This window comes from Citrobacter sp. JGM124, from assembly GCF_018257795.1.
In the GTDB taxonomy this organism is placed as follows: domain Bacteria; phylum Pseudomonadota; class Gammaproteobacteria; order Enterobacterales; family Enterobacteriaceae; genus JGM124.
Genome location: NZ_JAERJD010000012.1, coordinates 1 through 57671 on the forward strand (window position 1 = coordinate 1; position 57671 = coordinate 57671).

The window sequence follows — 57671 nt, forward strand, 5'->3', positions numbered from 1 at the left end:
GCGAGAACAGGGAACTGCCAGGCATCAAATTAAGCAAAAACCCCAGTCTGACGGCCGGGGTTTTTTGCGTTTATGGCCTCTGAGAAAGTTTATCAGGGGTTTGATGTTGCAGGAACAAGGTGGCAGGCGAGGAAGGAGAGGGGCATACAATGAGCATGAGACTGAACAGTCCGGATGGCATCAGAGCTAATGTAGTAACCCCATCTGCAGGCATCAGACAAGCAAGGGCCCTGATCGAGATACCGGTTTTTTTGTATTCTGGCTTTGGCAAAATATGCCAAGTTTATTTGTATTTCCAAAAATATTAAATTGAATGAATAAAAATATTTATTGATATATAAGGTATCAATTTTTAGCTATTCATATTGGTTACTCATGTAAAATAACAGTGAAAATCACTTAATGAATGCATGAATTAGTCGCTATTTTGTTATCTGTTTTATTTTCATTTTTATTTAATCCTTGTTTCTGAATGCATTAATTTCCTTTCTGTAGTTTATATAATACGGTTTTCCGAAGCGCCCTTGATCGCTAAAAAATGTTAATTGAAATTAACTCCCACTTGTGATTGGTATGCTATATGCAATAGGTATTGCAATAAAATATTCATCCATACTTATTTTGAATGTTTTAAAGAGCAGAATATCTACCCTGAAATTTAAAAGATAATCATTAAAATAGAGGATAAGTATGCTACCAGGCAATTCAGATATACCACATCATCAAAGCTATCTACGGAGCTCATATCAAATAGATGACGTAGTAATACCTCATAGCACACCCGACACGGTTCCCCTGCATACAATAATAAATACAGTTATTAACAGTCCAGAAAAAAAAGTTGATAACACTACGTTCTTTTCTTCAGATTCAAAAGAAGATATTTCAAACAAGAGCAGCTTGCTGAAAAAGCTATTGCTTGGCGCTACTATCCTGGCAGGTACTGGTTTGTTGGCTACTGGGGGGCTCTTCTGTTATATGGCAGGGCGCTCAAGCAATACTGCTCTATTAAATAGCGCTCATCTTTCAGATTCTGTCATGTTCACAAACATAGATAAGGGACTTCTTTCCGGCATTGCCAGTCATCCAACTCATTATGCTGAACCTGTTGTTGATACTGGTGTATCACGTTCTCCTTACTCTTATTATGAGGAACGCGAAAAACTACGGAATCGCTCCATGCCACAGACCTCTGTAACGACGCTCGGGCCTGTATCTGATAACCCGTCTGAGAATAGTAGAGCGACCCACTTGCACGATACCATGCGGGATATTTACTATAATACTCTCCCTGTCGATATGTACCGACCTCTTGGCAGGCAGCTTCATATTTCACTGAGTAATTATTGCAAATCAAAAATATATCCTTTAGTCCATAAAGCTAGCCAGGCCTCTACGGAAGATAAATGTAATTATTTATCTAAAGTGGTAGAGGGGATTTTTTATTATAAAAATATTGATCTTGTACTCAGAGATGTTAATTCACACAAAGATATATTATCCCCCACTGAACATGCCGATGAAATAATAATCAGGAGAATGTTGACGACAGGGTATTTGGCTGCGGAATATATCATTGATAATAAGGACGTAAACGGCTTTTATAATGATGCCATGTCTGATCATAAAATTTACTCTTCAGAAGATCTTGTTAACAGAGAAGAGAATATTATGAACTATTTATCAGCTCACAAGAATAAATGTTAAAGATAAATATCATTTAGCACTCATAGTGCCCGTTTTGATAAACGGGTTCTATTTTATTAACAAACAGAGTGTTTATTGACAGGATTAATAATTAACATGTATCAATGTTGGAATGAATTTCATCATGCAGGGTATACGAAATCATTACACAGTGACTATTTACGCGGGAGAGAGTGAACTAATTCAGCCATTATAGAGATATTAGGAGTGATAAAAGCAGTCAATGACCTGATGTCAGATATACCATCTTAATGGTTATTTATGCCTTTGTGTAAAATATATTTTTTCTGATTTTCATACTAAAGAATGTTAATTGAAATTAATCTACAAGTATCACCATTATCATTTGTTTAGTGAAGTCGTAAGCAAAGAGTTTCTCCATTTTCAGCAGGAATAACGCTGATGGTCTTGGCGCTACATAATATTTTAAAGAACAATCTCCATAATAAAGGATAAATATGCAGTCGAGTATTTCAGACCCCATATCTCAGAATAGTTATTTACATATTACGGATCAAGCTGATGGTATAACAAAAAAATATAATGATCCGGAAACGGTACCATTGCAAGCCAGAATAAATACGGTTACCAATAGTTCGGAAGAAAAAATTGATAACGCCATTTTTTTTCCCCCAGATAAAGAAGAGAGCCATCCTGAAAAAAGTAACTTACTGAAGCGATTGGTAATTGGGGCTGCTATTTTGACGGGTGGTAGTCTATTGGCAGCAGGTGGAATTATCAGGTATATGGCTGGGCGGTCTGATCATACTAACAGTTTGGATAAAGCCGTTTCCTCCAATTCAGCACTGCTATCTGACATTGAACAGAGAATGAATGCAGGATCGAATCAGAACTCTGATATATCGCTTTCTGCAGAAATTTTGCCTGGCTCTTCTCTTTCCCCTTATTCTTACTATGAAAGCATTTATGCCCATCCTGATATTCGGGGCAAGGTATTGCCATCAGTCACTTTAACAACACCTGAATCAGCTATTGTGATACCTGAACGTGGTCTTTCTGTCCGGGAAGGAAAGAAATCGCTGACGCCGGTGTCGACAATTGATACCAGTAATGCGGAGAAATCAGAAGCAGTATACCGGCATGAAAGCATGAGAGATATTTACTACAATACTCTTCCCGTCGATATATATCGACCGCTGGGCAAGCAGCTTCGTACAGAGCTTGCTGCTTATTGCAACTCAGATATCCAGACTTTTGTTCACAAAGCACATACTTCCTCCCCGGAGCAGAAATGCAAACTCCTGGCGAAGGTAGTTGAAGAGATTGACTATTATAAAGAGATGGAGAACTTACTCAGGGGCATTAACGCAGCTAAAGAGACGTTGTTACCCAATGAACATGCGGAAGAAATCATTGTAAGAAGAAAACTGACAACGGCATATCTGGCGGCAGAATATATCATTGACGGGAAAAGTGCGGGTATGTTCTACAATGATGCCATGCTGGATAACAATATTTACTCTTTCAGGGACCTTACCGAGCGAGAAGATAAGATTATGAAGTATTTTCCTAACCATCATGATGAATGCTGAAAAAGTTAGCAGGCTAGCGTAATGAAGAGCTCGCTTTGATAGCGGGCTTTTTTTATTTTGCGTTCAATGGGATTTCTACAGAGGTCACTTATGCCGGTGAGTATGTTTTTATTGGATTTTATTGGTTGGTTGTTTTTTTGATATTGTTATTTAATTATATGAAACAGTTTGATTATGATATTTAAATTGTTATTGATAATATCTAAAAATGTTTAGCTATTTATTATTCGCTCCTATAGGTTCCTATTCTTAACAATAAAGATGATATTAATTTTTCAATGAGTGTTTTTTTGATGAAAAAAACATTGCTTTATATATTCGTTTTGATTACATAATAAGCCCGCTGATTCGATATTTTTATTTTTTATAAGTGCTTTTCATTCTCTGGCTATAGTTACTGTTTATTTTTTGATGATATATTTTATATCGACTCGGCATTGGTGTCAGACTGATGTTAATTGCTTAATTATATTTGCTATTTCTATTTGATAGGTTCCATTGCTTTGGCTCGTTTCTTTATTTATTTGTCTTGCGCCTGTGTAGTTTTGGATAAATGTGATGGAAGTCATAAGTTAAATAATGGAAGAGCACAGTGCGGAGGGAAAATATATTTTCCCTCTATAAAGATATCTCAATAAATTAGAAGGGGTTTATGATGGTCATAAAAAGAAATGAAATTCTGAAAAGAATTAATAATAAGCTTAAGAGAACGACTCAACCGATTCAACCTTATCATGGTTATGTTATCAGTCCTTTATCCCGTGCCGGTTTTCTCATATCAAAAGGCTTGCTGGGTTCTCCTTGGCCCGCGAATGAGATGGAAGGGGGGAAAAACTTCCCTAACTATACCGGTGGTCAGTTTGCCAGGCAGGGAAATGAAGAGGCTTTTTATACGGATACTGACAGTTCGACACCACCAGAAGATGGCCTGATCCTGAGTGGCGGACGGGATACTTCGGGCCGTATCATTGTCAATTATACTGATCAGGAATTAGAACGGTTGACGGGTACCAAAGGGGGGTGGCCTAAGCTCCCGGTGAACAGTGGCAGTACATTTTATGTGACCTGGAATTATCAGGCTGCTCATAAAACAAGGGGTTACCGTTGGTATATTACACGGCCGGGATGGGATACTACGGAGCGTCCGACCCGGGCATCTTTTGATCTGGTGCCGATACACAGTGATTTCAATCCGGATGCTCCTTACTGGAGTTATAGCTCCGAAGCCATGGCACCATGGAATAACTTGAGTGTGACGCTGCCTTCACGTGTTGGCCACCATATTCTGTTGTGTGTCTGGATAGTCGCCGATACAGGTATGGGGTTCTATCAGGCCTTTGATCTGGATTTTGACGATGATGGCCAGTCAAATGGGGGGACTGAAGGTGAGGATGGGGGCAATGGTGAAGGTGAAAATGAACCGAATATACCGGAAGAAGATTACCCTACTTGGTCGCCAAATAGTGTCCAGTATTATGTTGGTGATTATGTGATATATAAAGACGCGCTCTATGTTTGTACACAGGCGAATGTCTCTAACAGTGGCTGGGCCCCGGGTACTGCCACTACCCTGTGGCGACTTGTTAGTTAAAGTAAGACTAATGGATGAATAAATAATCGCGGCAGGCATTCAGAGTAATGCCTGCCGCATATCCCCCCCCGTTCTGAGGTGGGTAGCTGGCAGGGGGGTACTGGTCCCCGCTCTCTGCTTCTGTCTGAATGAAACATTTTCACCTGTCGGGCAAATACTCGACATCATCCTGTAAACTCGGTATCGTCAGGCATCTGGATGTCTAAACGTTTAAACGTATGCTTTGAGGATATAAGGTTATGCCAATTCGGGTACAGGACGAGCTTCCGGCCGTCAATTTCCTGCGTGAAGAAAATGTCTTTGTGATGACATCATCACGTGCGAGTAACCAGGAAATCCGTCCACTGAAGGTACTGATACTGAACCTGATGCCGAAAAAAATTGAGACGGAAAATCAGTTTCTGCGTCTGCTCTCAAACTCCCCCCTGCAGGTTGATATCCAGTTATTACGTATTGACGCTCGTGAGTCACGTAATACGCCAGCGGAACACCTTAATAATTTTTACTGTGATTTTGAAGACATCAAAGATGACAATTTTGATGGGCTTATCGTGACAGGAGCCCCACTCGGGTTGGTGGAGTTTAGTGATGTGGCTTACTGGCCGCAAATCCAGAAAGTACTCCTGTGGGCTAAAGAGCACGTGACCTCGACACTCTTTGTCTGTTGGGCTGTACAAGCGGCACTGAATATCCTCTATGGTATTCCGAAACAGACCCGTAATGAGAAACTATCCGGGGTTTACCAGCACCGTATCACACACCCTCACGCCCTATTGACCCGTGGATTTGATGATTCTTTCCTGGCGCCTCATTCGCGCTATGCTGATTTCCCGGCTGATTTGATTCGACAGTCGACGGATCTTGAAATTTTTGCCGAGTCTGAAGGGGGGGATGCTTACCTCTTTGCCAGCAAAGATAAACGTATTGTTTTTGTCACAGGGCATCCGGAATATGATGCCCTGACCCTGTCAGGTGAGTATTTTCGTGATCTGGATGCTGGGCTGGAGCCTGCAATGCCCCATAACTATTTCCCGGATGATAATCCGGATAATCCGCCACGAGGGACGTGGCGAAGCCACGGTAACCTATTGTTTACAAACTGGTTAAACTATTATGTTTATCAGATTACACCTTTTGACTTACGTCGCATGAATCCGACGCTTGAGTAGGTTAGTGACTCGTTGGTCAATTGATGCTTCATGGCTTTTAGCATGGTGTAATATATGCCAGTATAATGAGTAAGCTTTTTAATCCCCCCGATAATAACTCCAGGGTGCTGATACTGTTACTGCCTTGTAAGTACCCTGATCAGTTAACACCAGGAGTTCTGAGTGAGTAATAAAGTAGAAGAGCTGAAACGCCAGCTAAATGAACGCATTCTGGTGCTGGATGGTGGTATGGGTACCATGATCCAGAGCTATCGTTTTGAAGAGAGCGACTTTCGGGGGGAACGCTTTGCTCAGTGGCCCTGCGACCTGAAAGGGAACAACGATCTCCTGGTTCTCAGTAAACCAGAAGCGATAGCCGCTATTCACTCTGCTTATTTTGCTGCAGGGGCTGATATTGTCGAAACCAATACCTTTAACTCGACAACGATTGCCATGGCAGACTATCAAATGGCATCTCTGTCGGCTGAAATTAACTATCAGGCAGCGAAACTGGCACGTGCCTGTGCTGATGAGTGGACTGCCCGTACCCCAGAAAAACCACGCTATGTTGCGGGGGTGCTTGGCCCAACCAACCGGACAGCCTCTATTTCGCCTGATGTTAATGATCCTGCTTATCGTAATATCACCTTTGATCAGCTGGTTGTCGCTTATCGTGAATCGACGCGGGCATTGGTTGAAGGCGGTGCTGACTTAATCATGATCGAAACGATTTTCGATACCTTAAATGCCAAAGCAGCTATTTTTGCCGTCAAAGCTGAATTTGATGCCTTGGATATTGAGTTGCCAATCATGATTTCAGGCACCATTACCGATGCATCTGGCCGTACCCTTTCCGGGCAAACTACCGAAGCATTTTATAACTCTCTGCGACATGCCGATGCTCTGACATTTGGTCTTAACTGTGCACTTGGCCCTGATGAACTTCGCCAGTATGTGGCTGAATTATCACGTATCTCTGAAACCTATGTTACTGCACATCCCAATGCAGGGCTGCCAAATGCCTTTGGTGAGTATGATCTCGATGCGGATACGATGGCTGAACAGGTTGGGGAATGGGCCAGGTCGGGATTTTTGAATATTATCGGTGGTTGCTGTGGCACCACACCTGAACATATCGCGGCCATGAGTCGCGCAGTTGCCGGTGTGGCACCCCGTCAGCTGCCTGATTTACCGGTTGCCTGTCGCCTGGCAGGACTGGAACCATTAAATATTGGTGCCGATAGTTTATTTGTAAACGTCGGAGAGAGAACCAACGTTACTGGATCCGCCAAGTTTAAGCGCCTGATCAAAGAAGAAAAGTATAACGAAGCATTGGAAGTCGCTCTACAGCAGGTCGAAAATGGGGCCCAAATCATCGATATCAATATGGATGAGGGGATGCTTGATGCAGAAGCCGCGATGGTTCGCTTCCTGAATTTGATAGCAGGCGAGCCAGATATTGCCCGCGTGCCTATCATGATAGATTCCTCAAAGTGGGACGTTATTGAGAAAGGGCTGAAGTGTATCCAGGGTAAAGGGATTGTGAACTCCATCTCCATGAAAGAGGGGATTGAGGCTTTTATTCATCATGCTAAATGCGTGCGTCGTTACGGCGCTGCCATGGTGGTTATGGCATTTGATGAAGCAGGCCAGGCAGATACCCGGGAACGTAAAATTGAGATTTGCCGGCGTGCTTACAAAATTCTTACCGAAGACGTCGGTTTCCCACCCGAAGATATTATCTTCGATCCCAATATTTTTGCGGTGGCAACCGGAATTGAAGAGCACAACAACTATGCTCAAGATTTTATTGGTGCTTGTGAAGACATTAAGCGTGAGCTCCCACATGCCATGATCTCAGGGGGCGTATCGAACGTTTCCTTCTCATTCCGTGGTAATGATCCGGTACGCGAAGCTATCCATGCAGTATTTCTCTATTATGCGATTCGCAATGGCATGGATATGGGGATCGTCAATGCCGGGCAACTGGCCATTTATGATGATTTACCTGCAGAACTACGTGATGCCGTGGAGGACGTGATTCTCAATCGTCGGGACGATGGCACTGAACGTTTGCTGGAACTGGCGGAGCGTTATCGCGGTAGTAAAAATGACGACCATGTGAATGCACAACAAGCGGAATGGCGTAGCTGGGACGTACAAAAAAGACTGGAGTATGCCCTGGTTAAAGGGATTACCGAATTTATAGAATCGGATACTGAAGAAGCCCGTCAACAAGCAAGCCGTCCAATAGAAGTGATTGAAGGGCCACTTATGGCCGGCATGAATGTGGTTGGTGATTTGTTCGGGGAAGGGAAAATGTTTTTGCCACAGGTGGTGAAGTCAGCCCGAGTGATGAAGCAAGCTGTTGCCTATCTTGAACCTTTTATTGAGGCCAGCAAAGAGAAAGGTAGCACCAACGGTAAGATGGTTATTGCCACGGTTAAGGGGGATGTCCACGACATAGGCAAGAACATTGTTGGTGTCGTCCTGCAATGTAATAACTATGAAATCATCGATCTTGGGGTTATGGTTCCTGCGGAAAAAATTCTCAAGACGGCACGTGAAGTGAATGCTGATCTGATTGGTTTATCGGGTCTGATAACGCCCTCACTGGATGAAATGGTCAATGTGGCAAAAGAGATGGAGCGTCAGGGCTTTACCATCCCGCTATTAATTGGTGGAGCAACCACTTCCAAAGCCCATACGGCAGTAAAAATTGAGCAGAACTACAGTGGCCCGACTGTCTATGTGCAGAACGCATCACGAACGGTAGGGGTCGTGTCTGCACTGCTTTCTGCGGCCCAGCATGATGACTTTGTTGCTCGCACGCGTAAGGAGTACGACACTGTACGTATTCAGCATGCGCGCAAAAAGCCGCGTACACCTCCGGTCACTTTATCCCAGGCTCGGGAGAATGCTTTGGCCTTTGACTGGTCTGGTTATACTCCACCCGTACCACAGCAGCTCGGGGTACAGGAAGTGAGTGCGGATATTGCGACGTTACGTAAATATATCGACTGGATGCCTTTCTTTATGACCTGGTCCCTGGCCGGGAAATACCCGCGTATTCTGGAAGATGAGGTCGTGGGTGAGGAGGCTAAACGCCTGTTCCAGGATGCCTGTCAGATGCTTGACATGTTACAGCAGTCGAAAACGCTAGTACCACGGGGTGTTATAGGAATTTTTCCTGCTAACCGAGTCATCGATGATGTTGAAATTTACCAGGATGAAGCTCGGGAAGCATTGCTCACTGTCGGGCACCATCTACGTCAGCAGACAGAAAAGCGTGATTTTGCTAACTATTGCCTGGCGGATTTTGTTGCCTCAAAAGAGAGCGGTAAAGCTGATTATATCGGTGCCTTTGCCGTCACCGGTGGCCTGGAAGAGGATGCCCTGGCAGAGGCTTACGACGCCCGGCATGATGATTATAATAAGATTATGATAAAAGCTATCGCGGATCGCCTGGCTGAAGCTTTTGCTGAATACCTTCATGAGCAAGTGCGTAAGGTTTACTGGGGTTATGCCGCCGATGAAAATCTGACAAATGAAGAACTGATTCGGGAAAATTATCAGGGTATTCGCCCGGCTCCGGGGTATCCTGCCTGTCCGGATCATACCGAAAAAGCCGCTATCTGGCAGTTGCTGGATGTGGAAAAACGGATTGGTATGCAGCTTACGGAGTCCTACGCAATGTGGCCTGGGGCATCAGTCGCGGGATGGTACTTCAGCCACCCTGAAAGCAAGTACTTCGCGGTTGCACAGATTCAGCGTGACCAGGTGGAAGAGTATGCCCGGCGTAAAGTAATGAGTGTTAGTGATATTGAGCGTTGGCTTGCACCTAACCTGGGTTACGATGCGGATTAGCCCGACCATTCACTGAGTCCTGCTTCGTGCTATAAGCAGAAACCATCAGGGGGGCTGTTGTCTTTCCTCCTGATGGTTAAATCCCACCGGAAGGCTACCACGACTTTTTGGTATCGGCTCCTCATTGTTCGGGATACCGTTCTATCGCCCTGTCTCTTTCCTGGACTAAACCCTCTATACTGGATATCGCTAATCCTCCCCCCGATAACGTTAAGACATTTAAGGAGAACGGACGTCTGTGTTGACTTTGTTACACTTGCTATCTGCGGTTGCATTACTGGTATGGGGAACGCATATCGTTCGTACCGGTATTATGCGCGTGTATGGTGCCAATTTACGTAGCGTTTTAAGCCGCAGTGTGGAGAAAAAGCCCGTCGCTTTTTGCGCTGGAATTGGTGTGACGGCCCTGGTGCAAAGCAGCAACGCAACCACCATGCTGGTGACTTCTTTTGTGGCTCAGGACTTGGTGGCGCTCACCCCGGCATTAGTGATTGTTCTTGGTGCCGATGTCGGTACGGCATTAATGGCTCGTATCCTGACCTTTGATCTCTCATGGTTATCACCCCTGCTGATTTTTGTCGGTGTCACTCTATTTCTCAGTCGCAAGCAGAGCCGTGCCGGACAATTAGGCCGGGTTGGTATTGGCCTGGGGTTAGTATTACTGGCGCTGGAACTAATCGTTGCCGCCGTTACCCCTATAACGCAGGCATCAGGGATCAAAGTTATTTTTGCTTCCCTGACCGGTGATGTGATGCTGGATGCTCTTATTGGGGCCGTGTTTGCTATCATTAGCTATTCAAGCCTCGCTGCGGTTCTGTTGACCGCAACCCTGACCGCAACCGGTATCATTTCCTTTGATGTGGCACTCTGCCTGGTCATTGGAGCCAACCTTGGTTCGGGCCTGTTGGCCATGATCAACAACAGCGCATCAAATGCGGCGGCACGCCGGGTGGCATTGGGGAGTTTTCTATTCAAGCTGGTGGGCGGGATAATCGTACTGCCTTTTATCCATATTCTGGCGGTGTACATGCAGCGTTTGCCGCTTTCACCCGCAGACTTAGTTATCTATTTCCACGTGTTTTATAACCTGATTCGTTGCCTGGCTATGGTTCCCTTTGCCGACCTGATGGCGCGTTTCTGTCGCCGAGTGATAAGCGAAACGACAGAGACGGACACGCGAATGAGGCTGAAACACCTTGACCCTGCGGATCTTGACATTCCCGCTTTAGGGCTGGTGAATGCAGCCAGGGAAACCCTGAGAATGGGAGACACGCTAGAACAAATGCTGGGGAGCTGGTGCAAGATTGTTCATGGGGGGCCCCATGAAGAAAAAACGCTGCGAAAGCTGGCTGATGATGCGGATACACTTTATACCGGTATTAAGCTTTATCTGGCTCGCATGCCAAAAGACGCTTTAGCAGAAGAAGAGTCTCGACGCTGGGCTGAGATAATCGAGGTATCCCTGAATCTTGAACAAGCAGCAGATATCATTGAACGAATGGGAAGCCAGGTGGCAGATAAATCTCTGGCTGCCCGTCGAGCATTTTCTGCCGAGGGGTTGAAAGAACTCGATAGTCTGTATCAGCAACTGGTGAGTAATCTCCAGTTGAGTATGTCGGTTTTCTTCTCCAGCGACATTAACAGTGCCCGACGGTTACGACGTAATAAACACCGTTTCCGTATTATGAATCGTCGTTATTCGCATGCCCATGTGGACAGGCTACATCAGCAAAATGTGCAAAGTATTGAGACCAGTTCACTGCATTTGGGCCTGCTTGGAGATATGAATCGACTGAACTCATTGTTCTGCGCGATTGCCTACAGTGTCATGAATCAGCCAGATGAGGATGATGAACGGGAGAATAACTGAGGGGTAATCAATCTGAAGATACTTATCTTACCGCGAGATTTTCCTGAGCTATCTACTGTTTTCTCCAAAAAGCGCAGATTATTGCACAATGTTAAATAAACCCTGTTCGCAAGGCTCTGTGGGTAGGGTATAGTCCTGGTTTTTACGGAGGAGCCATGCTGACTAATTCATCTATTCGTCTTAACAAATACATCAGTGAGAGTGGGATTTGCTCACGCCGTGATGCGGATCGTTATATTGAACAAGGTCTGGTTTTTATTAATGGTAAACGGGCCAAAATAGGCGATCAGGTACTCACTGGTGACAGTGTTAAAGTGAATGGTCAGTTAATAGAACCACGTCAGGAGGATGACTTGGTTCTGATCGCCCTGAATAAACCCGTGGGTATAGTGAGCACCACCGAAGAGGGTGAACGGGACAATATTGTTGATTTTGTTAATCACAGTAAACGCGTGTTTCCAATCGGACGCCTGGATAAAGATTCCCAGGGGCTGATCTTCCTCACTAACCACGGTGACCTGGTCAATAAAATTTTGCGAGCGGGTAATGACCATGAAAAAGAGTATCTGGTCACCGTGAATAAATTGATAACTGATGAGTTTATTCTGGGAATGGGGCGGGGAGTGCCTATTCTTGGAACGGTCACGAAAAAATGTAAGGTTAAGAAAGAATCACCATTTGTGTTTCGTATTACCCTAGTTCAAGGACTAAATCGCCAGATTCGCCGTATGTGTGAATATTTTGGCTATGAAGTGACGCGCCTTGAACGTACACGTATTATGAATGTCAGCCTTTCCGGGCTGCCACAAGGTGAGTGGCGTGATTTGAACGATGATGAGCTTATTGAACTCTTTAAGCTGATTGAAAACTCAAGCTCGGAAACCAAAGAGACGAAAGCCAATAAATCCGCAAAAACGGCTAAGACTAAAACGGCTGCCACGACAGCGAAAAAACCAGCTACGAATGGGGCAAAAAGTATGGCAAAAACCCCGGCAGAGCTCGCTTCACGCAAACGTTTTACGGCACCGGGGAGAAAAAAGAAAGGGCGCTAAATTAGCGTTTCCCGCGGGTATGGTTATTTGCTGACCAGGAAAACGAGGCTGAAGTATCGGGTTTAAACGTATTTTTCTTTTTAATCTGGCGTGCTTTTTTGGCCGCCAGTTCACGCTCTGCCATGAGTTTGTCGATGTACTCTTTCTTTACTTGGTTTGTTTCCGAATTGGTTAGTTGACGACCTCGGGCAATGCGGGCGCGATCCAGCAAGGTTTTAAGTTCACGTTGTTCGCCTTCCGTCATATCTTTCTGCGTCAGTCTGACTATGGACATCTGTACGACCTCTTAGAGAACGGTTTTTTAGTGTAAATCAAAGCGCTTCTTTTCTCAGTAAGTATCCGTGTAAAAAATGATCTCAATAATCACTGATGTCTATTTTTTGTCGTTCAGGGACTGATACACCGAATGGTGGCAGATTTCAGGGATAAAAAAGCCGGGTTTGTACCCGGCTTGGACGATAGATCCAGGCACTATTATGGCTGTTCAAACAGATTGCGGTGCAGTTTTTGTACCACTTGCTCTGCTTCATGACCAGGAACCAGGAAGCAAAGGTTATAGCTGGAGGCACCGTAACAGATCATCCTGATATTAAAAGGCTCCAGGACGCCAAATACCTCTTTACCCACACCACAAGCTTGTGAAAGGTTGTTACCGATGATCGCAACTAAAGCCAGGTTTTCCTCTACCTCGACACGACACAGGGTAGATAACTCGGTCAGCAGGGCAGAGGTGAGTAAGCTGTCCCCTGTAGAAGTCGACCCCGTGGTGTCAAGCGTCAGTGCAACGTTGACTTCCGACGTGGTTACCAGATCCACTGAAATATTATGACGAGCCAGAATGCTGAAGACTTCCGCCAGAAAGCCACGTGAATGAAGCATGCTTAAACTATGCAGAGTCAGCAGGGTTTGCTTACGGCGTAAAGCTAAGGCACGGAACAGGGGGGGGTTGTGAGTCGTGTTACAAACCAGTGTTCCTCCGGCAGCAGGATCTTTACTTGAACCAACGAAAACAGGAATATCGCTACGCACTGCAGGCAAGAGAGTCGCAGGATGGAGAACTTTAGCACCAAAAGTAGCCATTTCAGCCGCTTCTTCAAAGGCGATACGATCGATACGCTTCGCCGCAGGAACCACACGTGGGTCCGTGGTGTAAATACCCGGCACATCTGTCCAGATATCGACACGTGAGGCATGTAGGGCCTCACCCAGCAAGGCGGCGGTATAATCACTACCGCCACGGCCAAGCGTAGTGGTTCGTCCTTTTTCTTCGCTACCGATAAAGCCCTGGGTTATCACTAACGACTCAGATAAATGCGGTGCCAGATATTGAGAGACCAGCTGGCCCAGCATGGCAACGTCTGGTTCAGCACGCCCGAAACGATCGCTGGTACGCATGACTTTACGCACATCGAACCAGTGCACATCCACATCCCGTTGACGGAGAATCTCGGTAAACAACAGGGTGGACATCAGTTCCCCATGACTGACCAGTTCGTCGGTTAACGCAGTTGACGTCGCCAGAGACGCGGCTTCTGCCAAAGCAGATATATTCTCCAGAAGACGATCAATTTCTTCGCTGATAACAGGTGACTGAGTAAGGTGCTCAAGAATGTCGTACTGAATTTTACGAATGGCGTCGAGCTTTTCCTGACGCAAGTCAGAGTCAACACCTTCAGCCAGGGCAACCAATAAATTTGTTACGCCAGCGGAGGCAGACAGTACGACAACACGCACTTCACTATTAGATAAAACAATATCAGCACTGCGATTCATCGCCTCAAAATTTGCAACGCTGGTACCACCAAATTTGGCGACTACGGTTTGGGACATAACGACCTCGTGTCAGGGAGCTAGATTACTGGCAAAAATTATTCAGCCTTGGCACAAGGAGAGAGCGATAAACGGGGTGGGCGCAGACAACTACGGATTCACCCAGAAGTGCTCCACCTTGTTGACCGACTTGGTGATGGCATTAATTTGCCGGGCAAGTCGGTATTAAAATATTCGTTACCGAATACTTAGGGTGACAACCCAGAGGATTCAGCCCCTGTGGTCGATGATGGGCGTTACCATACGCGACATCACCTCGGCGTTACTCCCCCTCTCACGTATCGTCACTGGACTGGCTCCTCTGATACTTTACCTGGGTAACGCGCCTCTTCTGGCCTGTGTAAACACAGGTTAGGCTCTAATAAATAAAGGTTCACGGCGGGGATGTCAACGTCCGGGTTATGCGGATTTTTCATCTGGCATCGGGAAAGAAGAATTTAACTAATAACGTCTATACTTTGCTATCGTCATGTGGAATACATCCCACACAAGGGGATATGAAAAGCGTCACAATTTTTGTCGTCAGACGTTACAATCAAATATCGTTCCGATTCTTAAATCACACGAGTATTGCTATGAAAAATATTAACCCAACGCATACCAAAGCCTGGCAGTCACTTCAGGATCACTACGAAGAAATTAAAGATGTGACTCTTGCGGAATTTTTCGCGCAAGATGCCACGCGTTTCACGAAATTCTCTGCCACCTTTGACGACGCTATTCTGGTCGATTTTTCTAAAAACCGTATTACAACCGAAACACTTGAAAAGCTACAGGCGCTGGCTAAAGAGACGGATCTGCAAGGGGCCATCAAGTCCATGTTTGCGGGTGAAAAAATTAACCGTACTGAAGATCGTGCGGTTCTCCATGTAGCGTTACGCAATCGTAGTAACACCCCCATTCTGGTGGATGGTAAAGACGTCATGCCAGAAGTTAACGCCGTGCTGGAGAAGATGAAATCTTTCTCTGAAAATATTATCAGCGGTCGCTGGAAGGGCTACACCGGTAAATCCATTACCGATGTTGTTAATATTGGTATCGGTGGTTCTGATCTGGGGCCATTTATGGTGACAGAAGCACTACGCCCTTATAAAAACCACCTCAATATGCACTTTGTTTCTAATGTGGACGGTACCCAAATCGTTGAGGTTCTTAAGAACCTTAATCCAGAAACGACACTGTTCCTGGTGGCTTCCAAAACCTTCACCACTCAAGAAACGATGACCAATGCTCACAGTGCGCGTGACTGGTTCCTGACCGCGGCAGTGGATGCACAACACGTTGCCAAACACTTTGTGGCACTGTCCACCAATGGCAATGCTGTCAGCGAGTTTGGTATTGATACTGCCAACATGTTTGAGTTCTGGGACTGGGTTGGTGGACGTTATTCCCTATGGTCTGCGATTGGTTTGTCGATTGTTCTGTCCATTGGCTATGACAATTTTGTTGAGTTACTGAGCGGCGCTCATGCCATGGATAAGCACTTTGCTGAAACGCCTGCAGAGAAAAATATCCCGATCTTATTGGCACTGATTGGCCTGTGGTATAACAACTTCTTTGGTGCAGAAACCGAAGCAATTTTACCTTATGATCAATACATGCACCGTTTTCCTGCCTATTTTCAACAGGGTAATATGGAGTCGAACGGTAAATATGTTGACCGTGATGGCAACCCTGTGGATTACCAGACCGGCCCAATCATCTGGGGTGAGCCTGGTACTAACGGGCAGCATGCTTTCTACCAGCTGATCCACCAAGGAACGAAACTGATCCCTTGTGATTTTATCGCTCCAGCAATCACCCATAACCCACTGTCAGATCATCACCCCAAACTGTTGTCTAACTTCTTTGCTCAGACTGAAGCTTTGGCATTCGGTAAGTCACGTGAAGTCGTTGAGCAAGAATTTGTTGCCCAAGGTAAAGATCCAAAAACGCTGGATTATGTGGTGCCATTTAAAGTATTCCAGGGTAATCGGCCAACCAACTCTATTTTGCTGCGAGAAATCACCCCTTTTAGCCTGGGGGCACTGATTGCTATGTATGAGCATAAGATTTTCACTCAGGGTGCGATCCTGAATATTTACACCTTTGATCAATGGGGTGTGGAGCTTGGTAAGCAGCTTGCCAGTCGTATTCTGCCTGAACTGAATAATGACGATCAGGTCACCAGTCACGACAGCTCGACCAACAGCCTGATTAACCGTTACAAAGCCTGGCGCGCATAGCATAAATAGCAGCCTGGACTACCATCAGTTCATTATTAAATGCCCGCACATGTTGCGGGCATTTTTTATCTTTCTGTGTGCCTTTAAGTCCTACTTGCATGCGTCGGTAATAATAAAAAAACCACATTGGTTAAAAATAAGATGTAGATCACACTTTAAGCTTGTAAAATCCCAATTACACTTAAAGTAAACGAGGTTTTTATGCCAGCTACGGTACGGGGAGAGTGGGTCTCGAAGATACTGCAGGCAGTACTCAATTTGGGGCTGATAATGCTTGCCGTTATCCTGATTATCTTCCTCTGCAAGGAAACTATTCATATGGCGGAGGTTCTGTTTGCACCGACAGAACAGGCCGGCAAGTATCTGTTTATTGAAGCGCTGGTGGTTTACTTTTTGTATTTTGAGTTTATTGCCTTGATCGTTAAATATTTTCAGTCAGGTTACCACTTCCCGCTACGCTATTTTGTCTACATTGGTATTACAGCCTTGGTTCGTCTTATCATCATTGATCATAAGTCACCTTCAGATGTGCTTATTTACTCAGGGTCGATTCTGATACTCGTCATTGCTCTGTGGTTATGTAATAGCAGCAGATTAAAACGAGAATAACTCCCTTCCATACTCTGATCTTCACTTCAGGCTATCTGCTATAGATAGCCTGTTTTGTCTCTTTCCCTTGGACTACTAAAGCAATTTTTATGCTCGCCTGCTCTGTAAAGGCGATTCTGCGTTACAATACCGCCAGGTATCACCGTGGAGTATATTTTCATGACTGACGCGCTGTCGCCTTTGCGCGCCTTACAATTTTTCGACTCGCTTCCTCAAGAACTGAATGCTGCCTGGCTTGACTGGTTGCTGCTGGAAGACTCGATGACCAGACGTTTTGAGCAGCATTGCTCTCAAGTCACAGTTCGTATCGTTCGGGAAGCGTTTGTCCTCCAGGAGGAGTGCCGCGATGAGGCTGCTCTTCTTCCTCCCTCAGAACGTTACTGGCTACGCGAAATTATTCTTTGTGGTGATGATGAACCCTGGCTTTTGGGGCGTACAGTCGTACCAGAGAGCACTCTCAATGGGCCTGAGTTAGCGCTACAGGGATTAGGGAATACTCCGCTGGGTCGTTATCTTTTTAGCTCATCTTCTTTAACCCGTGATTATATCCAAATTGGATGCAGCGAAGCATTGTGGGGAAGGCGCTCTCGTCTGAGGTTGTCTGATAAGCCGCTAATGCTTACTGAACTTTTCTTGCCGCATTCTCCGTTGTATAGAGAGGAAAGATAGTTGATGGAGTGGAGTCTGAACCAGAAAAAATTATTGGCTTACCATCGGTTGATGCGTACAGATAAACCGATTGGGGCTTTGTTACTGCTCTGGCCAACGTTATGGGCTCTTTGGCTGGCAACGCCGGGTATCCCGCCCCTGACCATTTTGGCTATTTTTATTGCGGGCGTCTGGTTAATGCGCGCAGCCGGGTGTGTGGTAAACGATTATGCTGACCGCAAATTTGATGGCCATGTAAAGCGTACCGCCCACCGCCCGTTACCAAGCGGTGATGTGACTGAAAAAGAAGCTAAAGGTCTCTTTATCGGGCTGGTGGCTCTGGCGTTTCTGTTGGTACTGATGCTCAATACGATGACGATTTTGTTATCGATAGCAGCCCTGGCATTAGCCTGGATGTACCCGTTTATGAAACGTTATACCCACCTGCCGCAAGTTGTTCTGGGAGCTGCATTTGGCTGGTCAATTCCAATGGCTTTTTCTGCGGTGAGTGAAACGGTCCCGCTAACCTGTTGGTTGCTGTTTATCGCAAACATCTGCTGGACAGTGGCTTACGATACGCAGTATGCCATGGTCGATCGTGATGACGATCTTAAGATTGGAATTAAGTCTACTGCGATCCTGTTTGGACAGCATGATCGGTTAATTATCGGCATGCTGCAAATTGCGGTGATTGTACTGATGGCAGTAGTTGGAAAATTAAACGGGCTTAATGGCGCATTTTATTGGTCGTTGTTGCTGGCCAGTGCGTTATTTATTCACCAGCAGAAGTTGATCTCCGGTCGTGGTCGTGATGAATGCTTTCGTGCTTTTATGAATAATAACGCTGTCGGGCTGGTGATCTTCTTGGGTATCGCTTTGAATTTTTTGCACTTCTAATTTGACTGGCAAGCCGCCCATGGAAAAGACGGCTTGCCATATCAGACGGTGTTATGCCGTAACGCCTGGCACAACGCCACCCTCCTGAGTTGCAGCACTTTCGATAGTAAGCCGAACATCCGGAGCGACCAAATTCGCCAGCATTTGGTAGACCTTCATCGTCTCACGAGGTTCAGCATCTCCAGTATCACTGATATAGCCTTCATTACGCAGGGTTAAGACGAGCGACGTAAATACGGCCTTATCAAAGAATTCTGGTGCGTTAATACCATGTAACACGGATAAACGTTGTGCAACGGTACGGCTTTCTCGCTCCAGTGTTCCCCGATTAATGGATGGGTCCGCACTCAGTAGCCAAAAGGTGATTGCGTAGCGCTGCAGTGTTTCACGAACCCCTGCGGCCAGCAATTCCAGTATCAGTGCCCCGGTGTTATTGACGGTGATTTTATCATCGCCAATTACCACCAGTTGCTGACGTGCCAATTCAGCCAGCAAGGAATCTACTTCTTCAATGAGTTGCTGATCGTCCCAGCGCAGGAATAGTTCAGCTTTTAGCATTGGATAGACAACGGTAATTTGCTGTATTAATGCTTCGCGTGTCATCTGCCCGTGCTGTGTAATAACGGCCGCTATTAACGACGGTAACACCAGCATGTGCATAATGTTATTGCGATAGTAGGTCATTAACACCGCTTGTTCTCGGGGCAGAATGATAATGTCGCCGATGGTATCCTTTTCCAGCTCGAACTTGTTCATCTGCAATGCATGGTCAATCAGTGCATCTGCAGTCACCACTGGTGATGTGATATCCGGTGAATAGGGCACGTTATGCAGCAGGCCCAGGTAGCAATTAAGTTGGGCGGTTAACTGCTCCCGGGTTAAGGAGCGCTGACGTGAGGCCAGTAATGCAGTACAGCATAGGTTCATTGCATTTGCCGCACCTGCATTGTTGATTCTTACCATCAGGTCGAGAGCAATGTTATTGACCGTCGGTGTTAGCCAGGCTGGGCGGATCGCTTCAATAGGATCTATGGCGTCGCGCCATTCTGGAACGTGCTGATTGAGGTAGGTCATTAGCGGTAGAGGTTCACCAAAATTCACATAGCCCTGGCCCAGGTTACGTAGTTTACTCAACCCGCGTACCATCTGGATAAAGCTCTCTTTTTCTTTGGTTGCTCCCCGCAGTTCGTTGGCATAGGTTCCCACTTCCATGACATGTTCGTAACCGATATAAATCGGTACTAGCGTGATGGGACGTGAGCCACCCCGCAGCATTGCCTGGATAGTCATCGACAGGGTGCCCGTTTTAGGATCGAGCAAACGACCAGTACGTGAACGCCCACCTTCGACAAAATACTCCACCGAATAACCCCGGCTAAAGAGTTCACCTAAATATTCCCGGAACACTGTGGAGTAAAGTTTATTACCTTTGAAAGTCCGTCGAATAAAGAAAGCACCCAGCCGCCGGAAAATAGGCCCTGCTGGCCAGAAGTTTAAGTTAATGCCGGCCGCAATATGCGGTGGAACTAACCCCTGATGATAAAGTACATACGACAGCAGCAAATAGTCCATATGGCTGCGGTGGCAGGGCACGTAGACGATTTCATGACCATCATGGGCCAGTTGACGAACTCGTTCAGCGTTATGGACATTAATACCTTTATACAAGCGGTTCCATGTTAGCCCTAAAACCCGGTCCGTAAGGCGTACCGCTTCATAAGAGAAATTAGCCGCAATCTCTTCCATTAATGCAATTGCATTCTGCTGTGCTTTTTCGTGAGAGATTTTCTTACTTCGGGCCTCATCTTCAACCGCACGAGCAATCGCCTTAGATGCCAGTAGCTTGTTAAAAAGGTCCTGACGAGCAGGCAGGCGTGGGCCTACTGCGGCTAAACGCTGACGTGCAAAATGGGTACGCGCAACGCGCGCCAGTTTTTGCGCAATTGATTTATCAGTGCCATGTTCCGTTGCCATACGACGGAGGGATACGGGTTGGGAAAAACGGACAAAGCTATCCCGACCCAGCCAGGAAACAGCAAAAAATTTCTGTAAACCGTTCAGTGTGCGCAGAGGGGGATTGGTTTCCCCTTTTTCACGACCCGGTGAGCGACCAAACATCACTGAAACCGGAATCATCTGTATATCGAGTTCAGGATTACGGTTATGCAGATCCAGGTAGTCGTGAAACAGCTTGATAGACTCTTCTTTCGGGGTGTAATAGGTGAAAACACGCGGCCCCCCATGAATAAAGACAAAGCGAGGTAAAGTGACCCCATCAATGTCTAAAGGAACGAGAGGATCCGGAAGACCATGAGCCAGACACTGGGCTCGCAGGGTTAATATGTCGGCCTTAGAGTTATAAGGCAGGACGTATACAATAGGGCGTGCAGGATCCAGCTCCAGTTCACTGACGGGATCTGCGGGGATAGACTTACTTTTTACCAGAATGCTTAATGGTAAATTGAGTAATTTATAGTAAATTCTTGACCAGCCTGACATAGACGATGTAAAGCCTCAGGTTAATAATACAAATGCTGCGCAAGGATACCAGAAACTTCAGGGAATTTCTGTGGCGCAACAGTTTAGACTTAATCTATGAGCATTGACGCTCAGAATTTAAAAAGGTTCTTTTTCATGGCGAGTCATACTTCTGGCATTATCCGTATCATTAAAGCAGCCGGTTATTCATGGCAAGGATTACGTGCAGCATGGCGTAACGAAGCTGCTTTTCGACAGGAAGGCATTATGGTACTTGCCGCCATTGTCATCGCCTGCTGGTTAGATGTTGATCCTGTGACCCGGATCCTGTTGATAGGCTCAGTCGTTCTGGTCATGATCGTAGAGATCATCAACAGCGCAATCGAGGCCATCGTCGACAGGGTGGGAACGGATTACCATGAACTTTCCGGGCGTGCTAAAGATATGGGGTCTGCCGCAGTATTAATAGCGCTTATTTTAGCCGCTGTCACTTGGGGAACGCTATTATGGGCACATTTACGATGATCCTCCCAAAGTGCCTGAATTGCTTGTTTTCGCTTAATTTATGGTTTCAAATTCACCGTTAGCTGTATATACTCACAGCATAACTGTATAAACACCCAGGGGGTGGAATGAAAGCATTAACGACCAGACAGCAAGAGGTGTTTGATCTTATTCGGGATCATATCGCTCAGACCGGCATGCCACCAACCCGCGCCGAAATTGCCCAGCGTCTGGGGTTTCGTTCTCCTAACGCCGCTGAAGAGCATCTTAAAGCACTCGCGCGTAAAGGGGTAATTGAAATAGTCTCTGGCGCATCCCGTGGTATTCGCCTTTTGATTGAAGAAGAGCAGGGCCTGCCTTTGATTGGCCGTGTGGCTGCGGGTGAACCCCTGTTGGCTCAACAGCACATTGAAAGTCACTATCAGGTAGATCCTTCACTGTTTAAGCCTGGCGCTGATTTTTTACTGCGTGTCAGTGGCATGTCAATGAAAGATATCGGTATTCTCGACGGTGACTTACTGGCAGTACATAAAACACAGGAAGTGCGTAACGGTCAGGTTGTCGTCGCCCGTATTGATGATGAAGTGACGGTTAAGCGGCTGAAAAAACAAGGTAATACAGTTCATTTATTACCGGAAAACAGTGACTTTCAGCCTATTGTTGTTGACTTGCGCCAGCAAAATTTCACGATCGAAGGCCTGGCTGTTGGTGTTATTCGCAACGGTGAATGGCTGTAAAATTCCCTCAGCGTGGTGCGTTGTTATATCACCCGCACCACGTTAACATCATTCCCTCACTAAAGTTCACGTAGGTCCTGCTATGCGACTCTTCTCACCCGCGGATAGTGCGCTATGGCGGCTTGCGCTGCCGATGATTTTTTCAAATATCTCGGTGCCTCTGCTCGGGTTGGTAAGTATCGCCGTTATTGGCCATCTTGACAGCCCGGTGTATCTCGGTGGGGTGGCTGTTGGTGCAACCGCGACCAGTTTTCTGTTTATGCTGTTATTGTTTTTGCGCATGAGCACCACGGGCATGACGGCTCAAGCATTTGGCGCTAAAGATACTCATCGCCTTGCCCGAGCCTTAGTTCAGCCGATGATTCTGGCCTTCATTGCCGGGATTTTGATAGTCCTTTTCCGCTCACCTTTGATAAACCTGGCATTGAATATTGTGGGGGGTAACGGCGATGTTCTGGTTCAGGCCCGTGCCTTTCTTGATATCCGTTGGCTGAGTGCGCCAGCTTCACTGGCCAACCTGGTTTTGCTCGGTTGGCTGCTGGGAGTACAGTATGCCCGGGCTCCGGTGATACTGCTGGTGGTTGGCAATATCCTCAATATTTTGCTCGATCTGTGGCTGGTCATCGGTCTGGAGATGAAAGTCGAAGGTGCTGCATTAGCAACGGTAGTGGCTGAATATGTGACCTTTATTATTGGGTTATTGATGGTCAGAAAAGTCATGCTGCTACGTGGGATAACATGGCGGGTGTTTAAAGACAGCTGGCGGGGAGATATGCGGCGATTGCTGGTTCTCAACCGAGATATCATGTTGCGATCACTGCTGCTGCAACTCTGCTTTGCCGGGATCACCATCTTTGGTGCCCGCTTGGGGGGGGAAATTGTTGCCGTGAATGCAGTTCTGATGACGCTGCTGACCTTTACTGCCTATGCCCTGGATGGCTTTGCTTACTCTGTTGAGGCTTATTCCGGGCAAGCCTACGGTGCGCATGATAGTAGCAAGTTACTTGAGGTATGGTATGCCTCCTGTCGCCAGGCGGGGCTGGTGGCACTGGCATTTGCAGGTATTTACGCCCTGGCAGGGCCTTCTATTATTGCGCTTCTGACTTCGCTACCAGAGATCCGCCAGCTGGCTGATACCTATTTGCCGTGGCAAATCATTTTACCTCTGGTAGGGGTATGGTGTTATTTACTGGATGGGATGTTTATTGGTGCGACACGTGGGGCTGACATGCGTAACAGTATGGCGGTTGCTGCATTAGGTTTTGGCCTGACTTTACTGACATTACCCTGGTTGGGTAATCATGGTTTGTGGCTGGCACTATCCGTCTTTTTATCCTTACGGGGTATAGCGTTGGCCTTTATCTGGCGTCGGCATTGGAAAAATAATACTTGGTTCGGTGGTGTGAGCCAGCATTAACCCTGGTCAGTGAGGGCGGCTGGTTACAGGAAGGTAAACCGAAAGGGAGCTTCAGTGGTCTGGTACATTACCATGCTGTTTTACAGCAAGAATGTCTCTCCCTTTTACGATTAGCGCTTTTTCTTCATCAGAATAGAGTGGTCATGGCCACATCCCTCACGATGTCGGCAGGCTTCCACCTCAGCACAGTCGGCACACAAGCCATGTGCTTCCATTATCGAGTGATGCAGAGCGAACCCGATCCGGGACGCCAGACTATGCATGATATCTTCCACGCCCTGTGCGGCCTGCTCTTTTACCGCGCCACATCGGTCACAAATGAACATTGCAGAAGAGTGGGTGGGGTGGTCTATCAGATTGCATAATACATAGCTATTGGTTGACTCAACGCGATGAATAAATCCCTGTTCCAGCAAGAAATCCAGCGCACGATAGACGGTGGGGGGTTTCGCTTGTGGTTCGCTCACGCGCAGGAGATCCAGCAGGTCATAAGCGCTAATCGCCCCGCTTTGTTGTGCCAGTAAACGCAATACTTCCAGTCGTTGCGGAGTCAGGCGTACATTACGCTGCAAACAGAGCTTTTCAGCCTGCGCTAACATATTTTGAACTGTTGTTGTATCCATCAGTTTCTCCCGGTATTTGACCCTGTATAATACCATAAGGAACATAAAATGAAGAATTAAGCGCCATCTCGGTGTCGTTACCAGAAAGATACAGGGCACTGTCTCACAGATGACCAGCGTCATTAAAGGAGGGCAGATACCTCCCACAGCACTTTATGGTATAGTAGTGACCCTGGCCGACCCGCCCCTGCTTGCTCGCTAAATGCAGCGTTTTTTTTAACTGAACCCGAAAACATCCAGCAACTATGCCCTCACAACAACATACTCACGCTTTCCCATCATCCCGTTTCTCCATTGCACCTATGCTGGACTGGACAGATCGTCACTGTCGTTATTTTTTGCGTCAGTTGTCACGCCACACGTTGCTGTACACCGAAATGGTGACGACAGGGGCTATTATCCACGGAAAAGGGGACTATTTAGCCTACAGTGAAGAAGAACATCCACTGGCTCTGCAACTCGGCGGGAGTGATCCACAAGCATTAGCACACTGCGCTAAACTGGCAGAGGCGCGGGGCTATGATGAAATAAACCTCAACGTTGGCTGCCCTTCAGACCGGGTTCAGAATGGTCGTTTTGGTGCCTGTCTGATGGGGGATGCACAGCTGGTTGCAGATTGTGTAAAAGCGATGCGTGACGTGGTTTCCATTCCGGTAACGGTAAAAACCCGTATTGGAATTGATGATCAGGACAGTTATGCCTTTCTGTGTGACTTTATTGAAACGGTATCAGGAAAGGGGGAGTGTAACGAGTTTATCATTCACGCCCGTAAGGCATGGTTATCCGGACTAAGCCCGAAAGAGAACCGCGAGATCCCTCCCCTGGACTATCCGCGAGTTTACCAATTGAAGCGTGATTTTCCGCATCTGACGATGTCGATTAATGGCGGTATTAAGACTCTGGAAGAGGCGAAAACTCACTTGCAGCATCTTGATGGGGTTATGGTCGGGCGTGAAGCCTATCAAAATCCGGGTCTGCTGATTCAGGTTGATCGTGAGATTTTCGGTTCTACTGATCCTGAGCCTTGCCCTTTCGCGGTAGTCCGTGAAATGTACCCTTATATTGAGCGTGAGCTGGCAAAAGGCACCTATCTGGGGCATATCACACGCCATATGCTGGGCTTATTCCAGGGAATACCCGGTGCTCGCCAGTGGCGTCGTTATTTAAGTGAAAATGCGCATAAAGCAGGGGCTGATGTCAGCGTGGTCGACCATGCGCTCTCATTGATAGAGAATAAGCGTTAGTTTTGATACAACATAACCAGAATGATTCTGAGATTGAGGGGTGGATCACATGCTGGTATTTATTCCAGTCCCCGGCATTTTAATTGGTTTCAAAATCTGACACTATCCTTGGCGATTAACGAATTCATCGCACTGTACCCTACATACAGTACGAAATAAAAAAGAAAGGGCTTCCTGGTGGAAGCCCTTATTATTTGTATTTAATTATAAATCAGGGAATCAAAAGACTGGAGCCTTGGGTAGCACGGCTTTCCAGAATTTGATGGGCGTGGACCGCATCATCCAGGGAAAAAATCTGACTTTTCGCCACATCAATACTGATTTGGCCACTGGCAATGAAAGAGAATAACTCACTACTCGCTTCATCAAGTTCTTCACGCGTCGTGATATAGCCATTTAAAGAGGGTCGGGTCGCGAAGAGAGAGCCTTTTTGGTTCAGAATACCTAAATTAATCCCTGTTACCGGCCCGGAAGAGTTACCAAAGCTGACCATTAAGCCGCGTGGCTGCAGGCAATCCAGTGAAGCCTCCCAAGTATCTTTACCGACTGAGTCATAGACCACTGAGACTTTCTTACCATTGTTCAATTCTACAAGACGCCGGGCAATATTTTCATCGCGATAGTTGATGGTCTGCCAGGCTCCGGCTTGTTTGGCCCGGATGGCCTTTTCCGCCGATCCGACGGTACCAATCAGCCTGGCCCCTAATATTTTTGCCCACTGACAAGCTATCAGACCAACACCTCCAGCAGCAGCATGGAATAGAAAAGATTCACCTGACTGAATTTTATACGTTTTACGCAGCAAGTAGTAAACGGTCAGCCCCTTGAGGAAAGAGGCCGCAGCCTGTTCAAAAGAGATAGCATCTGGCAGTTTGGCTACTTTATCCGCCAGCACATTATGCACGGTACTGTAAGCACCTAAGGCTGATTGGGCATAAACCACGCGATCTCCCACCGTTAAATGGGTCACATTACGACCCACTTGACTGACGATACCGGCGGCTTCAGTACCAAGGCCGCTTGGCAATGACGGTGGGGGATAAAGTCCACTCCGAATATAAGTATCAATATAGTTAATACCAATGGCTTTGTTCTCTACCTGAACTTCATCATCAGCAGGGGGATTAGGCGTAAACTCAACGAGTTGTAGCACATCAGGCCCACCATGCTGGCTAAACTGAATACGTTTGGCCATAGAAACTCCTTGTGTCTTCGAGGACTAAGACTGGGTTATACTTTTAACTCTTATACTATGAACTTGGTAACACCTTCACTATGGCAGGAAAAAAACCCTTCAACAAACCGAATGAACCTCGCGACCGTCAGGTCGAAGGCCTGAAGATGCCGCCGCACTCTCTTGAGGCGGAACAATCGGTGTTGGGTGGTTTAATGCTGGATAACGAACGCTGGGATAACGTCGCTGAACGTGTTGTCAGCAACGACTTTTTCAGTCGACCACACCGCACCATCTTTACTGAAATGCAGCGCCTGCTGGAAATGAATAAACCCATCGACCTGATTACGCTGTCTGAGTCTCTTGAACTCCAGGGGCACCTTGATAGCGTCGGTGGTTTTGCTTACCTTGCTGAATTATCAAAAAATACGCCAAGTGCGGCGAACATCAGCGCATATGCTGATATCGTTCGCGAACGAGCAGTCGTTCGTGAAATGATTGCCGTTGCGAATGAAATCGCTGATGCAGGTTATGATCCCCAGGGGCGTTCCAGTGAAGATCTTTTGGATCTGGCGGAATCCCGTGTTTTTCAGATAGCGGAAAATCGCGCGAATAAAGATGAAGGCCCGAAAAGTATCGATCAGATCCTTGAGGCAACAGTGTCGCGGATCGAATCACTCTACCAGACCCCTCATGATGGGGTGACAGGAATTGATACGGGTTATAACGATCTGAATAAGAAGACGGCGGGTCTGCAACGATCTGATTTAATCATTGTGGCGGCACGTCCTTCAATGGGTAAAACCACTTTTGCAATGAATTTGTGCGAAAATGCAGCCATGTTGCAAGAAAAACCAGTACTTATCTTTAGTCTTGAAATGCCCGGTGAACAGCTGATGATGCGTATGCTGGCTTCACTCTCCCGGGTTGATCAGACGCGTATTCGTACGGGTCAGCTTGATGACGAAGACTGGGCTCGTATCTCCAGCACCATGGGAATTTTGCTTGAAAAGCGTAATATGTACATTGATGACTCTTCAGGGCTGACACCAACCGAAGTGCGTTCACGCGCTCGGCGGGTTTATCGTGAGCATGAAGGCTTGAGCATGATCATGATCGATTATTTGCAGTTAATGCGTGTACCGTCACTCTCTGACAACCGTACCTTAGAAATTGCAGAAATATCCCGTTCCCTGAAAGCATTGGCCAAAGAGCTTCAGGTTCCAGTCGTGGCACTTTCACAGCTTAACCGCTCTCTGGAACAACGCGCCGATAAACGTCCGGTTAACTCCGATTTACGTGAATCTGGCTCTATTGAACAGGATGCTGACCTGATTATGTTTATTTATCGTGATGAGGTGTATCACGAAAACAGTGACCTGAAAGGTATTGCGGAAATTATCATTGGTAAGCAGCGTAATGGGCCTATTGGTTCCGTTCGCCTGACCTTTAATGGCCAGTGGTCTCGATTTGATAATTACGCCGGGCCACAATACGACGAAGAGTAGTATTCCCGCCTCCTGATGAACAATATTAAGCAGGATCGTGCATTGTCGTGCATATTGGGGAATGTTTAACCTATTTTCAAGCAAGGAATGGATATGCAAGCGGCCACTGTTGTCGTTAACCGCCGCGCTTTGCGACACAATCTACAACGTCTGCGTGAACAAGCTCCAGGGAGCCGCATAGCTGCAATAGTTAAAGCGAATGCCTATGGTCACGGCTTGCTGGAAACGGCACGGACGCTCACTGGGGTGGATGCTTTTGGTGTTGCTCGTTTTGCAGAAGCATTACAACTGCGGGAAGGTGGGATTACTAAACCAATTTTGTTGCTGGAGGGGTTTTTTAATCCCCATGATCTGCCCACCATTGCCGCTGAAAACTTTCATACGGCAGTACACAGCCTTCAACAGCTCGAAGCCCTCGAGCAGGCCATTCTGGAACGCCCCATTAATGTCTGGATGAAACTCGATACCGGAATGCATCGTCTCGGTATCAGGCCCGAAGAGGCTGATGCCTTTTATCAACGCCTGACAGAATGCAAAAATGTTTGTCAGCCAGTGAATATCATCAGCCACTTTGCCCGAGCCGATGAACTGGCGTCGGAAGCGACCACTGATCAGATGATGGTGTTTACCCATTTTACTGCCCGGAAGCCCGGGCAGCGTTCTATCGCGGCCTCTAACGGCATTCTGTTCTGGCCAGAATCACACCTCGACTGGGTTCGGCCTGGTATCATTCTGTATGGTATTTCACCACTGGAACATAAACCCTGGGCTGAAGCGTTAGGGTTTCAGCCTGTGATGACGCTGCGATCCAGTCTGATTGCGGTACGTGGGCATAAACAAGGTGAACCCGTAGGGTATGGTGGACTCTGGCATGCCGAACGAGATACCTGCCTGGGAGTGGTGGCCATGGGCTATGGTGATGGCTATCCCCGTTGTGCTCCTTCAGGCACACCGGTGCTGGTTAACGGACGGGAAGTACCCATCGTCGGGCGGGTTTCTATGGATATGATCTGTGTTGACTTAGGGCCAGATGCCCAGGATAAACCCGGGGATAGTGTGGTGATGTGGGGAGAAGGCTTACCTGTTGAGCGTATCGCTGCAATAACAAATGTAAGTGCTTACGAACTTGTTACGCGCCTGACATCACGTGCCGTGATGGAGTATCTGGACTGATTGTCCCTGCCTGGTTTACAGTGAAGATGCCGACGACTGTAAACCAGGAGAACCCCAAAGTGTTTCAAAAAGTTGACGCCTATGCAGGCGACCCCATCCTTTCGTTGATGGAACGTTTCAAAGTTGACCCACGCCAGGATAAGGTCAATCTCAGCATTGGCCTTTATTACGATGCGGAGGGGACTATCCCTCAGCTTCAGGCCGTTGCTGCGGCAGAAGAAAAACGCAATGGGCAACCTAAAGAAGCTTCTCTCTATTTACCTATGGAAGGGCTTAGGGATTATCGTTCTGCCATTGCGCCACTTTTATTTGGTGCCACTAGCCGGGCTTTAGATGAGGGGCGTATTGCCACGATTCAAACGTTAGGTGGTTCCGGTGCATTGAAAGTGGGGGCTGACTTTTTGAAATCCTACTTTCCAAATTCACAAGTGTGGGTCAGCGATCCAACCTGGGAAAATCACATTGCTATCTTTTCTGGTGCTGGCTTTAACGTGAATACTTACCCGTGGTTTGATGAACAGAACCATGGGGTTCGTTTCCAGGAGCTTCTGGAAACACTTAGCAGCTTACCAGAGCAAAGCATCATATTAATGCACCCTTGTTGTCATAACCCTACCGGGGCTGATCTCACCAATAGCCAATGGGACGTGGTTATTGATGTACTGAAAGCCCGTAATCTGATCCCTTTCCTTGATATTGCTTATCAAGGTTTTGGCGCGGGAATGGAACAAGATGCTTACGCTATCCGCGCCATGACGGATGCAGGTTTACCTGTTTTAGTCAGTAACTCATTTTCCAAAATATTTTCCTTATACGGCGAGCGTGTTGGCGGCCTGTCAGTGGTGTGTGAAGACGCTGATGCCTGTGTACGCGTATTGGGGCAACTTAAAGCAGCGGTTCGGCGTAATTACTCTAGCCCGCCTGCATTTGGTGCCCAGCTCGTTGCCACCGTACTCAATGATGAAACGCTAAAAAACCACTGGCTTGCAGAAGTTGAGGGGATGCGCGTGCGAATTCTGGAGATGCGTCAGGTGTTGGTTAATGCCCTCAAATCTGAAATGCCAGGGCGTGATTTTGACTATCTGCTAAAACAACGTGGGATGTTTAGCTACACGGGTCTGAGCGCTGCTCAGGTTGAACGATTGCGGGAGGAGTTTGGTGTTTACTTGATTGCCAGTGGTCGTATGTGTGTTGCAGGGTTGAATCATCATAATGTACAGCGCGTCGCTCAGGCGTTTGCTGCGGTAATCTGAGTGTGCACTAACAAACCTTCATTACACTGACAGTGAAGGTTTGTTATGCCGTATAACGCCTGATTACAGCCAGCCCCTTACCAGACGTAAGGGGCCTGTGAATTAGGCTAATAATGGCTTGAGGAAGCGTGCAGTATGGGATGTCTCACATTCTGCTACCGTTTCTGGTGTGCCAGAAACCAGAATTTCACCCCCACCGCTGCCCCCTTCAGGGCCCAAATCGACAATCCAGTCCGCTGTTTTAATCACATCTAAGTTATGCTCAATGACCACAATGGTATTGCCCTGGTCACGCAACTGATGCAGGACTTCAAGTAACTGCTGAATATCCGCAAAATGCAAACCTGTCGTAGGCTCATCGAGTATATAGAGTGTCTGCCCCGTGCCGCGTTTCGAGAGTTCACGTGCCAGTTTAACGCGCTGGGCTTCACCACCAGAAAGTGTCGTGGCAGACTGGCCAAGGCGAATGTAAGAAAGCCCGACATCAATCAGCGTCTGTAATTTACGCGCGAGGGCCGGAACAGCATCAAAGAATGCTCTTGCATCTTCGATAGTCATATCCAGCACCTCATGGATACTCTTACCTTTATACTTAATTTCAAGGGTTTCACGGTTATAACGCTTGCCTTTGCACTGGTCACAAGGCACATAAATATCAGGCAAAAAGTGCATTTCAACTTTAATGACACCGTCACCCTGGCAGGCTTCACAGCGGCCACCGCGAACGTTGAAGCTAAAACGCCCAGGGGTATAACCACGAGAACGCGCCTCCGGTACTCCAGCAAAGAGTTCCCGCACCGGTGTAAATACCCCGGTATAGGTTGCCGGGTTAGAGCGCGGGGTTCGGCCAATAGGGCTCTGGTCGATATCAATGACTTTATCGAAATGCTCCAGTCCTTGAACATCACGATAAGGTGCTGGTTCGATGATCGTGGCCCCGTTTAGCTGACGCTGGGCTATCGGGAACAATGTATCGTTAATCAGGGTTGATTTGCCGGAACCAGAAACCCCCGTAATACAGGTAAACAGACCGACTGGCAGAGTTAAGGTGACATCTTTAAGGTTATTACCTTTAGCACCAACCAGTTTCAGCACTTTTTCCGGATCAGCGCTGACACGTTGCTTTGGTACCTCAATTTTACGTTTACCACTCAGGAACTGCCCGGTTAATGACTCAGGAACCGCCATAATGTCCGTCATGGTGCCTTCTGCCACCACTTGCCCGCCATGCACCCCGGCTCCTGGGCCAATGTCGATAATGTGGTCCGCGGCCCGGATTGCATCTTCATCATGCTCCACCACAATCACGGTATTACCGAGATTACGCAGGTGAATCAGCGTTTCCAGTAAACGCTCGTTATCACGCTGGTGCAGGCCGATAGAGGGTTCATCCAGCACATACATAACGCCGACTAAACCAGCACCAATCTGGCTGGCTAGACGGATACGCTGGGCTTCCCCTCCAGAAAGGGTTTCTGCGGAGCGGGAAAGTGACAGATAATTCAGGCCGACATTGACCAGAAACCGTAGACGATCGCCAATCTCTTTCAACACTTTTTCAGCAATCTGAGCACGTTGACCACTGAGTTTCATGTTCTGGAAAAACTCCATTGCATGACCAATGCTCATATCTGAAATCGTCGGCAGAGCAGTATTTTCAATAAACACATGACGTGCTTCACGCCGCAGACGAGTTCCCCCACAGCTATTACAAGGGCGGTTACTAATGTACTTTGCCAGCTCCTCACGTACAGCAGAAGATTCCGTCTCTTTGTAGCGGCGTTCCATGTTATTTAAAACACCTTCGAAGGGATGACGGCGTACCGAAGTATCACCCCGATCATTCATATATTTAAATTCAATATTCTCTTTGCCAGAACCATGCAGCACCACCTGTTTAACTGCTGAGGTGAGATCTTGCCATGGGGTTTCCACATCAAATTTATAATGATCTGCCAAGGATCGTAGCATGGTAAAGTAGTAAAAATTACGACGATCCCAGCCACGAATCGCTCCGCCAGCGAGTGACAGTTCGGGGTTTTGAACGACCCGATCCGGATCAAAATATTGCTGAACACCCAGCCCGTCGCAGGTTGGACAGGCTCCTGCCGGATTGTTAAAGGAAAACAGGCGAGGTTCAAGTTCACGCATGCTATAGCCGCAGACAGGGCAGGCAAAGTTAGCAGAAAACAGCATCTCTTCCGCCGCGCTATCATCCATATCGGCAACAATGGCAGAACCGCCAGAAAGTTCCAGTGCAGTTTCAAATGACTCTGCCAGGCGCTGGCTAATGTCATCACGTACTTTAAAACGATCGACCACCACTTCGATTGTGTGTTTTTTCTGTAGTTCAAGTTTCGGTGGATCGGAGAGATCGCACACCTCACCATCAATACGAGCCCGGATGTAGCCCTGACCGGCAAGGTTTTCCAGCGTCTTGGTATGCTCACCTTTACGATCTTTAATAATGGGTGCCAGCAGCATTAAACGGCGGCCTTCTGGCTGCGCCAGCACGTTATCCACCATCTGACTGACGGTTTGTGCGGCTAACGGGATATCATGATCCGGGCAACGGGGCTCACCGACGCGTGCATACAATAAACGCAGATAATCGTGCACTTCAGTGATGGTACCCACGGTTGAACGGGGGTTATGGGAAGTGGATTTTTGTTCAATAGAAATCGCCGGTGACAGACCTTCAATGTGGTCAACATCGGGCTTTTCCATTAAGGACAGAAACTGACGCGCGTAAGCAGAGAGTGATTCAACGTAACGTCGCTGGCCTTCGGCATAGAGCGTATCGAATGCCAGTGATGATTTACCCGAACCCGAAAGCCCAGTGACAACAATAAGCTTGTCACGCGGGATGACGAGGTTGATATTTTTGAGATTGTGGGTGCGGGCGCCCCGAACTTCTATCTTATCCATTCACCTTTCCCGAATGATAACGATGTGCGGTTGGTACTGGTAGCACCACCGACGACCAGAATAATTCATTATGGCATAATAAAAGCTGAATGAATATCCAGTACTCTGATGGAATAATGTATGCTTAACATAAATTCTGGAATGTTGCTCGCAGCTATAAACATCGACAGGGGCATGCTAGAATTGCGCGTTTATACTATTTATTACATGTTCCAGGAGATATGAATATGGCCAGCAGAGGCGTAAATAAAGTGATTCTCGTCGGGAATCTGGGTCAGGATCCAGAAGTACGCTATATGCCAAATGGTGGTGCTGTTACGAACATCACTCTGGCCACTTCAGAGTCCTGGCGTGACAAGCAAACCGGCGAAACGAAAGAGAAAACAGAATGGCACCGTGTAGTTCTGTTCGGTAAGCTCGCTGAAGTTGCTGGCGAGTATCTGCGTAAGGGGTCACAAGTCTATATCGAAGGTTCACTGCAAACGCGCAAATGGACTGACCAGGCGGGTGTCGAGAAATACACCACGGAGATCGTTGTTAACGTGGGTGGCACCATGCAAATGCTGGGTGGACGCCAGGGCGGCGGAGCACCGGCGGGTGGTAATGCAGGCCAGCAGCAAGGTGGCTGGAGCCAGCCGCAGCAGCCGCAGGCAAATAACCAGTTTAGCGGTGGAACACAATCCCGCCCTCAACAGAACGCAATGCCTGCACCATCGAATGAACCGCCAACGGATTTTGACGATGATATCCCGTTCTGATAAATAAACGGTAAAAAATATAAAACAGCCTCTCATCGCTATAAACTGATGAGAGGTTTTTTATTACTTATTTTTCGCCTGTTCTTTTTCCAGGGCATTTTTCATAAACAGTAGCTGATATTTTATCGCATTACCCCAGTAGTCCCAGGTGTGCCCCCCAGGGCCTTCCTGATATGTGTGATCCACTCTAAGCTCAAGTAAACGCTGGTGCAGCTTTCTGTTTGGTTCAATAAAAAAGTCATCGATACCACATTCAATAAAAATAGGAATATTCAGGTTAATAAACTGATGGGCATTATTGATGATTGCTTTTTCATTCCAAAATTTTGCATTATTCACCGGATCGCCAAAGACCTTTTCCAGCCCCCAGTTTTTAGGATAGTCTCGGGGATCAACGCCACCACTCATACTGCCTGCGGCACCGAAAGTGTCAGGATAGTTTAAAGCAATATTGAGGGCACCAAAGCCTCCCATACTCAGGCCTGTAATGGCACGGCCGTCTTTAGCGGCAATGGTTCTAAAGTGCTTGTCTATGTAGGATGGAACATCGTAGCCAATATATTTTTCATAGTAACTTTTGGCGATCTGCGGGCTATTTATATACCATTTGTCATAATCACCATCCGGCATTACGATGATTAGCTGATAGTTATCAGCCAGTGTGGCGACTGTCGTATTTTTAGTCCAGTCTTTATCATTGCCACTCCAGCCATGGAGTAAATAAACTGTAGAATAATTCTTATCTCCTTTAACGTAACTGTCTGGCAAAACTACGGTTGCATGTAAATTCTTATCAATATTATCACTGGCTATTTCGACACGTTTAATCTCATAAGAGTAGGCATTTAATGAAATACAGAATAAAAAAGTCAGAGCGATATTTTGTTTTTTTATCATCAAATTAGTCTCTTCGCGTAGTATTCTATCTAAGATATAGCCAATAATATTGATTTAGCTACCTGGTATTCTTATTTATGTGACAGGCACGGCTATGTTTAAATTGCCCCGGAATGTCCCTGGATATACAGACCCTGCCTGTCGTGTGACAAGTGGCAGGAACGTTGGCCACAGCCAGCGACCAATGTCAGATATTTTCTTTCTGGTTAATAATTTATTTCTATATATATCAACAACTTTATATGGTCGACAAAAATAAATTCATTTTTTTATGCCCGATTTAGCATGTCGCGTGACCTCTCTGATGCAGCATTTATGAACGCTTACATTCAGGGAAATACAATGAACAAAAATGATAACGGGAAAGCCACGGCTATTTCCGGCGGAGCCCAACCTGCAACGCGGCCTGTATCGTTTAAACGCTCCACCCTTAGTGCCGCTTTGTCGGGACTACTGGTATTATCTTCAAGCTTGCCGGCTCAGTCCTGGGCGGTGGCTACGTCGCCTGCCAGTTCAACGGCAGTCACTACCTATTCTATCCCCGCAGGCTCCCTCAGCGGTGCACTTCAGGCACTGGCAAGTGATGCCAATGTGATGCTGATATTCACCCCAGATCAGACAGCCAATAAAACCAGTAAAGGGTTACAAGGGCAATATTCGGTTCAGAGTGCTTTTAACCAGTTACTGGCAGGGAGTGGATTGCAGGCAGTTCAGGAAGGGCAAAGCTACCGTCTGGTTAATCTGAACACATCCCCCGCCTCTGATTCCCAGATCACGGTTCCTGAACTGTCAGTTGTGAGTAATACAGGTGGGGATTTCGTGGTTGGCCGGTCCACCCTGAAGAGAGAAAATATTGAACGTATTCAGGCTGATAATGTTGCCGAACTGCTAGAGAAACTGCCGGGCGTCTCTTCCGCAGGTTCACCGCGCCCAGGGGGGCAGAGCCTTAATATCTGGGGAATGGGGGGAACAGAAGATATCAATATTACCCTCGACGGTGCACCAAAAGGTTTTGAAAAATATCGACAGGGTTCAATCTTTATTGAACCTGAATTGATCAAACAGGTAGATGTGGATAAAGGCCCTTTTAACATCGCTAATGGTAATGGTGGCTTTGGTGGCAGCATTAAAATGGTGACGAAAGACGCCAGTGACTTGCTGCAACCGGGTGAAAATTTTGGCGGAATGGGGAAGTACAGCTTCCATACCAATGATAACCAAAGTATTTATAGCGGTGCATTATATGGCCGAACTCAGGAGGGGCTGGCTGATGGCTTGCTCTATATGAGTAAGCGTGATGGCGGCGATATCATGCGTCCTGATCATACGCGTTTTGCCTATTCCGCTAACAAACAAGGGACATTTCTGGCAAAAACCAATATTTACCTGACGGACTCACAAACACTGTCGCTATCCGGAATGTATTCCGAGGCTAATGGCTGGCAGCCTTTTGCGGCAAAGCGTGATGAGATGGCTGCGCCAAGCCAGTCAGATATTGACAAATACGGTTATGACGGTGCCTGGAAGCGCAAACTGGTTTATCGTAAGCAAACAGACCAAAACTATTCGATCAAATGGAATCTGGCTCCGGCAGATAACCCCTGGGTCGATCTGACACTGAACTATGGCTATTCAAAAACGAAGCAAAATGATACTCGCCCGGACAATGCTGCAACGGGGAGCTATCTTGGTTCTTTGGGTAATGAAAGTTGGGTGGACTACACCGATAATTTGATTGAAGGAAACAATAAAAGTCGCTTCAGTACTGGGCCTGTTGATCATTTACTGGAAGTAGGGGCCAGCTGGCATCACAATAAACGTGATACGCTGATGTACTACCCGAGCTATAAAAACAGACCAGAGTATAATTATGGCTTTTTCCAGCCTGCCTATATGCCCGCAGGTGAAGAACAAACGACCAGTGTTTATATACAAGACAGTATGACGCTGGGGAGCGTTACTGTGACACCTGGTCTTCGTTACGATAATGTGCTGAATGAAGGGCATGAAAACGTGGCCGCGATGTATAGCAGTAAAGATCCCGCGGTCGGCCATGATTACAGTAGTAAACGTTACACCGGCCTGACACCGGCATTAGGGGTAGTCTGGAGGGCAACACCGAATATTTCACTCTTTGCCGATGTGACTCGTACTTGGCGTGCGCCGACGATTGATGAGCAATATACCATGCAATATTCACTCTCAAACGTGCCAGGAACCAGCCGTAATTTAGACGTTGAGAAAATTAACAGCGTCCGAGGTGGATTTATCCTGAATTATGACAACGTAGTGACTCAGGATGACAGTGTTCAAGTCCGCACAACGGTATTCCGTAATCGTGGTAAAAACGAAATATTCCTGCGTCGTGGCGTTTTGTGTGAAGCACGTGTGGCGAACTCCAGTGCAGATTGTGGTGCAGGGCTATCCAACTACCGTAACCTACCTGGCTACACGATTCAGGGGCTGGAAATTGAGTCCTCTTATGACAGTCGTCGTATGTTCGGCAGTTTCTCCTTTACCACCATCCGTGGGGATCGTGATGCCTCACCACGCGATCCTTGGGGTAACAAAACCTGGATACCAGAAATTCCACCAACCACCGCTCATGCAACTTTAGGCGTGAAAATTCCTGAATGGAATATGGTTGCAGGCTGGAATGGTGACTTTGTACGTAAGCAAGATCGTTCTCCAATTGAGGGCGATCCGCTGTCGGGGGGCTGGGCATTGCCAAAAACCAAAGGTTACGCGCTGCAGGGGCTATTCCTTGCATGGCAACCATCACAGATTAAAGGGCTGGAAGCTCGTATCGCTGTCGATAACCTGTTTAATACCAACTATTACCCCTACTTGGGAGAATCCGTATCGGGTATTGGTCGTAATATAAAATTCAGTATCTCACAGAAGTTCTAATCCAGTCCCTTGGTAGCAGTGCCCGTAAGGCGCTGCTGCCAGCTTCTTTTTCCTGCCTGTTTTTTCCTTACTGTTAGCCATAAGTAACAAAATTGCATCATTAATGTATGGCAATGTCTTGACACCAGTAGATGAAAATGTAAATAATAATTATTATCATTTCTTTGATTGTCGTAACTTGATAAAGATCAATGGTGAGTAAAACAATCTCCAGCTCCCAACAGGTGGCGCAACAACTCTACTGTGAGCATCAGAGCTGGCTTTATCAGTGGTTGCGTAACAAAGTCGGCTGCCCACAGCAAGCGAAGGATTTAGCACAAGATACTTTCTTGAATGTCTTAATCAGTCCTGACCTGTTAACTATCCGTCAACCGAGGCCTTTTTTGGCAACGGTCGCTCGTCGTTTGGTTGCTAATTATTATCGACGTAAAAGTCTGGAAGACGCATACCTTGAGGTACTGGAAAACCAGCCCGAGCATTTGCACCCTTCTCCTGAAGAACGTTGGGTGATCCTTGAAACACTGGAACAAATCGACAGTGCGCTGGATGGGCTACCGGCCCCCGTCCGGGAAGCTTTTTTACTCGCTCATTTACAGGGAATGCGTTATTGCGATATTGCAGAGCGTCTGCGTATTTCCAGTAGCTCGGTTAAACAGTATTTGCAGCGTGCCAACCTACAATGTTTCTTTGCCCTTAGCTGATGAGACAACAATCACTTATTGACCAGAATGGTCAGCCCATCAATGTTGAAAGTGCTTATGCCGCCGCATCCTGGCTAACATTGCTCATGTCTGATGATGTGAGCGAACAGGATAAATATGACTGGCAACAGTGGCGTGCTCAAAGTGCGGATAATGAACGGGCATGGCACCATATTGAATCGATGTGTGCCGGTTTTAAGAAAGTGGATGGAACCCTGGCTCGCCAGAGTCTTTCCTCACTGGAAAACCCCCATCGGCGTAGCTTACTGAAGCTGGTGGCTACCCTGTCGCTGACCGGTGGAGCAGTACACTGGGGGCGTCAAAGTACAGTCTGGCAGACGTTGACGGCTGATTACCGTACTGGGACAGGGGAGCAACGCCAGATAGCACTCAGTGAAGGGAGCCTGCTATTGCTGGATACTCAAACGGCTTTGAATGTTTACTACAGTGAACAGCAGCGCCAGGTTGAGTTACTGAGTGGTGATATAATTATTACGACCAGTAAGAAAGAACAGCAACAAGCCTCCCCACGCCCCTTTAGTGTGATTACTCCCCAGGGGCGTATCTGGGCACTCGGTACCCGTTTTCGGGTGCAGTTGTTGGAACAGAAAACCCATGTTGCCGTTTACCAGGGGGCAGTGCGCATGGCACCACAGAATGGCGGTAATATGAGCCCACGAATAGAGGCGGGGCAGGGAAGCTGGCTGACGGATGATCAGTACGGGGACATTCATCAGGGTGAGGCGGAACCCGCCTGGGTTCAGGGCAAACTACTGGCTGATGATCTGTCTCTGGGGGACTTTGTGCAGGCATTGAATCGCTACTATTCGGGCATCATTCGCTGTGAGGATGATATTGCCTCATTGCGCTTATCCGGGGTATTCCTGCTGAAAGATGTCGATAAGATCCTGGAAATACTGCCAACTATTCTTCCTGTCAAAATAAAACGACTGTCACGTTACTGGATAACGCTTTATTCTAGTGATTAATACTAATAATATTCATAATAATAGTATGAAAACTTGTTGTTGTCTTTTTTATGCCCTTATCACCATGCTGTGTGACCTCCTTAGTATCCCTACCGACAAACCACACAAAAACGATGTAATAATATTTTGGCCTGCGGAGTTATTTTGCAATGTCTTGTGCCGTATCAACAACACCATCTGCCCCACTCGGGTCCGATTCCAGGAGCGCATTACCATGGGGGGGAGGGGTGTTACTGGCCCTTCTGCTACATGGTGGAATACTTTTCTGGTTAGTCTACCAGGCCAGCCTGATACAGCCAGCGGCTTCCTTTACGCCTGCTGCTTTTATGCTCGTGGCCAGCACTCAGCCTGAATCGACGGCTCTGGAGGATAAACCCACTGAAGTCAGACAGAAGCAAGCCGCAGCTCCTCCCGTTGAGACGGTAAAAGAGCAGGAAGATATACCGGTGAAGCCCACTGTGGCACCTAATCCAGAAATTGTTGCTGTAAAAAAGGTTCAGCCTAAGCCTAAACCTAAAGTTAAACCCCAGCCGGTTAAGGCACCGGAAGAGAAGAAAGCGCCAGCACCTGCCGAAAAGGCATCAGTAACCAGTACGGCTCAAGGTAACCCACAGCCGAGTGTAGCGAATCCAGGAAGGAATGAGATTAATTCCCCCACGAATCAGCAAGCTAACTGGTCGAGTTTGTTACTCCAGCGGCTTGAACATTATAAGCGCTACCCGGCGCAAGCCGTTCGCCAGCAGGCCCGAGGGGTGGTCTCCATTAATGTGACACTTGACCGTGCGGGACAGGTGTTAAATGTTACCCTGGCTAAAAGCAGTGGTTTTCCATCACTGGACAGTGAAGCGCTAGCCTTACCTGGACGGGCTGCCCCTTTACCTCCGTTACCCGATGATATGGCTGAGGGAAAATCACAAATTACCGTCATGTTGCCGATTCGTTTTGACCTACGCCAGTAACCGCGACTGAAAGTAGACAAGGGGCCGTCGGAAGATTTTTGTTATCGCTGCCCGCTATGCTGGCACTGGGCAGCCAGAATAATGGGCTGTTCTTTTCCTGGCGGTGGCTAATTTAAGTGACTCTCACTATGATGGAATTTTTCCCGCGCGCTTGTCGGGATAAGCAGAAGAGTCAGGAAAGAAGCACGCGATGGTAATATTAAACGACCTGGATTTACGACAACTTGAGGCTTTTTCGGCGGTGATATCCGCTGGCAGCGTGACGGCGGCGGCGAAAGCATTGAGCCGTTCCCAGCCTGTCGTGTCGCGGCAGATCCAGGAGCTGGAACAATCACTGGGCTACTCCCTTTTTATCCGTAACGGGCCTCGTATTCACCCTTCAGAGGAGGCGCTGCAACTCTATCAGTATGTGCAAAAGGCGCTGTTATCCTTGAAACAAGTTCGTCTGCGTGCGACAGAAATCTCCCATCAGCAGCACCCACCACTCAGTATTGCAGCAACGCCAGCCCTGGCTGCTGGATTACTACCACAGGCGTTGGCTGCGCTTGACTTACAGAATAAAGTACAAATTTTTAGCGACTCCGCTGAGCAAACAGCCCATGCGGTGATTACCGGAAGCGCTGACTTAGGATTGTGCAGTTTGCCCCTGGAACATCACGCACTGGAATTACACTGGATAGGGCAATCAAACTGTGTTGTCGCCCTGCCAGAAACAGACCCGTTAGTTTGTGAGTCACAACTGAGGCTCAGTCAACTCGCGGGCCGGCAGTTTATTGTTCCCTGGAGCCCCCAGCGGTTACGTGGGCGTTATGAAAAAGCACTGAAGAAGGTTAAAGGGACACTCTCTGAAACGATTGAGACCAATTCTTCAGCGAATATTCTTGGTTGTGTCAGGGCGGGTTTAGGCGTTGCCATTCTTGAGCCAGTCACCGCCTGGGGTATTCCCATGGCGGGGGTAGCGATTCGTCCTTTGGCAGAGAATATTCCTTACTTCTTTGGCGTAATAACACCTCAGGGCAGGAAAATTTCAGCCCCTGTACAAGGACTTATTGAAGCACTTGCCGTCGCAGCAGCACAGTTATTACCCGCGTTTGAACGTTTATCATCAGGTGAGCATCAGCGTGTTATGAAATTGATAAATCAGGATTAATTTCTAACTCCCTCCCCCGTATCTACAGTGTCTTATAACGTTCCATGTATAAGTTATAAGAAATCGTTTGGTTAAAACGCAGGCTTCTTTCTTGACTCTATTTAGGGTCAAGAGGAATATGCAAATCCTTAACTTTAATTATGCGTAATATTTATTATTGACTGCCAAGTATGCGTTATCAGAATAATAGAAATGCATATTCATTATTGTGCTTTAGTCGATTTCGTTAGCCAATGGGTTGATGTTTACTCCAGGGAATATTGATATGACACATGCTGCTGATGGTCTTGTTGCGCTAGAAGCCCGGCTTAAACAGGATCTGGAATATCTTGAGCTGCCAGCCAAATCCTGGGTGCCTGCACGGGAGTACGAAGGCGCGCCGGTACGAGATGTAGTGGTGATTGGCGCCGGAATGTGTGGCCTGGCGGCAGTCGCCAAGTTACAGCTATCAGGCGTCAGTAATGTTGTGGCCTATGATGCTGCCCCCGCGGGTCTGGAAGGGCCATGGGTGACCTTTGCGCGCATGGAAACATTGCGCTCGCCAAAAAGTTTACACGGGCCGGCGTTGGGCCTGGCATCGTTGACTTTTCGGGCCTGGTTTACTGCTCAGTGGGGTAACGAAGCCTGGCAGGCACTGGATAAAATAGCCAAGAATCAGTGGATGGATTACCTGGTCTGGTATCGTAATGTTTTGAATCTACAAGTGAGAAATAGTGTTCGTGTGACGGCGGTCACCCCTGTTGGCAACCTGCTGGCGCTTGAACTCAGTGGGGCAGAAACCGGACGAATCTACACCCGTCGTCTGGTCCTGGCTACGGGGCGCTCTGGGCTGGGGGGCTTTGCTGTCCCGGATTTCCTGACCACGGTTGACCGTAAATTTTGGGCTCACTCTGCTGACGAAATAGACTTTGACGCCTTACAAGGCAAGCGTATTGCTGTCCTCGGTGCTGGAGCTTCTGCCATGGATAACGCCGCCACGGCGCTGGAGCATGGCGCAGCAGCAGTGGACTTACTTATCCGCCGTAAATCAATGCCACGAATTAATAAAATGACAGGTATTGGAAGCCAGGGCGTTGTGCACGGGATGCACTTGCTCCCGGATGCCTGGAAATGGAAATTTGTTGATTACACGGCATCTACCCAGACACCGCCGCCGCGGTCTTCCACATTGCGTGTGTCACGCCATGAAAATGCACGTTTTTTCCTTGATTGTGGTGTTAACAGTGTTAAACAGCAAGAAAATGGTCTTTTACTGGAGACCACGCAGGGGGCGCTGCATTATGACTATCTGATCGCGGCTACTGGCTTTACTAACAATTTCCACGGCCGCCCGGAATTTGCCGCTATTGCCCCTTATATACGCAACTGGGCTGATGGTCGCTACCACAGTGAGATGGGGCCGGCGCGTCAAAGCATGCTAGAAGCCCCTGATTTGGGGCCTGCTTTTGAGTTTCAGGAACGAAAACCTGGTGAGTGCCCACTACTATCGCATATCTATTGCTTTAACGATGCCGCCATGCTGACCCACGGCAAAGTCTCGGGTGATATTCCCGCCGTCAGCGCCGGGGCTGACCGATTGGCTCGCGGCATTATTGCTTCACTATTTGCAGAAGATGTTGAACAACATTACGCCAGTTTACAGGCTTTCGATGTACCTGAGCTGCAAGGTGATGAATGGGTGGACTCAACCCCCTTACTGAAACAGGAGCGTGCGTTGTGAGTGACGCTATTGATCAAGCCGTCGGGCTCTTACCAGAAGACGGGTTAACGCTGACTCGTCGCCAACGTCCAGAGTTTGTTGATGGTGCGGAACAATGCTTGCAATCAGTCCTGGCACCACAGGATGACCAGGGGCTACCCGCGGATTTACGTCTGGCATTAGCGCTGCGTATTGCGACGCTAAATCACGACATCGCATTACAGCAGGATTATCAGGCGCAGCTGGCACAGTATCAGCCCTCAGAAGCGTTACAAGCCCTGGGAAAAGGGGACGCGATGCTTGCGGAGCCCCTGGTGACACTAGCTCGACATACGGATCTGGTGACACTGTATCCGGCTGACGCGACGGAGCAGAATATCCGTTTACTGGAGCAAGCGGGCTACAGCAACGGGCAGATTATTGCCCTGTCAGAACTGATAGCGTTTGTGAATTTTCAGACTCGCGTTGTCGCTGGTTTACGTCTGTTGAGGTCATCATGATTCCCTCTGTTACCCTGAAACCACTCCACTGGCACCCCTATATTACGCCGGTAGAAATAGATGAAGCGACACCCGCCCAGCTTGATGCCATGGCTGTCACACCGTCCAATAAAAAGGTCTCAGAATATGTACGCACCCTGGTTCATGACCCGGAAAGCTACGTGGCACGTACCCTGTTGTTTAATGCCATTATGTATGTGGAAGGTGGGCTAAATCGTGCCGACCGGGAACTTGGCGCATTGGGGGCTTCGATTGTTAACGGCTGTAAGTATTGTGCTGTCGTACATGCGCGTCGCCATGCCCAATTGGCGAAAAGTGATGCGGTTGTCAGTGCTATTTACTTTGAACGCGACGATCAGTTAAGCCAACGAGATATTGCCATTTACCGTTTTGCACAACGGTTATCAGCAACGCCAGCACAGGCGAGCCAGGAGGATATTGCGGCACTGCGTGCTGTGGGGATGGATGACGGGGAGATTATCGATCTTATCCATGCTATTGCCATTTTTGGCTGGGCCAATCGATTGATGCATGTGCTGGGCCATGCTGATGTCAATAAATAGAGGCAGAATATAATGTTAGATCTAAAAAATATCACCCTGTCTTACGGCGATACACCTATCTTACGTGGCGTTAATTTGTCGGTAGCACGCGGTGATGTGGTATCGATAATTGGTCCTAGCGGTACGGGTAAAACGACGTTACTGCGGAGTATTAATTATCTGGCGAAGCCTTCTGCTGGCACTATTCAGCTTGATCAGCACCATATGGATTATCAGTCACCGAATAAAGCAACCATTCAGGCGATTCGCTTGCGTACTGCAATGGTATTTCAACAATTCAATGTATTTAAGAATATGACCGTGCTGGAAAATGTCATGGATCCGTTAATGGTTATTCAGGGCAAGAGCAAGCTGCAAGCACGGGAAATAGCAGCACAAGAGCTGGAACGTGTTGGGCTGGGGACTAAGTTTGATAATTATCCATCTCAGTTATCTGGCGGGCAGCTACAGCGTACCGGTATTGCACGTGCACTCGCAGTGCGTCCGGATGTGATTTTGTTTGATGAACCGACATCCTCACTTGACCCGGAGCTAGTCGGGGAAGTGTTGAAAGTCATTAAAGATGTTACCTCGTCTGGTATTACCTCCTTGCTGGTAACACATGAAATGCAGTTTGCCAAAAGTGTTTCTAATCGCATCGTCTTTATGGACCAGGGCGTTGTGGCTGCGGAGGGTAGCCCGACAGAAATTTTTAATGCGCCTGCCTCACCACGTCTGGCGCAGTTCCTGAGTACTGAACGCGCATTCTAACTATTTTAAAAGGGAGCAAACCAATGCCTGCAATCAAAAAAACATTATCCCGTTTTGTCATGCCTGGTGTTATCGCCCTGGCACTGTTTAGTAGCAATAGCTTTGCTGATGACGTTCGCACCGTGAAAATTGCCACTGCAGCCGAGTCTAAACCGCTTTCCTGGGGGGCGATTGGCCATGAGCCACAAGGCTATGAGCCTGATGTGCTAAAAGCCATCAATGCCAAATTACCACAGTATAAATTTGTGATGGAAGGTGCCGCGGATATTGCTCAAGAAACCGGGCTGGTAACGGGTAAGTACGATATGGCGACCGGGGGATACTATAAAGCTGAAAGCCGCAGTAAACAGTTCCTGATCCCTGATGCCCCAATGGGGGCCGGCCTGATGAAGATCTACAGCCGTAGCGATAGTGATATTAAAGAGATGAAGGACCTGGTGGGTAAAAAAATCGTTCCTGTTACTGCCGGTGGTGGCGTCTACAAATTTGTGACTCAGTGGCAGCAAGAGCACCCGACCGAAAAGCTGACTATCAATGCGTCCAGCGCTGGCATTCCCTATCCTGACCGTTTGAAAGAGGTGCAGAACGGTAAATATGATGCCCTGATACTGCCTTCAAACTTGGGACAGCAGACGGTTATCGAAAATCAGAAGCTGTCCATTAAAGCCAGTGAACCGGTATCGATTAATCAGACCTATATCCTGATTAATCGTTCAGCGAAAAACAAAGCCTTGAATGATGACATCACGAAGGTGCTGAAAGAGCTTAAAGATGATGGCACGCTCGATAAGCTGTCTCAGAAGTGGTTTGGCGAAGACGTCTCACAATATATGAAGTAACAGATTCATCTGAGGCTCTGTGTGAACAGAGCCTTGGCTGTGATTGTTAGCAGGAGTGTTTCACTGTGGATCTATCTACCATGCTCCCTGAGCTATTAACGGCGATGCCATTAACGTTGGGCATACTGTTTGTTGCAATGATCGCCGGGTATTTTCTGGCACTTATTACGACGGTTTTTCGTGTACGACGAATTCCCATCTTGAGCCAACTGGCGGATGTATATGTTTCCTACGCACGTAGTGTGCCGGTAGTACTACAGCTCTTCGTTGCATTTTATGGCATGCCATTATTGGCAGGTCTGGTTGGCGTAGAAGATTTCTTTTCATCCAATATTGCTGCCATGATTGGCCTGAGTTTCTACCACGGGGGCTATTTGTCAGAAGTGATGCGTCCCGCATTTTTGGCGGTAGAGCGCGGGCAGCATGATGCCGCGGATAGTCTCGGCTACAGCTTTTTCCAGAAAATGAAGCGTATTGTTGGCCCCCAAGCCGTGCATTTTGCACTGCCTGGTTATGGTAACGCGATTATCTATTTGATTCATAACGTGGCGTTGGTGATGTATATCGGTGCTGCCGATGTCATGGCGACGGCACATGTCATTATGGAGCACGACTATAACCAGTATCAATTTGGTACTTACATGGTACTGGCCGTTATCTATTCCCTGATGTGTCTGGCGGCATGGTTGATCATTCGCTTCTTTGAAAAGCGTCACGCGAGATACAACTCAAAATCAGCTGCCCGTACTCGTCTTACCCCCAGCGTATGAATGAAGGAGATAACCGCTGATGTTTGATTTCGATGTGTTGGTTTTTGACTTCTGGAGCATTCTTGGCGCCGTGCCGGTTACGCTGCTGATGGCGGTAACGATATTTGTACTCTCGACACTGTTGGGGGGGCTGTTTGCCTTTATTGAGCACCGCCGTGTCCCGCTATTGCTTCAGTTTGTCGTTGCCTACAAAATCGCCTTTAAAGGTATGCCCATGGTAGTGGTCATTTTTCTTGCCTACTATGGTTTGCCTAATGCACTGGATTTCGTGGCACACAAGTTTGGGATAGCAGTGAATGCGCACTCATTGCCTAACTGGGTGATCATTATTGTTGCCCTTACTGCCTGTGTTTCTGCCTTTCAGGCTGAAGTATGGAAAGGTGCCGTCAATGCTTTTGATACCGGACAGTCGGATGCAGCCGCTTCACTGGGTTACAGTAATCATCAGATGTTCCGTCGGGTGATGTTTCCACAGATAATCGTCACCGCGATTCCAGACCTGGCTAACTCCTTTATGGTGGTGATGAAAGCCTTATCACTGGCGTTTGCCATCGGCGTCGTGGAGATTTTCGCCCAGGCACAGTTAACCGCTGCATTGAACTTCTACTATCTTGAAGCATTCCTGATCGCAGTCGTGTTTTATATGTTTATTGCTTATGTAGTGACAAAAGTCGCGGATAAAATAGAGGCCAGACTGCGGGTTCGTACCTGATTAGAATCATGGTATCGGCAATAAAAGGGCTCACCGATGGTGAGCCCTTTTCTGTTTTTATCAACAGAGTATTGAGTCCCGTTAATCATACATTTTGTGCACGCACTCTCTGGGCCAGCATTTCATGGAAAATCCGGGTTGCCATTGAAATCGCCCGTTGCCGTGGCAGGCCGAGATCCACTTTAACCATCCCCATAACGGCATCAGCCAGGGGAATGGCGATCAATTTATCCTGGTCGGTTGTATCGTCAATATTTAGCTGTGGAATGATAATCAGCGCCAGCCCCATTATTGCCAGGCGTTTCTGCACATCAATCGAGTTAGTGATAAATCGCATATCAAGACTCAGGCCTTCACGTTTTGCTGCTGATTCCAGTAATTGACGAACTGAAAAGTTGGAGGCAGGGGTAGCAATCGGGTACTGGGCAATATCTTTCAATGTCAGAAAGCTTTTACCGGCTAAGGGATGATTCATCGCCATTAAGATCTTATGGCGTAAAGAGCAGGCGTGCGTCACCTGAACCTCCGCATTGACGGGCATATAGAAGGTTATGGCGACATCTGCTTTACCGGAAATGAGTGCCTCTGCCACATAAGGTGCGCTGCCGACATCTATCTCAAAAGTAACCTTGGGGTGGAGCTCTCTGAACTCATTAAGAGCCGGCGCGATAAATGGCGCGATAAGGCTCTCAGCGGAACAGATACGAATACTTCCGGAAACAATGCTCTGGGCAGAAGCTATTTTTTCCTTCACCGTATCCAGCTCGCGTAACGTGGCCTGTACCGCCTGCGCCAGGTGCATCCCTTCCCGGGTAAGTTTTATCCCTCTGGGGCTTCTTTCAATCAGGGAAGCACCGTAGTAATGCTCAAGCAGTTCTATTTGACGGGTGACGGCGGTGGGTGCGACAAACAGTTTATCTGCGGCTTCTCTCAGAGAGCGCGATTTAGCAACCTGACTGAAATACCTCAGAGCTCTGAGCTGCATTATTCCTCCTGGTTGCTATTGCAACATGATTTAAACTATACCGTGTCTTAAATCATTTTTATGTATATATCAAAGTGGATAAACTTATCGCCAGATAACACGCTAAAAAATAACGCCCTCAAAAATGGCAATGATGGATCAATATTGTGCATGTTTTTATTAAACCGTATTCCGAATATAAAAAATAAAAATATCCCCATAATAATTAATCAGTTGATTAGCGCATTGAATTACTACTGAAAATATAAAGTTTTGGGTTGGTGCACACATTGAGTGCCTGGCTCATTCACTCTTATCATAAGGTCATAACTTAATGTTATTGCATGACTTTACTAATCATTATAATAATCATAGTGATAGTGGGTTCTGTTTTTTTGTTCTTTCTCGAGTTTATTTTTGAGTGCTCACATTTATTAGACACCGCCATTGCATATTTGTGATAGTGGTCAGGTAAGCCATTTGTTATATATCTGTAACGTTCATGGCATAGATAAAACCTGACAGAAAGGATGGGGCTAATTTAATAAACAGACTGGTGATGACGTAAATAATAATGCGCTTTCTTTAAGAGGTGGCTCCTCTGTAAATGAAAGACTCAGTTATTCACATAAATACGAAAAATCTATCCCATTAGGGAGAGTTGCTAACTTGAGGAAGACCTTAATGTCGAATCAAACCAATAATAGCGGTGGAGAAAGAAAGGCATCACGTAAAGAAGTGGTGGCCGTTGTCCTGGGAGCTGCCGTCGAATTTTTCGATTTTAGTGCATATGCGACCTTTGCCGTCTTGATAGGCCATGCTTTCTTTCCTTCCCATGATCCGTTTATGAGTTTATTACTTTCGGTATCGGTATTTGGGATTGGATTTATCGTTCGCCCCTTAGGGGCTATTTTTATTGGTAGTTACGCTGATCGTGCCGGCAGGAAACCCGCCATGTTGCTGACCATGGTGCTGATGACCATTGGTACCGGGGGCTTGGTTATACTACCCGGTTACGACACCATTGGCGTGGCGGCCCCTATCTTATTGGTACTGGTGCGTATGATGCAGGGGCTTGCATGGGGAGGGGAAGCCGGGCCTGCAACCACCTTTATCATGGAAGCGGCCCCGAAAGGTAAACGTGCTTTCTATGCCAGCTGGCAAATTGTTGCCCAAGGTATGGCGGCGATCACCGCGGGCCTGATTGGTTACTCATTGACGGTATTTCTGACCCCTGAGCAGCTCGCCAGCTGGGGGTGGCGCATTCCTTTCGCCTTCGGCCTGCTTATTCTGCCTATTGCCCTGTATATGCGTCGTAATCTTAATGAGACCTTTGCAGTGGAAGATAATCAGGCAGCGAAATCCACCGGTAGCCTGTTGACTGAAGTCCTCAAAAATCATCGAGGTTTGGTGCTGGTGGGGATCTTTATGTTGTCTGGCAGCACCATTACCCAGTACTTCCTCAACTACATGACGACCTATGCACTCAATGAGCTGAATTTTGCATCAGGTATTGCCATGGCCTCGACCATTTTGATTGGCGTTTGTGTGGTGGTTTTCTCTTTGATTGGCGGCTGGCTGGCGGATCTTTTTGGGCGTAAAGTCACGATTATCGCCCCGCGTATTGTCTTGTTGCTACTGCTGTTGCCAGGACTGGAGATGATTAATACCTACCGCAGTGATGTTGTGTTCTTCAGCATTATTACTGTTTTTGCCGCACTGCAGTGCATCAGTGGTGCCGGGGTGCTGGTGGTGTTGTGCGAAAATTTTCCTAAATACGTGCGTTCTACAGGGTTCTCCATCGCTTATGCCTTTGGTATCACCATTTTTGGCGGAACGGCGCAAATTGTCTTTTCATGGCTCATTAATATCACGGGCAACCCTGTATCACCGGGTTACTACCTGATTGCAGCCAACCTTCTCTGTATTGCCTCGGTGATTCTCCTGAAAGAAAGGGGCCGCCAGGCCGCACCCGTAATGTTGAAAACCAGACGCTCTGACCCGCTCTAATCCGGTGACAGACTGTGCATTAGTACCGTAACAGGAGATGAGACAGATGAAAACAATCATGCACTGGCAAGAGTGGGCCACTCAGGATGCAGTCGGTTTAGCTGAACTGATCCGTACCGGGGAGGTATCTGCCGCAGAGGTTGCGGCCCAAGCGGCCCAAGCTACGCTAAAAGTGAATTCACGTATTAACTCTGTGGTTGAGCTATTTGATGATGCCATTGCCAATCCTGCCACTGATGGCACTCAGTTTGATGGGCCATTTGCCGGTGTGCCTATCCTGATAAAAGATTTGGGACCGGGTGTAAAAGGCCGCCTTCAGGAACAAGGCTCCAAATTTATGCAGGGCAATCGATCACGGGAAGATGCCTTCCTGACCCAGAAAATGCGCCAGGCAGGGTTGAATATCATTGGACGTTCGGCAACACCGGAGTTTGGTGTTGCTGGCTCGGCTGAGAACCCTGATATCTATGTGGTTCGTAATCCATGGAACACTGACTACACCACCTTTGGGTCGTCAGCGGGGGCCGCTTCTTCCGTTGCGGCGGGAGTATTGCCACTGGCTCATGCGACGGATGGTGGAGGATCAATTCGCATTCCCGCAGGCTCCCATGGTTTGATCGGGCTTAAGAGTACCCGTGGGGTTTTCTCCATCGCCCCGGCGTTATCTGATATTACAGGGTATGTTTCGACCCAGGGCTGTGTCAGTCGCACTGTTCGCGACTCAGCACTGTTTATTGATCGTTGTCGTGGCGGGGCTCCCGGAGAGTTTATGCCTTACTGGCATGCCGATGAACCTTATTCCGAACTGATCAAACGTGATCCTGTGCCATTGCGTATTGCGGTCTCTCATGAATGGGGGGCTTATCATGCTGATCCCCATTTTGTTCAGGAACTGGAACGCACCGTTCGACTACTTGAAGAGCTGGGACACAAGGTTGAGTGGCGGGCTCCAGATATTGATTTTGAAGCGGCATTTGCTGCACAAACAACCTGTTATATCAGTAATTTTGCCCAGTTTATTCAACGACAACTGGAGAAACGTGGCCTGAAGGCACCACCAGAAGAGCTGGTTGAACCTGTCAATATCAGGATTTGGCAGAAAGGACTGAATATGTCCTACAGTGAACGCTGGCTTATGCAGGATGTGTTTAATACCACATCACGAAAGCTTGGGCAGTTCTATCAGGACTGGGATGTGATTCTGACGCCAACGTTTTCTGGCCCAACGCCATTAATGGGGGATAAACGTTACCTGACTCTGAGCGATAACCCAGATGTTTTAGACTGGTTCTATAACTTGTGGGAGCTCTTCTCTTATACCCCACTTGCCAGCCTGACTGGCACGAGTGGTATTTCTGTTCCACTCGCGTGGCAAAAGTCCGGGATACCACTGGGGATGCATTTCCAAACCAGGCAAGCTAATGATGGTTTGTTGCTGCAACTGGCTGCCCAGTTAGAAAGGGCAGTTGGCGGACGATTTAATCGCCAGTCAGTACCGGAAGTGCACGTCACCCGTTAAGCTAATCAGGGCAGTTGAAGCGTGCTGCCCTGTCAGCCCTATTCATCATAAGGCGTGCAGAAACAGCTCCAGGATAGAATTCGGCCGACGCCCCCGGCGAGTCACTACCGATATCTCTGATTTGACATGCAATTGCTGGGGTAAAATGGCGCGCATCATCCCTTTTTCTAGCCAGCCACTGGCATAGTGGTCGGGCAGAAATCCGACGTATCTTCCTGTCAGAATAAGAAAGGCAATGCCCTCCCGATCGGAAGCCGAAGCCGTGCCATTAAAGTGCTGGAGCATCCCCATGGTGTCTGCTGTCATACGGTAGCTTGGGATAACGGCTTCATACTGACTCAGTTCACTGAGACCAGGCTCTTGCTGAGGGTGAAATAAGGGATGCTTAACGCTGCAATAAAGATAGGCATCTTCATCATAAAGCTTGTCGTATACCAGCCCGGATATGGGGGAGGTTTTCGGTAATGCTCCCACATGTAACCGTCCATCCATCAGCCCTTGCTCGATCTCTGAAGCTGTACTCATACTTAAATTAATACGGATTCCTGGGCCATTTTTGCTAAGTGTTTCAAGAGCATTGGTGATGCGCATCATCGGTTGAGTCACCAAGTTACTGATCACCCCAATGTTGAATTCCCCCCGTAAATTTTTATGCATCTCATTGACTTGCTGACGAAATCCTTCAATTGATGCCATCATATTTTCACTGAGTTTGAGTATTTCCCGCCCTTCATCTGTCAATGAAAAGCCAGCACGTCCACGCTGACATAGTCGCATGCCCAGGCGTTTTTCGAGATCCCCCATATGCAGGCTGATCGCTGAACGAGTAATACCAAGGATTATTTCAGCAGCAGAAAAACTCCCACAGTCAGCGACTGTTTTAAAAATTCGCAATAACTTCAGATCAAAATCAGTAATTTGGCCCAGTGATTTCTTTTTCATATAGGTGAGTAAAACCAAAACTAATCATTCAATAATATGGATTTATCTTACCTTAGTTCCCATTGCAAACTCTTCCGACACCTTTCGGGAGAGATATTATGACGAATGACCTGAACACGACGGATCTCAATCTTCAAGCACACTGGATGCCCTTCAGTGCTAACCGCAATTTTCATCGTGACCCCCGTTTTATTACTGGAGCACATGGCTGCTGGCTCACGGACGACCATGGACGAAGGATTTTTGACAGCCTGTCCGGGCTTTGGACCTGTGGTGCGGGCCATACTCGTAGTGAAATTCAGACGGCTGTCTCCCAACAACTGGGCACTCTCGACTATTCGCCGGGTTTCCAGTTCGGGCATAAACTGTCGTTTCAACTGGCTGATCGTATCGCGCAACGGATGCCGGGTGACCTTAATCATGTGTTCTTTACCGGTTCAGGATCCGAATCTGCGGATACCTCCGTCAAGATGGCTCGGGCCTATTGGCGTGCTAAAGGTCAGCCTGCAAAAACGAAGTTTATCGGCCGGGCACGTGCTTATCACGGGGTCAATATTGCGGGTACAAGCCTGGGGGGAATAGGGGGGAACCGTAAAGTATTTGGGCAGTTTATGGATGTCGATCATATCCCTCATACATTGCAGCCTGATCAGGCTTTCACACAAGGTATGGCAGAAAGTGGTGGTATTGCGCTCGCGAATGAAATGCTGAAGCTTATCGAATTGCACGATGCTTCCAATATTGCCGCACTGATTGTTGAGCCATTATCGGGCTCCGCCGGGGCCATTATTCCTCCTCTGGGGTATCTACAACGGCTGCGTGAAATATGTGATCAGTACGATATCCTGCTGATTTTTGATGAAGTCATTACCGGTTTTGGTCGTATGGGACGCTGGAGTGGGGCTGAATATTTTGGTGTCACCCCAGATCTGCTCAATTTTGCCAAACAAATTACGAATGGTGCGATCCCATTAGGTGGCGTTGTGGCGCGCAGTGAAATCTATAAAACCTTTATGTCTCAACCCCTGCCAGAACATGCTGTGGAGTTTGCCCATGGCTATACCTACTCCGCTCATCCTGTTGCTTGTGCGGCGGGGCTTGCCACGCTCGATCTACTGGAAAAGGAGAACCTGATTGATCGCGCCGCGGAGCTGGCCCCGCATTTTGCTCAAACGCTGCATGGGCTACGCCACTGCCCGCATGTTCTTGATATCCGTAACTGTGGTTTGGTTGGGGCTATTCAGCTGGCTCCCCGTGACGGGGATGCGACCATACGACCTTTTGATGCGGGTATGGCCCTGTGGAAAGCTGGGTTTTATGTACGTTTTGGTGGTGATACGTTGCAATTTGGCCCGATGTTCAACACCCAGCCCACTGAACTGAATAGTCTGTTCGACGCCGTTGGCGACATGCTGCATCACATTAATTAAGGAAACGGTCATGACAATTATTACTCATCTTATCAATGGTGAGATGCGCCCAGCCAACGGGCGTGTTACAGACGTTTTTAATCCTGCGACTGGAGAAGTGATACGTCAGGTTGAGCTTGCCAGTAAGACGACGGTTGAAGATGCCATTGCAGCGGCTAAAGCCGCCTTGCCAGCATGGCGTAACTTACCGCCAGCCAGGCGGGCACAAATTCTGTTTCGTTTTAAAACACTGCTTGAGGAGCATGAATCACAGATTGTGGCGCTGATCAGTGAAGAGCACGGGAAAACCCCAGAAGATGCGGCAGGAGAGCTGCGGCGTGGGATCGAAAATGTGGAATACGCCACTGCCGCTCCAGAACTACTGAAAGGTGAGTTTAGTCGCAATGCCGGGCCACACATTGATTCATGGAGCGACTTCCATGCGGTGGGCGTCGTGGCGGGGATCACCCCGTTTAATTTTCCGGCAATGGTACCGTTATGGATGTATCCGCTTGCTATTGCCTGTGGTAATACTTTCGTGCTGAAACCTTCAGAACGTGATCCAAGCTCAACATTGCTAATCGCAAGCCTGTTGCAACAAGCAGGCTTGCCAGCTGGGGTACTGAACGTCGTTAATGGGGATAAAGAGGCAGTGGATACCCTGCTGGAAAGCCCGGACGTGAAAGCGATCAGTTTTGTGGGTTCAACGCCTGTCGCTGAATATATTTATGGTGAAGGTACAAGGCGTGGTAAACGGGTACAAGCACTGGGCGGGGCGAAAAACCATGCGGTTATTATGCCGGATGCTGAACTGGATAATGCAGTCAGTGCCTTAATGGGGGCTGCTTATGGCTCATGTGGTGAACGCTGTATGGCTATCTCCGTGGCAGTGTGTGTGGGGGATCAGGTGGCCGAAGCGTTGATCAATAAATTGATACCCAAAATTGAAGCTCTGAAAGTGGGGGCTGGCAATCAAAAAGGGCTGGATATGGGCCCCCTGGTAACACGAGCGCACCTGAATAAAGTCACTGATTACATTCATGGCGGGGTGGCGGCAGGGGCCACATTGATTGTCGATGGTAGACGATTAGCCGTTGCGGGGTATGAAAGTGGCTTTTTTATGGGGGGCTGTCTGTTTGACCAGGTCACCCCTGAAATGCGGATTTATCAGGAAGAGATTTTTGGTCCTGTGCTTTGTATTGTCCGGGTGAATAGCCTGGAAGAGGCTATTACCCTGATTAATGACCATGAGTATGGGAACGGAACCTGTATTTTCACCCGGGATGGTGAGTCTGCGCGCTTGTTCTGCAATGAAATTGAAGTCGGTATGGTTGGCGTCAATGTACCTCTGCCAGTACCGGTCGCATTCCACAGTTTTGGTGGCTGGAAACGCTCCTTGTTCGGTGATCTGCATGCTTATGGGCCAGACGGTGTCCGTTTTTATACTCGCCGTAAGACAATTACTCAGCGCTGGCCAGCCCGTATCAGCCACGAAGCCGCCCAGTTCGCCTTCCCGAGCGGCCAGTAAGCGGACACTCTGCCCGGTGGCACGATATCCCCGTCCGAGCGATATATTGACGTATCGTGGCTTTATGCCGGGTTTATGTATCACAGAGCAACATAAAAAAGGATCGCAGAGCGATCCTTTTTTATGTCATTTTTGCCCTGTGGATAAAAAATCGGCTGAACTGCCCCCATAACATAGAGCAGTTCATACACCGGGAACCACTGTTAATGACGCGGGTATCAGTCAGTGAGCAGTGGTGTGGCAGTGACCTCCACCAAGTCCAGCAGACGCTTAATATCTTCCAGCGTTACCACGGGATTTAATAAGGTCATTTTCAGGCAGGTTACACCGTTATGTTCAGTGACTCCGACGTTTGCGCGACCGGAAGCCAGTAGTGCGTCACCTATTTTTTGGTTCAGCAGAGCAATGGTGGCATCATCGGCTTGGGCCAGTGATGCCGGGCGATAACGGAATAACACGCTGGCCAGCTGAGGCTGCATAACCAGCTCCAGTGACGGCTGCTGTTCAATATACTGGGCAACCTGCTGTGCCAGGGTCACGCCACTGTCAATAATTGCAGCGTACTGTTTCTGGCCCAGTGCTTCCAGACCCATCCACAGTTTTAAAGCATCAAAACGACGGGTCGTCTGTAGTGATTTAGATACCAGATTAGGTACACCTTGTTCTTCATCAAACTCAGAATTCAGGTAAGCCGCCTGGTAGCGCATCAACTCATAATGACGCTCATCCTTCAGCAAGAATGCCCCACAACTGATTGTCTGGAAAAACTGCTTATGGAAGTCGAGAGTAACAGAGTCAGCCAGCTCAAGACCGTCCAGGTAGTGACGATACTGTTCAGATAACAGCAACGCTCCTCCCCAGGCCGCATCCACATGAACCCAGACATTATGCTGTGCGCCGAGATGTGCAATGTCCGTGAGGGGGTCGATAGCACCGGCATCGGTGGTACCCGCAGTGGCAACAATAGCCATAACCTGTTCGCCACGGGCCTCAGCCAGTGCTAACTTGTTACGCAAATCGTTAAGATCCATACGCGCAACGTCATCGGTTTTGATTAATGTCACAC

General features: G+C 47.7%; 45 protein-coding genes and 1 riboswitch (1 of these 46 running past the window's edge). Of the genes, 35 read left to right on the top strand and 10 right to left on the bottom strand.

Annotation, left to right across the window (positions count from 1 at the left end):
- Nucleotides 1–690: 690 nt before the first annotated feature.
- The 7 genes from JK154_RS15655 (at nt 691) to rluF (ending at nt 12788) form a co-directional block, all read left to right on the top strand.
- Complete coding sequence (locus JK154_RS15655) at nt 691–1707, top strand: hypothetical protein (RefSeq protein ID WP_211993498.1); 1017 nt, start codon at nt 691–693, stop codon at nt 1705–1707.
- A 458-nt stretch (nt 1708–2165) separates the two neighbouring features.
- A complete protein-coding gene (locus JK154_RS15660; protein WP_211993499.1) occupies nt 2166–3260 on the top strand; it encodes a hypothetical protein in 1095 nt (364 codons plus the stop codon).
- 652 nt (nt 3261–3912) lie between these two features.
- The gene (locus JK154_RS15665; protein WP_211993500.1) at nt 3913–4851 is read left to right on the top strand and encodes a lytic polysaccharide monooxygenase; all 939 of its coding nucleotides are present in this window, start codon (nt 3913–3915) and stop codon (nt 4849–4851) included.
- A gap of 239 nt (nt 4852–5090) precedes the next feature.
- On the top strand, nt 5091–6020 hold the full coding sequence (gene metA / locus JK154_RS15670) for a homoserine O-succinyltransferase (protein ID WP_211993501.1): 930 nt from the start codon (nt 5091–5093) through the stop codon (nt 6018–6020).
- Nucleotides 6021–6182: 162 nt separating this feature from the next.
- A complete protein-coding gene (metH, locus tag JK154_RS15675; protein ID WP_211993502.1) occupies nt 6183–9866 on the top strand; it encodes a methionine synthase in 3684 nt (1227 codons plus the stop codon).
- A 238-nt stretch (nt 9867–10104) separates the two neighbouring features.
- The gene (locus tag JK154_RS15680) at nt 10105–11736 is read left to right on the top strand and encodes a Na/Pi cotransporter family protein (RefSeq protein ID WP_211993503.1); all 1632 of its coding nucleotides are present in this window, start codon (nt 10105–10107) and stop codon (nt 11734–11736) included.
- A gap of 155 nt (nt 11737–11891) precedes the next feature.
- A complete protein-coding gene (gene rluF, locus JK154_RS15685) occupies nt 11892–12788 on the top strand; it encodes a 23S rRNA pseudouridine(2604) synthase RluF (protein ID WP_211993504.1) in 897 nt (298 codons plus the stop codon).
- A 1-nt stretch (nt 12789) separates the two neighbouring features.
- Here rluF and JK154_RS15690 read toward each other — a convergent pair whose 3' ends face one another.
- Both JK154_RS15690 and lysC read right to left on the bottom strand, forming a co-directional pair.
- A complete protein-coding gene (locus tag JK154_RS15690) occupies nt 12790–13062 on the bottom strand; it encodes a DUF3811 domain-containing protein (protein WP_211993505.1) in 273 nt (90 codons plus the stop codon).
- Between the two features lie 200 nt (nt 13063–13262).
- Nucleotides 13263–14618 (bottom strand): lysine-sensitive aspartokinase 3, encoded by a 1356-nt coding sequence (gene lysC, locus JK154_RS15695; RefSeq protein ID WP_211993506.1) that lies wholly within the window; start codon nt 14616–14618, stop codon nt 13263–13265.
- 98 nt (nt 14619–14716) lie between these two features.
- Nucleotides 14717–14957, bottom strand: a riboswitch (Lysine riboswitch).
- A 236-nt stretch (nt 14958–15193) separates the two neighbouring features.
- On the opposite strand from lysC, the gene pgi reads away from it, so the two are divergent.
- The 4 genes from pgi to ubiA all read left to right on the top strand — a co-directional run bounded on the left by pgi (nt 15194) and on the right by ubiA (nt 18997).
- On the top strand, nt 15194–16843 hold the full coding sequence (pgi, locus tag JK154_RS15700; RefSeq protein ID WP_211993507.1) for a glucose-6-phosphate isomerase: 1650 nt from the start codon (nt 15194–15196) through the stop codon (nt 16841–16843).
- Nucleotides 16844–17044: 201 nt separating this feature from the next.
- The gene (psiE, locus tag JK154_RS15705) at nt 17045–17452 is read left to right on the top strand and encodes a phosphate-starvation-inducible protein PsiE (protein ID WP_211993508.1); all 408 of its coding nucleotides are present in this window, start codon (nt 17045–17047) and stop codon (nt 17450–17452) included.
- A 159-nt stretch (nt 17453–17611) separates the two neighbouring features.
- On the top strand, nt 17612–18121 hold the full coding sequence (gene ubiC / locus JK154_RS15710; protein WP_211993509.1) for a chorismate lyase: 510 nt from the start codon (nt 17612–17614) through the stop codon (nt 18119–18121).
- A gap of 3 nt (nt 18122–18124) precedes the next feature.
- Complete coding sequence (gene ubiA, locus JK154_RS15715; RefSeq protein WP_211993510.1) at nt 18125–18997, top strand: 4-hydroxybenzoate octaprenyltransferase; 873 nt, start codon at nt 18125–18127, stop codon at nt 18995–18997.
- A gap of 51 nt (nt 18998–19048) precedes the next feature.
- On the opposite strand, the gene plsB is transcribed toward ubiA, so the two are convergent.
- Nucleotides 19049–21496 (bottom strand): glycerol-3-phosphate 1-O-acyltransferase PlsB, encoded by a 2448-nt coding sequence (gene plsB, locus JK154_RS15720; RefSeq protein ID WP_211993511.1) that lies wholly within the window; start codon nt 21494–21496, stop codon nt 19049–19051.
- 135 nt (nt 21497–21631) lie between these two features.
- On the opposite strand from plsB, the gene JK154_RS15725 reads away from it, so the two are divergent.
- The 3 genes from JK154_RS15725 (at nt 21632) to dinF (ending at nt 24133) form a co-directional block, all read left to right on the top strand.
- Complete coding sequence (locus tag JK154_RS15725; protein ID WP_211993512.1) at nt 21632–22000, top strand: diacylglycerol kinase; 369 nt, start codon at nt 21632–21634, stop codon at nt 21998–22000.
- Between the two features lie 107 nt (nt 22001–22107).
- Entirely contained in the window at nt 22108–22716 is a 609-nt protein-coding gene (lexA, locus tag JK154_RS15730) for a transcriptional repressor LexA (protein WP_211993513.1), read from the top strand.
- 82 nt (nt 22717–22798) lie between these two features.
- Complete coding sequence (dinF, locus tag JK154_RS15735) at nt 22799–24133, top strand: MATE family efflux transporter DinF (protein WP_211993514.1); 1335 nt, start codon at nt 22799–22801, stop codon at nt 24131–24133.
- Between the two features lie 110 nt (nt 24134–24243).
- Here dinF and zur read toward each other — a convergent pair whose 3' ends face one another.
- Nucleotides 24244–24756, bottom strand: a complete 513-nt coding sequence (gene zur, locus JK154_RS15740; RefSeq protein WP_211993515.1) for a zinc uptake transcriptional repressor Zur — start codon at nt 24754–24756, stop codon at nt 24244–24246.
- A 245-nt stretch (nt 24757–25001) separates the two neighbouring features.
- Here zur and dusA point away from each other — a divergent pair, with 245 nt between their 5' ends.
- Entirely contained in the window at nt 25002–26000 is a 999-nt protein-coding gene (gene dusA, locus JK154_RS15745; RefSeq protein ID WP_211993516.1) for a tRNA dihydrouridine(20/20a) synthase DusA, read from the top strand.
- A gap of 211 nt (nt 26001–26211) precedes the next feature.
- Here dusA and JK154_RS15750 read toward each other — a convergent pair whose 3' ends face one another.
- Nucleotides 26212–27195, bottom strand: coding sequence for a quinone oxidoreductase (locus JK154_RS15750; protein WP_211993517.1), 984 nt, complete (start codon nt 27193–27195; stop codon nt 26212–26214).
- A gap of 80 nt (nt 27196–27275) precedes the next feature.
- Here JK154_RS15750 and dnaB point away from each other — a divergent pair, with 80 nt between their 5' ends.
- The 3 genes from dnaB (at nt 27276) to JK154_RS15765 (ending at nt 31108) form a co-directional block, all read left to right on the top strand.
- Nucleotides 27276–28682, top strand: coding sequence for a replicative DNA helicase (gene dnaB, locus JK154_RS15755; RefSeq protein WP_211993518.1), 1407 nt, complete (start codon nt 27276–27278; stop codon nt 28680–28682).
- Nucleotides 28683–28775: 93 nt separating this feature from the next.
- Nucleotides 28776–29855 carry an alanine racemase gene (gene alr, locus JK154_RS15760; protein ID WP_211993519.1) on the top strand — a complete coding sequence of 360 codons (1080 nt, stop codon included), beginning with the start codon at nt 28776–28778 and terminating at the stop codon, nt 29853–29855.
- A 59-nt stretch (nt 29856–29914) separates the two neighbouring features.
- Nucleotides 29915–31108 carry an amino acid aminotransferase gene (locus JK154_RS15765; protein ID WP_211993520.1) on the top strand — a complete coding sequence of 398 codons (1194 nt, stop codon included), beginning with the start codon at nt 29915–29917 and terminating at the stop codon, nt 31106–31108.
- A gap of 102 nt (nt 31109–31210) precedes the next feature.
- On the opposite strand, the gene uvrA is transcribed toward JK154_RS15765, so the two are convergent.
- Nucleotides 31211–34036 (bottom strand): excinuclease ABC subunit UvrA, encoded by a 2826-nt coding sequence (gene uvrA / locus JK154_RS15770; protein WP_211993521.1) that lies wholly within the window; start codon nt 34034–34036, stop codon nt 31211–31213.
- Between the two features lie 227 nt (nt 34037–34263).
- On the opposite strand from uvrA, the gene ssb1 reads away from it, so the two are divergent.
- Complete coding sequence (gene ssb1 / locus JK154_RS15775) at nt 34264–34794, top strand: single-stranded DNA-binding protein SSB1 (RefSeq protein WP_211993522.1); 531 nt, start codon at nt 34264–34266, stop codon at nt 34792–34794.
- 63 nt (nt 34795–34857) lie between these two features.
- Here ssb1 and JK154_RS15780 read toward each other — a convergent pair whose 3' ends face one another.
- Nucleotides 34858–35691 (bottom strand): alpha/beta hydrolase family protein, encoded by an 834-nt coding sequence (locus JK154_RS15780; protein ID WP_211993523.1) that lies wholly within the window; start codon nt 35689–35691, stop codon nt 34858–34860.
- A 342-nt stretch (nt 35692–36033) separates the two neighbouring features.
- On the opposite strand from JK154_RS15780, the gene JK154_RS15785 reads away from it, so the two are divergent.
- The 12 genes from JK154_RS15785 to JK154_RS15840 all read left to right on the top strand — a co-directional run bounded on the left by JK154_RS15785 (nt 36034) and on the right by JK154_RS15840 (nt 48233).
- Nucleotides 36034–38601, top strand: coding sequence for a TonB-dependent receptor (locus tag JK154_RS15785; protein WP_211993524.1), 2568 nt, complete (start codon nt 36034–36036; stop codon nt 38599–38601).
- A gap of 191 nt (nt 38602–38792) precedes the next feature.
- Nucleotides 38793–39302: a sigma-70 family RNA polymerase sigma factor gene (locus JK154_RS15790; protein ID WP_211993525.1), complete on the top strand. Its 510-nt coding sequence runs from the start codon at nt 38793–38795 to the stop codon at nt 39300–39302.
- The gene (locus JK154_RS15795) at nt 39302–40291 is read left to right on the top strand and encodes a FecR domain-containing protein (RefSeq protein ID WP_211993526.1); all 990 of its coding nucleotides are present in this window, start codon (nt 39302–39304) and stop codon (nt 40289–40291) included. The genes JK154_RS15790 and JK154_RS15795 overlap by 1 nt, the downstream gene beginning before the upstream one ends.
- Before the next feature lie 149 nt (nt 40292–40440).
- Entirely contained in the window at nt 40441–41250 is an 810-nt protein-coding gene (locus JK154_RS15800) for an energy transducer TonB (RefSeq protein WP_211993527.1), read from the top strand.
- Between the two features lie 190 nt (nt 41251–41440).
- Nucleotides 41441–42400, top strand: a complete 960-nt coding sequence (locus tag JK154_RS15805; RefSeq protein ID WP_211993528.1) for a LysR family transcriptional regulator — start codon at nt 41441–41443, stop codon at nt 42398–42400.
- Between the two features lie 265 nt (nt 42401–42665).
- A complete protein-coding gene (locus JK154_RS15810) occupies nt 42666–44120 on the top strand; it encodes an NAD(P)/FAD-dependent oxidoreductase (protein WP_211993529.1) in 1455 nt (484 codons plus the stop codon).
- Nucleotides 44117–44599, top strand: coding sequence for a hypothetical protein (locus JK154_RS15815; protein WP_211993530.1), 483 nt, complete (start codon nt 44117–44119; stop codon nt 44597–44599). Before JK154_RS15810 ends, JK154_RS15815 begins: the two co-directional genes overlap by 4 nt.
- The gene (locus JK154_RS15820; RefSeq protein WP_211993531.1) at nt 44596–45162 is read left to right on the top strand and encodes a peroxidase-related enzyme; all 567 of its coding nucleotides are present in this window, start codon (nt 44596–44598) and stop codon (nt 45160–45162) included. Before JK154_RS15815 ends, JK154_RS15820 begins: the two co-directional genes overlap by 4 nt.
- Nucleotides 45163–45174: 12 nt before the next feature.
- Complete coding sequence (locus JK154_RS15825) at nt 45175–45912, top strand: amino acid ABC transporter ATP-binding protein (protein ID WP_211993532.1); 738 nt, start codon at nt 45175–45177, stop codon at nt 45910–45912.
- Nucleotides 45913–45935: 23 nt separating this feature from the next.
- Nucleotides 45936–46751, top strand: coding sequence for a transporter substrate-binding domain-containing protein (locus tag JK154_RS15830; protein ID WP_211993533.1), 816 nt, complete (start codon nt 45936–45938; stop codon nt 46749–46751).
- Nucleotides 46752–46831: 80 nt separating this feature from the next.
- Nucleotides 46832–47521, top strand: a complete 690-nt coding sequence (locus JK154_RS15835) for an amino acid ABC transporter permease (protein WP_211993576.1) — start codon at nt 46832–46834, stop codon at nt 47519–47521.
- Between the two features lie 19 nt (nt 47522–47540).
- Nucleotides 47541–48233: an amino acid ABC transporter permease gene (locus tag JK154_RS15840; RefSeq protein ID WP_211993534.1), complete on the top strand. Its 693-nt coding sequence runs from the start codon at nt 47541–47543 to the stop codon at nt 48231–48233.
- Nucleotides 48234–48318: 85 nt separating this feature from the next.
- Here the strand turns inward: JK154_RS15840 and JK154_RS15845 are convergent, their stop codons facing one another.
- Nucleotides 48319–49218: a LysR family transcriptional regulator gene (locus JK154_RS15845; RefSeq protein ID WP_211993535.1), complete on the bottom strand. Its 900-nt coding sequence runs from the start codon at nt 49216–49218 to the stop codon at nt 48319–48321.
- A 663-nt stretch (nt 49219–49881) separates the two neighbouring features.
- Here JK154_RS15845 and JK154_RS15850 point away from each other — a divergent pair.
- Together JK154_RS15850 and JK154_RS15855 are read left to right on the top strand one after the other, a co-directional pair.
- Entirely contained in the window at nt 49882–51207 is a 1326-nt protein-coding gene (locus JK154_RS15850) for an MFS transporter (protein WP_211993536.1), read from the top strand.
- A 46-nt stretch (nt 51208–51253) separates the two neighbouring features.
- Nucleotides 51254–52726 (top strand): amidase family protein, encoded by a 1473-nt coding sequence (locus tag JK154_RS15855; RefSeq protein ID WP_211993537.1) that lies wholly within the window; start codon nt 51254–51256, stop codon nt 52724–52726.
- Between the two features lie 45 nt (nt 52727–52771).
- Here the strand turns inward: JK154_RS15855 and JK154_RS15860 are convergent, their stop codons facing one another.
- Nucleotides 52772–53668 (bottom strand): LysR family transcriptional regulator, encoded by an 897-nt coding sequence (locus JK154_RS15860; RefSeq protein WP_211993538.1) that lies wholly within the window; start codon nt 53666–53668, stop codon nt 52772–52774.
- Nucleotides 53669–53766: 98 nt separating this feature from the next.
- On the opposite strand from JK154_RS15860, the gene JK154_RS15865 reads away from it, so the two are divergent.
- Entirely contained in the window at nt 53767–55098 is a 1332-nt protein-coding gene (locus JK154_RS15865; RefSeq protein ID WP_211993539.1) for an aspartate aminotransferase family protein, read from the top strand.
- Nucleotides 55099–55108: 10 nt separating this feature from the next.
- On the top strand, nt 55109–56605 hold the full coding sequence (locus JK154_RS15870) for a CoA-acylating methylmalonate-semialdehyde dehydrogenase (RefSeq protein WP_211993540.1): 1497 nt from the start codon (nt 55109–55111) through the stop codon (nt 56603–56605).
- 218 nt (nt 56606–56823) lie between these two features.
- Here the strand turns inward: JK154_RS15870 and JK154_RS15875 are convergent, their stop codons facing one another.
- Nucleotides 56824–57671 carry the 3' portion of an aspartate aminotransferase family protein gene (locus tag JK154_RS15875; protein ID WP_211993541.1) on the bottom strand. 625 nt of this gene lie beyond the right edge of the window, so the window shows 848 of its 1473 coding nt (coding positions 626–1473); its start codon lies off the right edge, out of view; its stop codon occupies nt 56824–56826.

Excerpts from the sequence above, each read along its gene's own strand:
- JK154_RS15825 (WP_211993532.1), top strand. The coding sequence starts at position 45,175 with ATGTTAGATCTAAAAAATATCACCCTGTCTTACGGCGATACACCTATC.
- dnaB (WP_211993518.1), top strand. The coding sequence starts at position 27,276 with ATGGCAGGAAAAAAACCCTTCAACAAACCGAATGAACCTCGCGACCGT.
- plsB (WP_211993511.1), bottom strand. The coding sequence starts at position 21,496 with ATGTCAGGCTGGTCAAGAATTTACTATAAATTACTCAATTTACCATTA.
- JK154_RS15860 (WP_211993538.1), bottom strand. The coding sequence starts at position 53,668 with ATGAAAAAGAAATCACTGGGCCAAATTACTGATTTTGATCTGAAGTTA.
- JK154_RS15655 (WP_211993498.1), top strand. The coding sequence starts at position 691 with ATGCTACCAGGCAATTCAGATATACCACATCATCAAAGCTATCTACGG.
- JK154_RS15805 (WP_211993528.1), top strand. The coding sequence starts at position 41,441 with ATGGTAATATTAAACGACCTGGATTTACGACAACTTGAGGCTTTTTCG.
- JK154_RS15840 (WP_211993534.1), top strand. The coding sequence starts at position 47,541 with ATGTTTGATTTCGATGTGTTGGTTTTTGACTTCTGGAGCATTCTTGGC.
- JK154_RS15785 (WP_211993524.1), top strand. The coding sequence starts at position 36,034 with ATGAACAAAAATGATAACGGGAAAGCCACGGCTATTTCCGGCGGAGCC.
- JK154_RS15865 (WP_211993539.1), top strand. The coding sequence starts at position 53,767 with ATGACGAATGACCTGAACACGACGGATCTCAATCTTCAAGCACACTGG.
- JK154_RS15690 (WP_211993505.1), bottom strand. The coding sequence starts at position 13,062 with ATGTCCATAGTCAGACTGACGCAGAAAGATATGACGGAAGGCGAACAA.
- JK154_RS15870 (WP_211993540.1), top strand. The coding sequence starts at position 55,109 with ATGACAATTATTACTCATCTTATCAATGGTGAGATGCGCCCAGCCAAC.
- pgi (WP_211993507.1), top strand. The coding sequence starts at position 15,194 with ATGAAAAATATTAACCCAACGCATACCAAAGCCTGGCAGTCACTTCAG.
- ubiA (WP_211993510.1), top strand. The coding sequence starts at position 18,125 with ATGGAGTGGAGTCTGAACCAGAAAAAATTATTGGCTTACCATCGGTTG.
- zur (WP_211993515.1), bottom strand. The coding sequence starts at position 24,756 with ATGGATACAACAACAGTTCAAAATATGTTAGCGCAGGCTGAAAAGCTC.
- rluF (WP_211993504.1), top strand. The coding sequence starts at position 11,892 with ATGCTGACTAATTCATCTATTCGTCTTAACAAATACATCAGTGAGAGT.
- JK154_RS15780 (WP_211993523.1), bottom strand. The coding sequence starts at position 35,691 with ATGATAAAAAAACAAAATATCGCTCTGACTTTTTTATTCTGTATTTCA.
- metA (WP_211993501.1), top strand. The coding sequence starts at position 5,091 with ATGCCAATTCGGGTACAGGACGAGCTTCCGGCCGTCAATTTCCTGCGT.
- dusA (WP_211993516.1), top strand. The coding sequence starts at position 25,002 with ATGCCCTCACAACAACATACTCACGCTTTCCCATCATCCCGTTTCTCC.
- ssb1 (WP_211993522.1), top strand. The coding sequence starts at position 34,264 with ATGGCCAGCAGAGGCGTAAATAAAGTGATTCTCGTCGGGAATCTGGGT.
- JK154_RS15665 (WP_211993500.1), top strand. The coding sequence starts at position 3,913 with ATGATGGTCATAAAAAGAAATGAAATTCTGAAAAGAATTAATAATAAG.
- JK154_RS15750 (WP_211993517.1), bottom strand. The coding sequence starts at position 27,195 with ATGGCCAAACGTATTCAGTTTAGCCAGCATGGTGGGCCTGATGTGCTA.
- JK154_RS15845 (WP_211993535.1), bottom strand. The coding sequence starts at position 49,218 with ATGCAGCTCAGAGCTCTGAGGTATTTCAGTCAGGTTGCTAAATCGCGC.
- ubiC (WP_211993509.1), top strand. The coding sequence starts at position 17,612 with ATGACTGACGCGCTGTCGCCTTTGCGCGCCTTACAATTTTTCGACTCG.
- JK154_RS15850 (WP_211993536.1), top strand. The coding sequence starts at position 49,882 with ATGTCGAATCAAACCAATAATAGCGGTGGAGAAAGAAAGGCATCACGT.
- JK154_RS15790 (WP_211993525.1), top strand. The coding sequence starts at position 38,793 with ATGGTGAGTAAAACAATCTCCAGCTCCCAACAGGTGGCGCAACAACTC.
- JK154_RS15855 (WP_211993537.1), top strand. The coding sequence starts at position 51,254 with ATGAAAACAATCATGCACTGGCAAGAGTGGGCCACTCAGGATGCAGTC.
- JK154_RS15725 (WP_211993512.1), top strand. The coding sequence starts at position 21,632 with ATGGCGAGTCATACTTCTGGCATTATCCGTATCATTAAAGCAGCCGGT.
- uvrA (WP_211993521.1), bottom strand. The coding sequence starts at position 34,036 with ATGGATAAGATAGAAGTTCGGGGCGCCCGCACCCACAATCTCAAAAAT.
- JK154_RS15810 (WP_211993529.1), top strand. The coding sequence starts at position 42,666 with ATGACACATGCTGCTGATGGTCTTGTTGCGCTAGAAGCCCGGCTTAAA.
- JK154_RS15830 (WP_211993533.1), top strand. The coding sequence starts at position 45,936 with ATGCCTGCAATCAAAAAAACATTATCCCGTTTTGTCATGCCTGGTGTT.
- psiE (WP_211993508.1), top strand. The coding sequence starts at position 17,045 with ATGCCAGCTACGGTACGGGGAGAGTGGGTCTCGAAGATACTGCAGGCA.
- dinF (WP_211993514.1), top strand. The coding sequence starts at position 22,799 with ATGCGACTCTTCTCACCCGCGGATAGTGCGCTATGGCGGCTTGCGCTG.
- JK154_RS15835 (WP_211993576.1), top strand. The coding sequence starts at position 46,832 with ATGCTCCCTGAGCTATTAACGGCGATGCCATTAACGTTGGGCATACTG.
- alr (WP_211993519.1), top strand. The coding sequence starts at position 28,776 with ATGCAAGCGGCCACTGTTGTCGTTAACCGCCGCGCTTTGCGACACAAT.
- JK154_RS15820 (WP_211993531.1), top strand. The coding sequence starts at position 44,596 with ATGATTCCCTCTGTTACCCTGAAACCACTCCACTGGCACCCCTATATT.
- JK154_RS15800 (WP_211993527.1), top strand. The coding sequence starts at position 40,441 with ATGTCTTGTGCCGTATCAACAACACCATCTGCCCCACTCGGGTCCGAT.
- lysC (WP_211993506.1), bottom strand. The coding sequence starts at position 14,618 with ATGTCCCAAACCGTAGTCGCCAAATTTGGTGGTACCAGCGTTGCAAAT.
- JK154_RS15795 (WP_211993526.1), top strand. The coding sequence starts at position 39,302 with ATGAGACAACAATCACTTATTGACCAGAATGGTCAGCCCATCAATGTT.
- lexA (WP_211993513.1), top strand. The coding sequence starts at position 22,108 with ATGAAAGCATTAACGACCAGACAGCAAGAGGTGTTTGATCTTATTCGG.
- JK154_RS15660 (WP_211993499.1), top strand. The coding sequence starts at position 2,166 with ATGCAGTCGAGTATTTCAGACCCCATATCTCAGAATAGTTATTTACAT.